General features: G+C 52.8%; 54 protein-coding genes, 1 tRNA gene and 1 other RNA gene (2 of these 56 running past the window's edge). 41 read left to right on the top strand and 15 right to left on the bottom strand.

Annotated elements, in window-relative coordinates; genetic code table 11:
• Together ACU8YC_RS15360 and srsR are read left to right on the top strand one after the other, a co-directional pair.
• On the top strand, positions 1 to 235 hold the 3' end of the coding sequence (locus ACU8YC_RS15360) for an oxidative stress defense protein (protein ID WP_151218330.1). The gene continues 512 nt to the left of window position 1, outside the view; the window shows 235 of its 747 coding nt (coding positions 513–747); its start codon lies beyond the left edge, outside the window; it ends in the stop codon at positions 233 to 235.
• Between the two features lie 123 nt (positions 236 to 358).
• The gene (gene srsR, locus ACU8YC_RS15355) at positions 359 to 1255 is read left to right on the top strand and encodes a LysR family transcriptional regulator SrsR (RefSeq protein WP_151218329.1); all 897 of its coding nucleotides are present in this window, start codon (positions 359 to 361) and stop codon (positions 1253 to 1255) included.
• On the opposite strand, the gene ACU8YC_RS15350 is transcribed toward srsR, so the two are convergent.
• The 5 genes from ACU8YC_RS15350 to argP all read right to left on the bottom strand — a co-directional run bounded on the left by ACU8YC_RS15350 (position 1252) and on the right by argP (position 7797).
• A complete protein-coding gene (locus tag ACU8YC_RS15350; protein ID WP_187253176.1) occupies positions 1252 to 2718 on the bottom strand; it encodes an acetyl-CoA hydrolase/transferase family protein in 1467 nt (488 codons plus the stop codon). The two genes, srsR and ACU8YC_RS15350, sit on opposite strands and share 4 nt — an antisense overlap.
• A gap of 24 nt (positions 2719 to 2742) precedes the next feature.
• On the bottom strand, positions 2743 to 3528 hold the full coding sequence (gene scpB / locus ACU8YC_RS15345) for a methylmalonyl-CoA decarboxylase (protein ID WP_005123332.1): 786 nt from the start codon (positions 3526 to 3528) through the stop codon (positions 2743 to 2745).
• A gap of 10 nt (positions 3529 to 3538) precedes the next feature.
• Positions 3539 to 4534, bottom strand: coding sequence for a methylmalonyl Co-A mutase-associated GTPase MeaB (gene meaB, locus ACU8YC_RS15340; RefSeq protein ID WP_151218328.1), 996 nt, complete (start codon positions 4532 to 4534; stop codon positions 3539 to 3541).
• The gene (scpA, locus tag ACU8YC_RS15335; protein WP_151218327.1) at positions 4527 to 6671 is read right to left on the bottom strand and encodes a methylmalonyl-CoA mutase; all 2145 of its coding nucleotides are present in this window, start codon (positions 6669 to 6671) and stop codon (positions 4527 to 4529) included. Before scpA ends, meaB begins: the two co-directional genes overlap by 8 nt.
• Positions 6672 to 6903: 232 nt before the next feature.
• A complete protein-coding gene (gene argP, locus ACU8YC_RS15330) occupies positions 6904 to 7797 on the bottom strand; it encodes a DNA-binding transcriptional regulator ArgP (RefSeq protein WP_003026988.1) in 894 nt (297 codons plus the stop codon).
• Between the two features lie 170 nt (positions 7798 to 7967).
• Between argP and rpiA the strand changes: the two genes are divergently transcribed.
• Positions 7968 to 8627 (top strand): ribose-5-phosphate isomerase RpiA, encoded by a 660-nt coding sequence (gene rpiA, locus ACU8YC_RS15325; RefSeq protein WP_016154364.1) that lies wholly within the window; start codon positions 7968 to 7970, stop codon positions 8625 to 8627.
• A gap of 270 nt (positions 8628 to 8897) precedes the next feature.
• Complete coding sequence (serA, locus tag ACU8YC_RS15320; RefSeq protein ID WP_151224307.1) at positions 8898 to 10130, top strand: phosphoglycerate dehydrogenase; 1233 nt, start codon at positions 8898 to 8900, stop codon at positions 10128 to 10130.
• 51 nt (positions 10131 to 10181) lie between these two features.
• Here the strand turns inward: serA and ACU8YC_RS15315 are convergent, their stop codons facing one another.
• The 3 genes from ACU8YC_RS15315 to zapA form a co-directional block, all read right to left on the bottom strand.
• Positions 10182 to 10778, bottom strand: coding sequence for a 5-formyltetrahydrofolate cyclo-ligase (locus ACU8YC_RS15315; protein ID WP_151224306.1), 597 nt, complete (start codon positions 10776 to 10778; stop codon positions 10182 to 10184).
• 19 nt (positions 10779 to 10797) lie between these two features.
• Positions 10798 to 10981, bottom strand: a non-coding RNA gene (gene ssrS, locus ACU8YC_RS15310) — 6S RNA.
• A 41-nt stretch (positions 10982 to 11022) separates the two neighbouring features.
• Positions 11023 to 11352 (bottom strand): cell division protein ZapA, encoded by a 330-nt coding sequence (gene zapA, locus ACU8YC_RS15305; protein WP_003026980.1) that lies wholly within the window; start codon positions 11350 to 11352, stop codon positions 11023 to 11025.
• Positions 11353 to 11519: 167 nt separating this feature from the next.
• Here zapA and ACU8YC_RS15300 point away from each other — a divergent pair, with 167 nt between their 5' ends.
• The 8 genes from ACU8YC_RS15300 to ACU8YC_RS15265 all read left to right on the top strand — a co-directional run bounded on the left by ACU8YC_RS15300 (position 11520) and on the right by ACU8YC_RS15265 (position 21806).
• Complete coding sequence (locus tag ACU8YC_RS15300) at positions 11520 to 12098, top strand: YecA/YgfB family protein (RefSeq protein WP_086523442.1); 579 nt, start codon at positions 11520 to 11522, stop codon at positions 12096 to 12098.
• 24 nt (positions 12099 to 12122) lie between these two features.
• A complete protein-coding gene (pepP, locus tag ACU8YC_RS15295; protein WP_252838620.1) occupies positions 12123 to 13448 on the top strand; it encodes a Xaa-Pro aminopeptidase in 1326 nt (441 codons plus the stop codon).
• Positions 13445 to 14623 (top strand): 2-octaprenyl-6-methoxyphenyl hydroxylase, encoded by a 1179-nt coding sequence (ubiH, locus tag ACU8YC_RS15290; RefSeq protein WP_151218323.1) that lies wholly within the window; start codon positions 13445 to 13447, stop codon positions 14621 to 14623. The genes pepP and ubiH overlap by 4 nt, the downstream gene beginning before the upstream one ends.
• 215 nt (positions 14624 to 14838) lie before the next feature.
• Positions 14839 to 16041 carry an FAD-dependent 2-octaprenylphenol hydroxylase gene (ubiI, locus tag ACU8YC_RS15285; protein WP_446895510.1) on the top strand — a complete coding sequence of 401 codons (1203 nt, stop codon included), beginning with the start codon at positions 14839 to 14841 and terminating at the stop codon, positions 16039 to 16041.
• 452 nt (positions 16042 to 16493) lie between these two features.
• On the top strand, positions 16494 to 17588 hold the full coding sequence (gene gcvT, locus ACU8YC_RS15280; RefSeq protein WP_151224304.1) for a glycine cleavage system aminomethyltransferase GcvT: 1095 nt from the start codon (positions 16494 to 16496) through the stop codon (positions 17586 to 17588).
• Positions 17589 to 17613: 25 nt separating this feature from the next.
• A complete protein-coding gene (gcvH, locus tag ACU8YC_RS15275; RefSeq protein ID WP_005123344.1) occupies positions 17614 to 18003 on the top strand; it encodes a glycine cleavage system protein GcvH in 390 nt (129 codons plus the stop codon).
• A 124-nt stretch (positions 18004 to 18127) separates the two neighbouring features.
• Positions 18128 to 21001 carry an aminomethyl-transferring glycine dehydrogenase gene (gene gcvP / locus ACU8YC_RS15270; RefSeq protein ID WP_187253172.1) on the top strand — a complete coding sequence of 958 codons (2874 nt, stop codon included), beginning with the start codon at positions 18128 to 18130 and terminating at the stop codon, positions 20999 to 21001.
• 61 nt (positions 21002 to 21062) lie between these two features.
• The gene (locus ACU8YC_RS15265) at positions 21063 to 21806 is read left to right on the top strand and encodes an SDR family oxidoreductase (protein WP_446895509.1); all 744 of its coding nucleotides are present in this window, start codon (positions 21063 to 21065) and stop codon (positions 21804 to 21806) included.
• A 41-nt stretch (positions 21807 to 21847) separates the two neighbouring features.
• On the opposite strand, the gene bglA is transcribed toward ACU8YC_RS15265, so the two are convergent.
• Both bglA and ACU8YC_RS15255 read right to left on the bottom strand, forming a co-directional pair.
• Positions 21848 to 23281, bottom strand: coding sequence for a 6-phospho-beta-glucosidase (gene bglA / locus ACU8YC_RS15260; protein ID WP_210905345.1), 1434 nt, complete (start codon positions 23279 to 23281; stop codon positions 21848 to 21850).
• 119 nt (positions 23282 to 23400) lie between these two features.
• Positions 23401 to 24129, bottom strand: coding sequence for a MurR/RpiR family transcriptional regulator (locus ACU8YC_RS15255; protein WP_187253347.1), 729 nt, complete (start codon positions 24127 to 24129; stop codon positions 23401 to 23403).
• Positions 24130 to 24181: 52 nt separating this feature from the next.
• On the opposite strand from ACU8YC_RS15255, the gene yqfB reads away from it, so the two are divergent.
• Entirely contained in the window at positions 24182 to 24493 is a 312-nt protein-coding gene (gene yqfB, locus ACU8YC_RS15250) for a N(4)-acetylcytidine aminohydrolase (RefSeq protein WP_003026949.1), read from the top strand.
• A 162-nt stretch (positions 24494 to 24655) separates the two neighbouring features.
• Positions 24656 to 25315, top strand: a complete 660-nt coding sequence (gene trhA, locus ACU8YC_RS15245) for a PAQR family membrane homeostasis protein TrhA (protein ID WP_187253170.1) — start codon at positions 24656 to 24658, stop codon at positions 25313 to 25315.
• Positions 25316 to 25408: 93 nt separating this feature from the next.
• Here trhA and ygfZ read toward each other — a convergent pair whose 3' ends face one another.
• Entirely contained in the window at positions 25409 to 26389 is a 981-nt protein-coding gene (ygfZ, locus tag ACU8YC_RS15240) for a tRNA-modifying protein YgfZ (RefSeq protein WP_252838622.1), read from the bottom strand.
• A gap of 256 nt (positions 26390 to 26645) precedes the next feature.
• Here ygfZ and sdhE point away from each other — a divergent pair, with 256 nt between their 5' ends.
• On the top strand, positions 26646 to 26912 hold the full coding sequence (gene sdhE / locus ACU8YC_RS15235; RefSeq protein WP_016154349.1) for an FAD assembly factor SdhE: 267 nt from the start codon (positions 26646 to 26648) through the stop codon (positions 26910 to 26912).
• The gene (locus ACU8YC_RS15230) at positions 26893 to 27300 is read left to right on the top strand and encodes a protein YgfX (RefSeq protein ID WP_151218319.1); all 408 of its coding nucleotides are present in this window, start codon (positions 26893 to 26895) and stop codon (positions 27298 to 27300) included. The genes sdhE and ACU8YC_RS15230 overlap by 20 nt, the downstream gene beginning before the upstream one ends.
• A gap of 44 nt (positions 27301 to 27344) precedes the next feature.
• Here the strand turns inward: ACU8YC_RS15230 and fldB are convergent, their stop codons facing one another.
• Positions 27345 to 27866: a flavodoxin FldB gene (gene fldB / locus ACU8YC_RS15225; RefSeq protein ID WP_151218318.1), complete on the bottom strand. Its 522-nt coding sequence runs from the start codon at positions 27864 to 27866 to the stop codon at positions 27345 to 27347.
• Positions 27867 to 27979: 113 nt separating this feature from the next.
• Between fldB and xerD the strand changes: the two genes are divergently transcribed.
• The 5 genes from xerD to lysS all read left to right on the top strand — a co-directional run bounded on the left by xerD (position 27980) and on the right by lysS (position 34069).
• Positions 27980 to 28876, top strand: a complete 897-nt coding sequence (gene xerD, locus ACU8YC_RS15220; RefSeq protein WP_187253168.1) for a site-specific tyrosine recombinase XerD — start codon at positions 27980 to 27982, stop codon at positions 28874 to 28876.
• A 23-nt stretch (positions 28877 to 28899) separates the two neighbouring features.
• Positions 28900 to 29613, top strand: a complete 714-nt coding sequence (dsbC, locus tag ACU8YC_RS15215) for a bifunctional protein-disulfide isomerase/oxidoreductase DsbC (RefSeq protein ID WP_187258964.1) — start codon at positions 28900 to 28902, stop codon at positions 29611 to 29613.
• Between the two features lie 5 nt (positions 29614 to 29618).
• Positions 29619 to 31352, top strand: coding sequence for a single-stranded-DNA-specific exonuclease RecJ (gene recJ, locus ACU8YC_RS15210; RefSeq protein WP_187258963.1), 1734 nt, complete (start codon positions 29619 to 29621; stop codon positions 31350 to 31352).
• A 91-nt stretch (positions 31353 to 31443) separates the two neighbouring features.
• Positions 31444 to 32542 (top strand): peptide chain release factor 2 gene (gene prfB / locus ACU8YC_RS15205; protein WP_096878465.1). Its coding sequence is split into 2 segments (ribosomal slippage): positions 31444 to 31518 and positions 31520 to 32542, totalling 1098 coding nucleotides; the frame shifts between segments, so codons are not numbered across the junction.
• Between the two features lie 9 nt (positions 32543 to 32551).
• Entirely contained in the window at positions 32552 to 34069 is a 1518-nt protein-coding gene (gene lysS / locus ACU8YC_RS15200; protein ID WP_005123357.1) for a lysine--tRNA ligase, read from the top strand.
• An 85-nt stretch (positions 34070 to 34154) separates the two neighbouring features.
• On the opposite strand, the gene idi is transcribed toward lysS, so the two are convergent.
• On the bottom strand, positions 34155 to 34703 hold the full coding sequence (idi, locus tag ACU8YC_RS15195; protein ID WP_151224302.1) for an isopentenyl-diphosphate Delta-isomerase: 549 nt from the start codon (positions 34701 to 34703) through the stop codon (positions 34155 to 34157).
• A gap of 166 nt (positions 34704 to 34869) precedes the next feature.
• Between idi and actS the strand changes: the two genes are divergently transcribed.
• From actS to ACU8YC_RS15155, 8 genes are all read left to right on the top strand, one after another.
• On the top strand, positions 34870 to 35643 hold the full coding sequence (gene actS / locus ACU8YC_RS15190) for an amidase activator ActS (protein WP_446895508.1): 774 nt from the start codon (positions 34870 to 34872) through the stop codon (positions 35641 to 35643).
• A 79-nt stretch (positions 35644 to 35722) separates the two neighbouring features.
• Positions 35723 to 35796: transfer RNA gene (locus ACU8YC_RS15185), tRNA-Gly, on the top strand.
• Between the two features lie 150 nt (positions 35797 to 35946).
• Positions 35947 to 36297: an As(III)-sensing metalloregulatory transcriptional repressor ArsR gene (gene arsR, locus ACU8YC_RS15180; protein WP_151218314.1), complete on the top strand. Its 351-nt coding sequence runs from the start codon at positions 35947 to 35949 to the stop codon at positions 36295 to 36297.
• A gap of 47 nt (positions 36298 to 36344) precedes the next feature.
• Positions 36345 to 36707 (top strand): arsenite efflux transporter metallochaperone ArsD, encoded by a 363-nt coding sequence (arsD, locus tag ACU8YC_RS15175; RefSeq protein WP_414438272.1) that lies wholly within the window; start codon positions 36345 to 36347, stop codon positions 36705 to 36707.
• Positions 36708 to 36724: 17 nt separating this feature from the next.
• Positions 36725 to 38476 (top strand): arsenite efflux transporter ATPase subunit ArsA, encoded by a 1752-nt coding sequence (gene arsA / locus ACU8YC_RS15170; RefSeq protein WP_446895507.1) that lies wholly within the window; start codon positions 36725 to 36727, stop codon positions 38474 to 38476.
• A 47-nt stretch (positions 38477 to 38523) separates the two neighbouring features.
• Positions 38524 to 39813 carry an arsenite efflux transporter membrane subunit ArsB gene (gene arsB, locus ACU8YC_RS15165; RefSeq protein ID WP_446895506.1) on the top strand — a complete coding sequence of 430 codons (1290 nt, stop codon included), beginning with the start codon at positions 38524 to 38526 and terminating at the stop codon, positions 39811 to 39813.
• Between the two features lie 12 nt (positions 39814 to 39825).
• Positions 39826 to 40251 (top strand): glutaredoxin-dependent arsenate reductase, encoded by a 426-nt coding sequence (arsC, locus tag ACU8YC_RS15160; RefSeq protein ID WP_446895505.1) that lies wholly within the window; start codon positions 39826 to 39828, stop codon positions 40249 to 40251.
• Positions 40252 to 40643: 392 nt separating this feature from the next.
• Positions 40644 to 41360, top strand: coding sequence for a YebC/PmpR family DNA-binding transcriptional regulator (locus tag ACU8YC_RS15155; protein WP_446895504.1), 717 nt, complete (start codon positions 40644 to 40646; stop codon positions 41358 to 41360).
• A 163-nt stretch (positions 41361 to 41523) separates the two neighbouring features.
• Here ACU8YC_RS15155 and ACU8YC_RS15150 read toward each other — a convergent pair whose 3' ends face one another.
• Positions 41524 to 42042, bottom strand: a complete 519-nt coding sequence (locus tag ACU8YC_RS15150) for an N-acetyltransferase family protein (RefSeq protein WP_446895503.1) — start codon at positions 42040 to 42042, stop codon at positions 41524 to 41526.
• Between the two features lie 828 nt (positions 42043 to 42870).
• Here ACU8YC_RS15150 and pgaA point away from each other — a divergent pair.
• From pgaA to ACU8YC_RS15120, 6 genes are all read left to right on the top strand, one after another.
• Entirely contained in the window at positions 42871 to 45333 is a 2463-nt protein-coding gene (gene pgaA, locus ACU8YC_RS15145; protein ID WP_446895502.1) for a poly-beta-1,6 N-acetyl-D-glucosamine export porin PgaA, read from the top strand.
• 9 nt (positions 45334 to 45342) lie between these two features.
• The gene (gene pgaB / locus ACU8YC_RS15140) at positions 45343 to 47364 is read left to right on the top strand and encodes a poly-beta-1,6-N-acetyl-D-glucosamine N-deacetylase PgaB (protein WP_446895501.1); all 2022 of its coding nucleotides are present in this window, start codon (positions 45343 to 45345) and stop codon (positions 47362 to 47364) included.
• Positions 47361 to 48695 (top strand): poly-beta-1,6-N-acetyl-D-glucosamine synthase, encoded by a 1335-nt coding sequence (gene pgaC, locus ACU8YC_RS15135; protein WP_151218307.1) that lies wholly within the window; start codon positions 47361 to 47363, stop codon positions 48693 to 48695. The genes pgaB and pgaC overlap by 4 nt, the downstream gene beginning before the upstream one ends.
• Positions 48692 to 49198 carry a poly-beta-1,6-N-acetyl-D-glucosamine biosynthesis protein PgaD gene (gene pgaD / locus ACU8YC_RS15130; RefSeq protein ID WP_151224294.1) on the top strand — a complete coding sequence of 169 codons (507 nt, stop codon included), beginning with the start codon at positions 48692 to 48694 and terminating at the stop codon, positions 49196 to 49198. Before pgaC ends, pgaD begins: the two co-directional genes overlap by 4 nt.
• 82 nt (positions 49199 to 49280) lie before the next feature.
• The gene (gene yjdI / locus ACU8YC_RS15125) at positions 49281 to 49511 is read left to right on the top strand and encodes a 4Fe-4S mono-cluster protein YjdI (RefSeq protein ID WP_187253160.1); all 231 of its coding nucleotides are present in this window, start codon (positions 49281 to 49283) and stop codon (positions 49509 to 49511) included.
• Positions 49512 to 49522: 11 nt separating this feature from the next.
• Positions 49523 to 49795 (top strand): GNAT family N-acetyltransferase, encoded by a 273-nt coding sequence (locus tag ACU8YC_RS15120; protein WP_016154302.1) that lies wholly within the window; start codon positions 49523 to 49525, stop codon positions 49793 to 49795.
• Between the two features lie 40 nt (positions 49796 to 49835).
• On the opposite strand, the gene ACU8YC_RS15115 is transcribed toward ACU8YC_RS15120, so the two are convergent.
• On the bottom strand, positions 49836 to 50684 hold the full coding sequence (locus tag ACU8YC_RS15115) for a LysR substrate-binding domain-containing protein (RefSeq protein ID WP_446895500.1): 849 nt from the start codon (positions 50682 to 50684) through the stop codon (positions 49836 to 49838).
• Positions 50685 to 51075: 391 nt separating this feature from the next.
• On the opposite strand from ACU8YC_RS15115, the gene ACU8YC_RS15110 reads away from it, so the two are divergent.
• From ACU8YC_RS15110 to ACU8YC_RS15085, 6 genes are all read left to right on the top strand, one after another.
• Positions 51076 to 51681, top strand: coding sequence for an ankyrin repeat domain-containing protein (locus ACU8YC_RS15110; protein ID WP_151218304.1), 606 nt, complete (start codon positions 51076 to 51078; stop codon positions 51679 to 51681).
• An 84-nt stretch (positions 51682 to 51765) separates the two neighbouring features.
• Positions 51766 to 52596 carry a DUF2877 domain-containing protein gene (locus ACU8YC_RS15105; RefSeq protein ID WP_446895499.1) on the top strand — a complete coding sequence of 277 codons (831 nt, stop codon included), beginning with the start codon at positions 51766 to 51768 and terminating at the stop codon, positions 52594 to 52596.
• Positions 52574 to 54121, top strand: a complete 1548-nt coding sequence (gene fdrA, locus ACU8YC_RS15100; protein ID WP_151224291.1) for an acyl-CoA synthetase FdrA — start codon at positions 52574 to 52576, stop codon at positions 54119 to 54121. Before ACU8YC_RS15105 ends, fdrA begins: the two co-directional genes overlap by 23 nt.
• Positions 54121 to 55536: an oxamate carbamoyltransferase subunit AllG family protein gene (locus tag ACU8YC_RS15095; protein ID WP_446895498.1), complete on the top strand. Its 1416-nt coding sequence runs from the start codon at positions 54121 to 54123 to the stop codon at positions 55534 to 55536. The genes fdrA and ACU8YC_RS15095 overlap by 1 nt, the downstream gene beginning before the upstream one ends.
• Positions 55537 to 55656: 120 nt before the next feature.
• On the top strand, positions 55657 to 57207 hold the full coding sequence (locus ACU8YC_RS15090; protein WP_187253158.1) for a xanthine permease: 1551 nt from the start codon (positions 55657 to 55659) through the stop codon (positions 57205 to 57207).
• Between the two features lie 26 nt (positions 57208 to 57233).
• A protein-coding gene (locus ACU8YC_RS15085) for a carbamate kinase family protein (RefSeq protein WP_446895497.1) crosses the window boundary here: on the top strand, positions 57234 to 57671 show its beginning. It continues 513 nt past the right edge of the window; only the first 438 of its 951 coding nucleotides appear in the window; its start codon is at positions 57234 to 57236; its stop codon lies beyond the right edge, outside the window.

Below are 57671 nucleotides of genomic sequence, written 5' to 3'. Positions count from 1 at the left end.
GCTGGCTGCGGGCTTTAACAGCAAACTGGGTCCCGTTTACAGCGTACGCTACCACGTTTCCAATTATCAGCCGAGCCCAATGGTTCGGATGATGAAAGCCGATGCCGCGCCTGCTGTCTCTGCTCAGGAAACTTACGAACAGCCGGTTATTCAGTTTGACGATCAGGTTGATGTCGTCTTCCAGATTGAGCCGACGGCGGGGCAGCCAGCCTCAACGCCTGCTAAAACTCAGTAATCGTTCCAGACCCGGCTTTCCAGCCGAGTTTTTTCTGTGAGCAACTGTAAAAATGAGACTTCACATCCGGTCTTTTTTTTCGCCGTAATGAGGATAGGCCATAGCGATTTTTAAGGGGATGCTATGGATATTTTTATCTCAAAAAAGATGCGTAATTTCATTCTGCTGGCGCAAACCAATAACATCGCCAGAGCGGCAGAAAAAATACATATGACCGCATCACCTTTCGGTAAAAGCATTGCCGCACTGGAAGATCAAATCGGCTATACGCTGTTTACCCGCAAAGACAACAACATCAGCCTGAATAAAGCCGGACAGGAGCTGTATCAGAAGCTGTTTCCCGTTTATCAGCGCCTTTCTGCCATTGATAACGAAATCCATAACGCTTCTCGCCGCTCGCGGGAAATCGTCATCGGCATCGACAATACCTACCCGACGATTATTTTTGACCAGTTGATCAGCCTTGGCGATAAGTATGATGGCGTGACGGCCCAGGCCGTTGAATTCAGCGAGAATGGGGTAATTGATAACCTGTTCGACCGTAAACTGGATTTTATTATCTCACCGCAGCATGTTTCTCCGCGCGTGCAGGAGCTGGAAAATCTGGCGATCAGCGAACTGTCTCCGCTGCGTCTGGGGTTCCTCGTTTCCCGGCGCTACGAAGAAAAACAGCCGCAGGACCTACTTCGCGAGCTTCCCTGGCTGCAAATGCGCTTCCAGAATCGCGCCAACTTTGAGGCGATGCTGGATGCTTACATGCGACCCTGTGGGATCAACCCGACGATTATCTACCGTCCGTACAGCTTCATGGCCAAGATTAGCGCGGTGGAGCGTGGGCAGTTTTTGACGGTGATCCCGCATTTCGCCTGGCGCCTGGTGAACCCGTCTACGCTGAAATATTTCGATGCGCCAGGTAACCCAATGTACATGCAGGAGTTTCTTTATTCGCTGAAAAATCATCGCTATACCGCCACCATGCTCCAGCATATTGCTGAAGATCGTGACGGTACGGCAAGCTAACCGAGCATTGAGCCTGTTTCCAGAAGGTTGCGATGCAGATCGAACGCATGGCTGAGATCGTGATGGATATGCCCGCCGGGCGCTTTTTCCAGATAGCGGTGCAAATAATCTCTGTAAAGCGGATGCGCACAGTTATCAATAATCGTGTGCGCCCGCTGCATCGGAGATAACCCGCGCAGATCGGCAATCCCTTGTTCGGTCACAATCACCTTAACGCTATGTTCGCTGTGGTCGACATGACTACACATCGGTACGATGGTTGAGATTTTCCCACCCTTGGCAATCGACGGCGCCATAAAGATAGAAAGGTAGGCGTTGCGCTCGAAATCTCCGCTACCACCGATGCCGTTCATCAGGTTCACGCCCGCAACGTGCGTGGAATTGGCATGGCCGTAGATATCAAACTCCAGGCCAACGTTGAGCGCAATGACCCCCAGTCGACGAATGATTTCCGGGTTATTGGAAATCTCCTGCGGGCGCAGCACAATTCGGCTGGCGAAGAAGTCCATGTTGTCGTAAATCTTCTGTAGCGACGGGGCTGAAATGGTCAGACTGGAAGCGCTGGCGCCAGTTATCTTGCCTGTTTCCAGCAGATGTACCACCGACTCCTGCAACACCTCCGAATACATCATAAAGGGCGGAATATCCGGATTCTCCCCCAGTCGCGCCATCACCGCGTTGTTGATATTACCCACGCCGCTTTGTAAGGGCAGAAACTCAGCTGGAATGCGTTTGTGCGCCATTTCTGCCAACAGAAAAGTGACCACGTTATCGGCAATTTGTTGGCTGACCGGATTGGTTTTATCTGACGCTTTTCCGGCATCGGGCAGTTCGGTATCCACCACCGCAACCACTTTCCTGGGGTCTATCTGCACGCACTGGCTACCCACGCGATCCATGGTATGAAAAATGGGCACGCTGTTACGCCGCGGCGGTGCGCCGGGTATTACGATGTCGGCAAACTCTGCCACGCGCGGATTATGGTAATGATTCAGCTCGATAATCACCTTTTTGGCCTGCAGAAGCCACGTGGGCGCGTTACCAATACCGCTGGAAAGCCAAATCCGGCCGTCTGGCGCAATAGCGGAGGCTTCAATAACGGCAACGTCGATCTCGCCAAAAAAGCCGTAATTAACCATCTGTGCGACCTCGCTCAAATGGAGATCGACAAACCTCACCTGGCCCTGGTTAATTTTCTCTCGCAGGCCAGAGGATGTTTGATAAGGCGCACGCCAGGAAACGGCATCCGCCGCAGACAGGGCATCATCAGCAGCGGCACCAATTGATGCTCCGGTCAGCAGGCGGATCTGAAAAGGCTGCCCGGTCTGATGTTGCTCACAGGCGCGTTGGGCAATTGCGGTGGGTAACGCTTTTGGCGAACCCGCGGGGGTAAAGCCGCTGAACGCCACCATATCATCGTGCTGGATAATTTCTGCCGCTTGTTCTGCGCTCATCCGTTTCATGGCCGTCTCCTTCCTCGGACGTGATTAATGGCCGACAAAATTAGGTTTACGTTTTTCCATAAACGCGTTCATCCCTTCCTGATAATCCTCGCTGTCGTACACCGCGCGGCGCATGCCCTGAATACGCTCAAATTCGTCTGAGTTCATGGTGTGCGCTTCCCCCAGCACGCGCAGTTCTTCTTTGATGACGGCGATTGCCAGCGGCGCTTTTTCCGAGATGTGGTGCGCCATTTGCAGGGTGAAATCTTCCAGTTCCTCGGCGGGAACAACATGGTTGAGGATCCCGACCGCCATGGCGCGTTGAGCGGTGATGGGCGAAGCGGTAAAAATCAGCTCTTTAACGATGTGAAAACCGGCGTCGCGCGTCAGGTTGTGAATGCCTACCAGGTTATACGGCACACCGAGGTTGACCGGAGTCATCGAGAAGGTGGAGGTTTCAGCAGCGATGATCAGATCGGAACTCATGATCATTTCAAACGCGCCGCCCCAGACGCTGCCTTCGACCATAGAGATCACCGGCTTCGGATATTTTTGGATCATGCGGGTGATCTGACGCAACGGATCATCATAAGACAGCGGATCGCGACGTCCGGTGGGGAGTTCATGAATATCATGTCCGGCAGAGAACACCTTAGCCCCGCTCGGTGCGCGCAGAATGATGCAGCGAATTTCCGCACGATTGAGGTCGCTCAGCGCCTGCATCAGATCGTCAATAAACACTTTGCTCAGGGCATTGAGCTTGCGGGCGTAGTTGAACTCAATAACCGCGACTTTCTGGATGATGACCACGTTGACGTATTGATAAGACATAATGTTCTCTTTAGTGAAAGTAATGATGCTGGATAAATTCGCTGATATGCCGCAGACCGGTGCGCGGCGACAGATCGTTATTTTTGACGGCCTGTAGCGTCTGCTGGAAATAGCGGTCAAAATCAGTACGGGCAAACAGCAGATGCAGTGCTTCTTCTTCAGCCTGATGGTGTAACCAGTCCACCGCCTGCTGCTGGCGGACTTTTTCCAGTCGACCGCTGGCGGTAATGCATGTTTTAAAGTCGGTTATCGCCTGCCAGACCTCCTCAATACCGCGTTTTTCCAGGGCGCTACAGGTCAGAACCTGTGGCCGCCACTCGTCATATTTGCGGCGCAGAATATGCAGGGCGGATTCGTACATATGACGGGCGATGGCAACGCTGGTACGGTTATCACCGTCGTCTTTGTTGATGACAATCAGATCCGCCATCTCCATCAGGCCTTTTTTGATGCCCTGCAAATCGTCTCCACCGCCGGCAATTTGCAGTGAGATAAAGCAATCCACCATGCCTGCGACTTCGGTTTCTGACTGCCCAACGCCGACGGTTTCCACAATCACCACGTCGAAGCCAGCCGCTTCGCACAGCAGCATTAATTCACGGGCACGCTGGCTGGCGCCACCTAAATGCCCGCTGGACGGAACCGGGCGAATAAACGCAGATTCTGCGCGGGCCAGTTCCGTCATGCGGGTTTTATCACCGAGAATACTGCCGCCGCTGACCGGGCTACTGGGATCCACGGCGATCACCGCCACGCGTAACCCCCGGCGAATTAATAGCATACCGAAGGCTTCCAGAAAGGTACTTTTACCCGCACCCGGCGTGCCGGTGATCCCTAAGCGCAGGGCGTTACCGGTGAACGGCATAATCGCATCCAGCAATTGCGTACTCAGCGGTTGGTGGCGCGGGTGACTACTTTCGACCAGCGTCATTGCCTGGGCGAGCGTAGCCCGTTCGCCAAGTCGCAAGCGGCGGACGGTATCCTCAAGCGTGGCGGCGTTAATCATGATGCTGACTGATTCGGGTTAACACATCACGAACGCTGTCGAGCATTGGTGTGCCGGGGCCATAAATTGCGGCCACGCCATGCTCGTGCAGGAAAGCGTAATCCTGTGGTGGAATTACCCCTCCGGCGACGACGCATATATCCTCGCGTCCCCAACCTTTGAGCGCGGTGACCAGTTCCGGAATTAATGTTTTATGACCCGCCGCCAGCGATGAGGCGCCAACTACATGTACATCGTTTTCTACCGCCAGGCGGGCGATCTCTTCTGGTGTGGAGAACATCGGGCTGAGATCGACGTCGAAGCCGAGATCGGAGTAGGCGCTGGCGATCACTTTCGCGCCGCGATCGTGACCATCTTGCCCCATCTTGGCGATCAGAATGCGCGGGCGGCGGCCATTTTCTGCGAGAAACTGTTCTGTTTGCGCAACAATGGCATCGAACTCATCGGCAGATTTGTCGGACTGGTGGTAGCTTTGCGCAATCACTCCAGTGACGCACTGGCTGGGAACCAGATATCGGTCAAAGGCGGCTTCCAGCGCGTCGGAGATTTCACCGAGCGTGGCGCGAACGCGGGCGGCGTTGACGGCGGCTGCCAGCAGGTTTTCATTATGCTGCGCGGCGTGGGTTAGCGCGGACAGTGCGGCGTTAACGGCATTATTGTCGCGGGTAGCGCGGATATGCTGCAGCGAGGCAATTTGCTCGTTGCGCACCTTCACGTTGTCGATCTCCAGCACCGACGTCTCGTCTTCTTTATCCAGTTTGTACTTATTCACCCCGACGATGACGCGCTTACCCTGGTCGATCAGCGACTGTTCACGTGCGGAGGCTTCTTCGATCATCCGTTTAGGCAATCCGGCTTCGATCGCCTTCGCCATGCCGCCAGCCTCATCTATCTGCCTGATGATCGTGCGCGCTTGCTTCACGATTTGGTCGGTCAGAGATTCGACGTAATACGATCCGGCCAGTGGATCAACAGTGCGGCAGATCTCTGACTCTTCCTGAATGATGATCTGCGTATTACGCGCAATACGGGCGGAGAAATCGGTGGGCAGACCGAGCGCTTCATCAAAGGCGTTGGTATGCAGGGACTGAGTACCGCCAAGCGTGGCGCCGAGCGCTTCAATGGTGGTTCGCACCACGTTGTTGTAGGGGTCCTGCTCAGTCAGGCTCCAGCCGGACGTCTGGCAGTGGGTACGCAGAGCGAGAGATTTCGGGTTGGTGGCACCAAAACTGCTGACCGCTTCGCTCCACAAATATCGCGCCGCGCGCAGCATGGCGACGTTCATAAACAGATCCATGCCGATACCGAAGAAAAACGACAGACGCGGTGCGAAGTCATCAATTTTCAGCCCGGCGGAAAGTGCGGCCTTGATGTATTCAATACCGTCAGCCAGTGTAAACGCCACTTGCTGTACGCAGTTTGCCCCGGCTTCGCCCATGTGATAACCGCTGATGCTGATGGTGTTATAGCGCGGCATATTGCTGGAACACCAGGCGATGATGTCGGCGATAATGCGCATGGAGGGCTTTGGCGGATAAATATAGGTGTTGCGGCACAAGTACTCTTTCAGAATATCGTTCTGAATGGTCCCGGTGAGCTGTTCCGGCGTTACACCTTGTTCTTCAGCAGCGACGATATAAAACGCCAGCACCGGCAGCACAGCGCCGTTCATGGTCATTGATACCGACATCTTATCCAGCGGGATCTGGTCGAACAGTACCTTCATATCCTCGACGGTATCGATCGCCACACCCGCTTTGCCGACGTCACCCGCCACGCGCGGGTTGTCTGAGTCATAACCACGATGGGTGGCAAGGTCAAAGGCGACGGAAAGCCCTTTCTGCCCGGCGGCGAGGTTGCGGCGGTAAAAAGCGTTGGATTCTTTGGCGGTAGAGAAACCGGCGTATTGGCGAATGGTCCACGGCTGCGCTGTATACATGGTGGCGCGTGGACCGCGCACGTAAGGCGGCAGACCGGGGAGGGTGCCTGTTACTTCCAGATTATCGAGGTCCGCTTCGGTGTACAGCGGCTTGATGGCAATCCCTTCCGCCGTCTGTTTTTCCAGGGACTCAACGGTTTTTTCCCGTCGACTGAGTTCTTTGTTGGCGAGTGTTTGCCACTCCTGCACGTTTGCCATTTTCTGCTCCGTATTACGCAATAAGTTGAATCTTTGCGAATACGGTGTGCTTTTTCATTTGGCTTGTCGCCAGCAAAAAATAGCCAACAGGGCGTCGTTTTTTGCCGCGTGGAATATTTTATTTTGTGATGTATTTCAAAGAAGTGGCCGGAATAGCATGAATAGAGGGTAAAGGCTTGTGGGCCGGATAAGGCGTTACGCCGCCATCCGGCACTCTGGCGCAATAAACGGTTTAATCCTGACGCAACACCTTGTGCCCGTATTCCAGCAGCGCGTCGGTAACGTTGCGCATCATGCGGCTTTCCGGTGCAAAACGGTGCCAGTACAGCATCCGACGCTGGAACAGACCTGGCGTTAAGTCGATCAGCTCGCCGCTTTCCAGCTCTTTCTCAATCTGTAAGTGCGGGATCATGCAGCAGGTGGTGCCCTGACGCGCCAACTGCACGAAGGCTTCAGACGAGTTAACGATGTGGCACGGCACGCTTCCCGGCGGCAGGTCGAAGTTTTGTTGCAAGAACGCCTGGTGCATATCATCAAGATGGTCAAACGCTACCGCCGGGGCTTTCAGCAGGGCGGAGCGGGTGACGCCGTTAGGGAAATAACGCTCGGCGAAAGGTTTGGAGCCAACAAACAGGTAGTCCAGCGCGCCAAGTTTATCCACCAGACAGCTTGGCAGTGCCTGATGTTGGATACTCACCGCACCGACCACTTCACCGCGACGCAGACGTTCCTGGGTGCGCGTTTCATCCTCAACTTGCAGGTTCAGGCGAATCGGTGAATTGGCCAGTACCGGGGCTAACGCCGGAAGTAACCAGGTCGCCAGACTGTCGGCGTTCACCGCCAGCGAGAGCAGCAGCGGCGTCGAGCCGGTTTGTTCATCGCCCAACCACTCGTCTTCCAGCAGTTCAACCTGACGCAAAAGCGCCAGCAGTTTCTGCCCCTGTTCGGTAGGGCGTGGTGGTACGGTACGCACCAGCAGCGGTTGTCCGAACATATTTTCAAGCTGTTTTATGCGTTGTGAAACTGCGGATTGCGTAATGCACAGCTTTTGCGCCGCGCGCTCAAATCCCCGTTCACGAATAACCGCATCCAGTGCTTGTAGTGTTCTGTAGTCCGGACGTTTCATTGCTTTGACGCACTCCTGAAATTTTTGCTTGTTCTGCACTATGACACAAATTTAGGTTGGGTAAAGACGAAATCCGCCGCTTGGGAGCGGGTGTGGGGACATTTTTCTGCACAATGTTCTATAATGCGCGTGAATTTTCCCACCATATTCACACCACAGGCGAAACGATCATGACGCAGGATGAACTGAAAAAAGCAGTAGGATGGGCGGCACTTCAGTATGTACAGCCCGGTACCATTGTGGGCGTAGGTACAGGTTCAACAGCCGCACACTTTATTGATGCGCTGGGCACAATGAAAGGTCAGATTGAAGGCGCGGTGTCCAGTTCGGATGCCTCGACCGAAAAACTCAAAAGCCTTGGCATCCACGTGTTCGATCTTAACGAAGTGGACAGCCTTGGCGTATACGTCGACGGCGCGGATGAAATCAACGGCCACATGCAGATGATTAAAGGCGGCGGCGCAGCGCTGACCCGTGAAAAAATCATTGCTTCGGTGGCGAAGAAATTTATCTGCATTGCGGATGCGTCCAAAGAAGTCGATATTCTTGGTAACTTCCCACTGCCGGTTGAAGTGATCCCAATGGCGCGCAGCGCAGTGGCTCGCCAGTTGGTGAAGCTGGGCGGTCGTCCTGAATATCGTCAGGGCGTGGTGACGGACAACGGCAACGTAATCCTCGATGTGCACGGTCTGGAAATCCTCGACGCCATCGCGCTGGAAAACGCCATCAATGCGATTCCAGGTGTGGTAACCGTAGGCCTGTTTGCCAACCGTGGTGCGGATGTTGCGCTGATCGGCACGCCAGACGGCGTGAAAACTATCGTAAAATGATCTGACGGGAGCGTCTTCTCCGGTTAAAAAAATTTTGGCAGGGCAAATTTGGTGACTTGTGTCACGTTTATAATATTGTCCTGCCGATCTCTCCAAAGAAAAAGTTATCGCCAGTATATTCCTCTGACAATCCCCTTTGAATGACATTTCCTCAGCACGGCGACGCAAACGTTCATATTGCCGCAATATTATTTTTTGATATGTTGAAGAGGAGGATGAAAATCCCACACACAACACATTAGTTTGAACAAAAAAGACAGGGTCGGGGAAATGGCAAAGGTATCACTGGAGAAAGAGAAGATTAAATTTCTGCTGGTTGAAGGCGTGCATCAAAAAGCGCTCGAAAGCCTTCGTGCAGCAGGTTATACCAACATCGAGTTTCACAAAGGTGCTCTGGACACTGAACAACTCAAAGAGTCCATCCGTGATGCCCACTTCATTGGCCTGCGATCCCGTACCCATCTGACTGAAGATGTGATTGCCGCCGCAGAGAAACTGGTTGCGATTGGCTGCTTCTGCATCGGCACCAACCAGGTGGATCTGACTGCTGCGGCAAAGCGCGGGATCCCTGTGTTTAACGCGCCATTCTCTAACACGCGTTCCGTTGCTGAACTGGTGATTGGCGAACTGCTACTACTGCTACGCGGCGTACCCGAAGCGAACGCCAAAGCACATCGCGGCGTGTGGAATAAACTGGCTACCGGTTCTTTTGAAGCGCGTGGCAAAAAACTGGGGATCATCGGCTATGGCCACATTGGCACTCAGTTGGGCATTCTGGCGGAATCGCTGGGGATGCATGTTTACTTCTATGATATTGAAAATAAACTGCCGTTAGGTAATGCCACGCAGGTCCAGCATCTTTCCGATCTGCTCAATATGAGCGATGTGGTGAGTTTGCACGTGCCGGAAAATGCATCCACCAAAAACTTGATGGGCGCGCATGAGATTTCACTGATGAAACCGGGCGCGCTACTGATTAACGCCGCGCGTGGGACGGTGGTTGATATTCCTGCGCTGTGTGACGCGCTAGCGACCAAGCATCTGGCGGGGGCGGCAATCGACGTATTCCCAACCGAACCGGCAACCAACAGCGATCCTTTCACTTCGCCGCTGTGTGATTTCGACAACGTGATCCTGACGCCGCACATTGGTGGTTCAACGTTAGAAGCACAGGAAAATATCGGTCTGGAAGTAGCTGGTAAGTTGACCAAGTATTCCGACAACGGTTCTACGCTGTCTGCGGTTAACTTCCCGGAAGTATCGCTGCCGCTGCACGGTGGCCGTCGTCTGATGCACATTCACGAAAATCGTCCCGGCGTACTGACGGCGCTGAACCAGATTTTTGCCGAGCAGGGCGTCAACATTGCCGCGCAGTATCTGCAGACTTCCGCGCAGGTAGGTTACGTTGTTATCGATATTGAAGCGGATGAAGATGTGGCGGAGAAAGCGCTGCAGGCGATGAAATCTCTTCCGGGAACCATTCGCGCTCGTCTGCTGTACTGATTTCCTTTTAACGGGCAGGCTGCTGGCCTGCCCGGCATGTTCCCGGTTTTCCTACCACGCCCAAATTTTGGACGGCGTCACCACCGCAGGCAGCGGGATATCCCACTCTTCAACTGGCAACTTCTCGACTAACTGGCAGTCATGTGCGTAACCCACGGGTTGGATCTTATGCTGCTGCCAGTTTTGTAGCGTACGGTCATAAAATCCGCCGCCCATGCCCAGGCGTTGCCCGTATTCATCAAACGCTACTAACGGTGTAATCAGCACATCCAGCTTTGATAGCGGCAATACGTCGCGTACATCAAGCCGCGGTTCCTGAATTTTTAAGCGATTAGTCACCAGGTCGCTGTGCGGATGATAGTGCAGGAAGAGTAAATTACCGGGGCTGAAGGGATGAAGCACCGGAAGATAGACACGCTTGCCCGCTCGCCACAGCTGATCTATTAGCGGCTGGGTATCGAGTTCGCCATCAAACGAGAGAAACACCGCCACGGTATGCGCGAGTACAACAGGGGGATAACTGAGCATTCGGGTCGCGGCTTGCTGACCGTATTGTCGTTGCTGCTCAGGGGTAAGCGCACGTCGACGCTGACGAATCAGTTGACGAATTTCTTGCCGTGATAAAGGGAGTTCAGATAGTAGCGTCATGGCTGTTGCCAAGTAGAAGGGAATCTCCGAGATGCCGCCGCAGGCTGTAACCCTTGAACCCTTGGTTCAAGGTGAATGTGTCGTCACAGTTTTAAGGCTTCTCGGACGGGCCGAGCATGCTCACCAACCATGGAGCGCCACATTCTTGTGGTATGAAATATCGGCTCAGGGGACTGGCCCGCTTGCAAACATCTCAGAGAAATTTTGTCTTCACGGTCACTCTACCACAGTAAACCGAAAAGTGTTATTCAAAGTTTTGGCCCGTTTTTTCGGTTATGCGACCCTGATCAAGCAACGCCTGTTCGATGGTCTGTTGTAGCATCCGAATACGTTGTTCCATGCTCGCCGCGTACTCACGCGTCTTCGCTTTTTCCTGAGTTAATTCATAGCTGATGTTCAACGCGGCGATGAAAACCAACTGCTCAGTATTTGTGACTCTAGTGCGAACTTTCAGATCTTGCAATCGCTGATTAAGATCGTCCGCAGCCTGATTCAACGCATCCCTTTGTTCAGGCGGGCAATTCACTCGCAGTGAACGGCCAAATATTTGGATATCGACGGGTTGTGCAGACATGCCACCTTCCTGCTGATTGACTGCGCTGCCTTCGTCTCCAGACCTTGGGTCCGCGAAGGGGCGACACTATAGCTACCCTGGTATTAAGATACAAGCCCTTTTCTGGTTCACCAGGGTCCAAAGTGGTAGCATACCATGAATATTCCTCCCTTTGATGACGAATGCTTATGTCTATACAGAACGAAATGCCTGGCTACAACGACGTTAGCCAGTTTTTGAACCAACAAGGGGCTGGATTAACCCCGGCCGAAATGCACGGCTTAATCAGCGGAATGATTTGCGGTGGCAACAACGACAGCTCATGGCAGCCGCTGCTGCACGATCTGACGAACGAAGGTCTGGCCTTTGGTCACGAGCTGGCTCAGGCACTGCTGAAAATGCACTCTGCCACCAGCGATGCTCTCGAGGACGATGGCTTCCTTTTTCAGCTTTATCTGCCTGAAGGCGATGACGTCAGTGTGTTTGATCGCGCCGATGCGCTGGCGGGGTGGGTAAACCACTTTTTGCTGGGGCTTGGCGTTACCCAGCCGAAGCTCGACAAAGTGACAGGCGAAACCGGGGAAGCGATTGACGACTTGCGCAATATCGCTCAGTTGGGATATGACGAAGACGAAGATCAGGAAGAGTTGGAAATGTCGCTCGAAGAGATCATCGAATACGTGCGCGTAGCCGCCTTGCTGTGTCATGACACGTTTACGCGTCAGCAGCCGACCGCGCCGGAAGTCCGTAAACCGACCCTGCATTAAGAACAAAACGCCAAGGAGAGTGTGATGAGCGAAATATCTCAGCAAGAATTCCAGCGCCGCCGCCAGGCTTTTCTGGCACAAATGCAGCCCGGCAGCGCCGCGCTGATTTTTGCCGCGCCTGAAGCGACGCGCAGCGCGGACAGTGAATATCCGTACCGCCAAAGCAGTGATTTCTGGTACTTCACCGGTTTTAACGAACCTGAAGCCGTGCTGGTGCTGATTAAAAGCGATGACACTCATAACCATAGCGTTTTGTTCAATCGGGTTCGCGATCTGACGGCGGAGATCTGGTTTGGTCGTCGTCTGGGCCAGGATGCCGCACCGGCAAAACTCGGCGTTGATCGGGCGCTGGCCTTCAGCGAAATCAACCAACAGCTTCACCTGTTACTCAATGGCCTGGACGCGGTGTATCACGCACAGGGCGAATATGCCTGGGCAGACGAGATTGTGTGTACGGCACTGGATAAACTGCGTAAAGGCTCCAGACAAAATCTGCATGCGCCCGCCGCAATTATCGACTGGCGCCCAATGGTGCATGAAATGCGCCTGTTCAAATCAGCGGAAGAAATTGCGGTCATGCGCCGTGCCGGAGAGATCACCGCGCTGGCGCATACCCGGGCGATGGAAAAATGCCGTCTGGGAATGTTTGAATACCAGCTGGAAGGTGAGATTCACCACGAATTTACCCGCCATGGCGCGCGTTACCCATCCTATAACACGATTGTCGGCAGCGGTGAAAACGGCTGTATCCTGCATTACACTGAAAATGAAAGTGTAATGCGCGATGGCGATCTGGTTCTGATTGACGCCGGATGTGAATACAAAGGCTATGCGGGCGACATTACGCGTACCTTCCCGGTAAACGGCAAATTTACTCCTGCCCAGCGTGAAATCTACGACATCGTACTGGAATCTTTAGAGACCAGCCTTCGCCTGTATCGTCCCGGGACGTCCATCCAGGAAGTCACCGGCGAAGTGGTGCGTATCATGATTACGGGCCTGGTAAGGCTTGGCATTCTGCGCGGTGAGGTCGACCAACTGATCACCGAAAATGCGCATCGCCCATTCTTTATGCATGGTCTTAGCCATTGGCTGGGTCTGGATGTACATGACGTTGGCGTTTATGGTCAGGACCGCTCACGCATTCTCGAGCCGGGAATGGTGCTTACTGTTGAACCGGGACTCTATATCGCGCCGGACGCCGATGTACCGCCTGCTTATCGTGGTATCGGCATTCGTATTGAAGATGACATCCTCATCACCGAAGACGGCAATGAAAACCTGACCGCCAGCGTAGTGAAGAAAGCGGATGACATTGAAGCCTTAATGGCCGCGGCGCGACTGCAATGAGTGTGATTATCGTCGGCGGTGGTATGGTTGGCGCGACGCTGGCGTTGGCCATTTCTCAGCTTAGCCATGGAACTCTGCCGGTACATCTGATAGAAGCGAGCGCACCCGACACTGATCGCCATCCAGGGTTTGATGCCCGGGCGATCGCGCTGGCGGCAGGGACCTGCCAACAGCTGGCGCGAATTGGCATATGGCAGGCGATTGCCGATTGTGCAACGGCGATCAAAACCGTTCACGTCAGCGATCGCGGCCATGCCGGATTTGTAACGCTGGATGCGCAGGAATATCGTATTCCGGCGCTGGGGCAGGTCGTAGAGCTGCACGATGTCGGGCTGCGTCTGTTTGCGCTGCTGCGTAAAGCGCCGGGTGTAACGCTGCACTGCCCCGACCGCGTAGCCAGCGTGTCACGCACGCAGGAGCGCGTAGAAGTAACGCTGGAAAATGGTGAGATGATTGATGGTCGCCTGTTGGTGGCCGCCGACGGTACGCGCTCCGCACTGGCTACCGCTTGCGGCGTTGACTGGCAGCAACAGCCCTATGAGCAACTGGCGGTGATTGCCAACGTCACGACCTCCATTGTGCACGACGGGCGAGCGTTTGAACGTTTCACGCAATATGGCCCGCTGGCAATGTTGCCCATGTCTGACGGTCGCTGTTCGCTGGTGTGGTGTCATCCGCTGGAACGGCGCGATGAGATTCTGGCCTGGTCCGACGAACGGTTTTGTCGTGAACTGCAAACCGCGTTTGGCTGGCGCTTGGGGCGTATTATCAAGGCGGGTAAACGCAACGCCTATCCGCTTTCGTTAACCTCGGCGCAAAAAGCGATTACCCATCGTACCGTGCTGGTAGGGAACGCAGCCCAGACGCTGCATCCTATTGCCGGACAAGGTTTCAACCTTGGTTTGCGTGATGTGATGAGCCTGGCTGAAACCTTGACCCAGGCGCAGAGCAGCGGGGAAGATGTTGGTGATTATGCGGTGCTGGCACGCTATCAGCAGCGCCGCGAACGCGATCGCGAAACGACGATTGGCGTGACCAACAATTTGGTGTATCTGTTTGCCAATCGCTGGACCCCGCTGGTTGTTGGACGAAATGTCGGGCTGATGGCGATGGAATTATTTACCCCTGCGCGCGATGCGCTGGCGGAGCGAACCCTCGGTTGGGTTGCGCGATAGTCCTGTCACAGCAGGCTATTTTATTTGCCACTTTGGACCTGGGCAGTGCTCACACAAAACTCGACAGAGTTTTGAACGCCCTTCAGGGCGGCCCGAAGGGGGAGCAAAGCGAATCATCCTCACGTACTGCGTGTACGCTTCGGTTGTTCCGCGCTGTCCGTGTCCAAACTGGCTGCAACAATTACGCCTGCTGAGCCAGGCATCAGGAGTGGATTGTGCAAAGTGTTGATGTAGCAATTGTGGGTGGCGGCATGGTGGGACTGGCGGTTGCCTGCGGCTTGCAGGGCAGCGGGTTGCGCGTTGCGGTGTTGGAACAACATGTTCCGCAGCCTTTGGCGGCGGATGCACCTCCTCAGCTTCGCGTATCGGCTATTAATGCCGCCAGTGAAAAACTGCTTACCCGTCTTGGCGTCTGGTCCGATATTGTAGCCCGTCGCGCTTGCTGCTACCACGGCATGGAAGTCTGGGACAAAGACAGCTTTGGCCGTATTGTGTTTGATGACCAGAGTATGGGCTACAGCCATTTGGGGCACATTGTCGAAAACGCAGAGATTCATTACGCGCTGTGGCAAAAGGCGCAGCGTTCAGCGGATATCACGTTGCTGGCACCTGCTGAATTACAGCAGGTGGCCTGGGGTGAGAACGAGGCGTTTCTGACCCTGAAAGATGGTGCGATGCTGACGGCTCGTCTGGTAGTCGGCGCCGATGGCGCTAACTCCTGGCTGCGCAACAAAGCGGATATTCCGCTCACCTTCTGGGATTACCGCCATCATGCGCTGGTGGCGACTATCCGTACGCAGGAAGCCCACGGTGCGGTTGCGCGTCAGGCGTTTCATGGTGAGGGTATCCTGGCATTTCTGCCGCTCAATGACCCGCACCTGTGTTCTATCGTCTGGTCGCTCTCGCCGCAGGAAGCTGAACGTATGCAGCAGGCAAGCGAAGACGAATTCAATCAGGCGCTGAATATCGCTTTTGATAATCGTCTGGGGCTGTGCAGCCTTGAAAGCGAACGTCAGGCGTTTCCGCTGACGGGACGCTACGCACGGCAGTTTGCTGCCCATCGCCTGGCGCTGGTGGGGGATGCGGCGCATACCATCCATCCGCTGGCGGGGCAGGGGGTTAACCTTGGCTTTATGGATGCGGCAGAGCTGATCGACGAGCTTAAGCGGCTACAGCGTCAGGGCAAAGATATTGGTCAGTATCTCTATTTACGCCGTTACGAGCGCAGCCGTAAGCACAGTGCAGCGATGATGCTGGCTGGTATGCAGGGTTTTCATGAACTGTTTGCTGGCGAGAATCCGGCAAAAAAACTGCTGCGTGATATTGGTCTGAAACTGGCTGATACCCTGCCAGGTGTAAAACCACAGCTCATCCGCCAGGCGATGGGACTGAACGATCTTCCTGAGTGGTTGCGCTAGCGTCCGTAAGGACAATCTTAAGAGTTTGAGACCCGTCACACTTTCCTCTCCCGGCCTGCGCGCCGGGATGCTTCTCTCATTTGAAATAATCTAATTCCACGCCTTTTTTCGCATTAGTTTTTTTTATATTACGTTTTTTTCATAACGCCATTTTTGACATTTTTTCCACATTTAATGTTGATTAATGCGGCGAATTTCAGCTTATCTTTGTTTGTTATTCTAATTTGTCGCTATGATTTTGGGTTTTTATTCTGTCGGCGATTTGGCTATTTTTGGTCATAAGCTAATGTGATGGTTAATTTTGCCTTATGGTTTAGCGTCTGTTTCGGTGGTAAGTTCAGGACAAAGAGAACGTTTGCGTCGTAGCCCCAGGAGCGGCTGCGGTGCTGGGTTTCGTGGTGAAGAATTCACCGCGAAAGAGTTGATAGCCCCGCTTATTCAACGAGGAAAAGATGGCTCAACAGACTCCTTTGTACGAACAACACACGCTATGTGGCGCGCGCATGGTCGATTTTCATGGCTGGATGATGCCACTGCACTACGGTTCTCAGCTTGATGAACACCATGCTGTTCGCACCGATGCCGGAATGTTTGATGTGTCGCATATGACCATCGTCGACCTGCGCGGTAGCCGCACCCGGGAGTTCTTGCGTTATCTGCTGGCAAACGACGTCGCGAAGCTAACGAAGACGGGCAAAGCCCTCTACTCCGGTATGCTCAACGCTTCGGGCGGCGTGATAGATGACCTGATTGTCTATTACTTCACTGAAGACTTCTTCCGCCTCGTTGTAAACTCCGCCACCCGCGAAAAAGACCTCTCCTGGATTACCCAACACGCTGAACCTTACGCCATCGACATCACCGTTCGTGACGACCTGTCGCTGATTGCGGTACAGGGGCCAAACGCGCAGGAAAAAGCCGCTACCCTGTTTACTGACGAGCAGCGCCATGCGGTAGAAGGCATGAAGCCGTTCTTCGGCGTTCAGGCGGGTGACTTGTTCATCGCAACCACCGGTTATACCGGCGAAGCAGGTTATGAAATTGCTATGCCGAATGAAAAGGCGGCAGATTTCTGGCGTGCGCTGGTACAAGCAGGCGTAAAACCTTGTGGTTTGGGGGCGCGTGACACGCTGCGTCTGGAAGCGGGCATGAACCTGTACGGTCAGGAGATGGACGAAGGCATTTCACCGCTGGCGGCTAACATGGGTTGGACTATCGCGTGGGAACCGACCGATCGCGACTTTATCGGTCGGGATGCGCTGGAAATGCAGCGTGAAAAAGGCCACGAACAGCTGGTAGGGCTGGTGATGACCGAGAAGGGCGTGCTGCGTAATGAACTGCCGGTGCGTTTCACTGATGCTTCCGGCAACCAGCAGGAAGGCATTATCACCAGCGGGACATTCTCCCCTACTCTGGGTTACAGCATCGCGCTGGCACGTGTCCCTGCGGGTATTGGTGATACCGCAATCGTTCAGATTCGTAACCGCGAAATGCCGGTAAAAGTGACTAAACCTGTTTTTGTGCGTAACGGCAAAGCCGTCGCGTAATTCATCCTTTTTTGGAGATTGATTGATGAGCAACGTACCTGCAGAACTGAAATACAGCAAAGAACACGAATGGCTGCGCAAAGAAGCTGACGGTTCCTACACCGTTGGTATCACCGAACACGCTCAGGAGCTGTTAGGTGACATGGTTTTCGTTGACCTGCCTGAAGTTGGCTCAACCGTCAGCGCGGGCGATGACTGCGCTGTTGCGGAGTCCGTAAAAGCGGCTTCCGATATCTATGCGCCAGTAGGCGGTGAGATTGTTGCGGTCAACGACGCGCTCAGCGACTCTCCGGAACTGGTTAACAGCGAGCCGTATGCGGGGGGCTGGATTTTCAAAATCAAAGCCAGCGATGAAAGCGAAATTGAATCGCTGCTGGATGCGACCGCATACGAAGCATTGTTAGAAGACGAGTAAATACGCTTCATTTTTCACGTTGCAGGTGTGTTGGCTTACCCGCATACCTGCAACGCGAATTATTTCGCGTATTCAGGTAGTAGAGACACCTACGATTCACTGCACGTTTCAGGAACCATCGCCCATGACACAGACGTTAAGCCAGCTTGAAAACAGCGGCGCTTTTATTGAACGCCACATCGGACCGGACGCCGCGCAGCAGCGAGAGATGCTGAATGCGGTTGGCGCCGAGTCGTTAAACGCGCTGATCGGCCAGATTGTGCCGAAAGACATTCAGCTCGCAACCCCGCCGCAGGTGGGCGAGGCGGCGACCGAATACGCTGCGCTGGCTGAATTAAAAGCCATCGCCGGGCGTAACAAGCGCTTCACGTCCTACATTGGCATGGGCTACACCGCCGTGCAGTTGCCACCGGTTATCCTGCGCAACATGCTGGAAAACCCGGGCTGGTACACTGCGTATACGCCGTATCAGCCAGAAGTGTCTCAGGGTCGCCTGGAAGCGCTGCTCAACTTCCAGCAGGTGACGCTGGATCTGACCGGTCTGGACATGGCCTCTGCCTCTCTGCTGGATGAAGCCACCGCAGCGGCTGAAGCAATGGCGATGGCAAAACGCGTCAGCAAACTGAAAAACGCCAACCGCTTCTTTGTGGCCGCAGATGTCCATCCGCAAACGCTGGATGTTGTGCGCACCCGTGCAGAAACCTTTGGTTTTGACGTCATTGTCGATGATGCGGCAAAAGCGCTGGATCATCAGGATGTGTTCGGCGTGCTGTTGCAGCAGGTTGGCACTACCGGTGAAGTGCACGACTACAGCGCACTGATTACTGAGCTGAAATCCCGCAAAGTTGTGGTCAGCGTCGCGGCCGATTTTATGGCGCTGGTACTGCTGACTGCGCCGGGCAAACAGGGGGCGGACATCGTTTTCGGCTCTGCACAACGCTTCGGCGTACCGATGGGCTACGGCGGTCCACACGCGGCATTTTTTGCTGCTAAAGACGAATTCAAACGCTCTATGCCAGGCCGTATTATCGGCGTCTCCAAAGATGCGGCGGGCAATACCGCACTGCGCATGGCGATGCAGACTCGTGAGCAGCATATCCGCCGCGAGAAAGCGAACTCCAACATTTGTACCTCGCAGGTCCTGCTGGCCAACATCGCCAGTCTGTATGCCGTTTATCATGGTCCGGTTGGCCTGAAACGCATTGCTAATCGCATCCACCGCCTGACCGATATCCTGGCAGTCGGCCTGCAACAGAAAGGATTGAAGCTGCGTCATGCGCATTACTTCGACACCCTGTGCGTTGAAGTAGCCGATAAAGCTGCAGTACTGGCGCGTGCCGAAGCGGCAGAAATCAATCTGCGTAGCGATATTCATAACGCGGTAGGTATTACCCTCGACGAAACCACTACCCGTGAAAATGTTGTGCAATTGCTCAATATTCTGCTGGGCGACAGCCACGGCCTGAACATTGATACGCTGGATAAAGACGTGGCGCTCGACAGCCGTTCCATTCAGGACAGTATGCTGCGTGACGATGCGATCCTCAGCCATCCGGTGTTCAACCGCTACCATAGCGAAACCGAGATGATGCGTTACATGCACTCGCTGGAGCGCAAAGATCTGGCGCTGAACCAGGCGATGATCCCGCTGGGATCCTGCACCATGAAGCTGAACGCGGCGGCCGAGATGATCCCGATCACCTGGCCGGAATTCGCTGAGCTTCATCCGTTCTGTCCTCCAGAGCAGGCAGAAGGTTATCACCAGATGATCGGCCAACTTTCCGAGTGGCTGGTAAAACTGACCGGTTATGACGCAGTCTGCATGCAGCCGAACTCCGGCGCACAGGGGGAGTATGCGGGGCTGCTGGCGATTCGCCATTATCACGAAAGCCGTAATGAAGGCCATCGTGATATCTGCCTGATCCCGGCCTCTGCTCACGGTACTAACCCGGCTTCCGCTCAGATGGCGGGTATGCAGGTGGTGGTGGTCGCTTGTGATAAGAACGGTAACATCGACTTAGACGATCTGCGTGCAAAAGCAGAACAACATGCCGACAACCTCTCTTGCATCATGGTGACCTACCCATCCACGCACGGCGTGTATGAAGAAACAATCCGTGAAGTGTGCGACGTTGTGCACCAGTTTGGCGGTCAGGTTTACCTTGATGGCGCGAACATGAACGCTCAGGTTGGGATCACCACGCCGGGCTTTATCGGCGCGGACGTATCACATCTCAACCTGCATAAAACATTCTGCATTCCGCACGGCGGCGGCGGCCCGGGTATGGGGCCGATCGGCGTGAAATCGCATCTGGCACCGTTTGTGCCGGGCCACAGCGTGGTACAGATTGAAGGGATGCTGACCCGTCAGGGCGCAGTTTCTGCCGCTCCGTTTGGTAGCGCATCTATTCTGCCAATCAGCTGGATGTACATCCGTATGATGGGCGCAGAAGGTCTGAAGCAGGCAAGCCAGGTGGCGATCCTGAACGCTAACTATATTGCCAGCCGTCTGAAAGATGCCTATCCGGTGCTGTATACCGGTCGTGATGGTCGCGTGGCGCATGAATGTATTCTCGACATTCGCCCACTGAAAGAAGAGACCGGCATCAGCGAACTGGATATTGCCAAGCGTCTGATCGATTACGGTTTCCATGCACCGACCATGTCGTTCCCGGTAGCGGGTACGCTGATGGTGGAACCGACTGAATCTGAAAGCAAGGTGGAACTGGATCGCTTTATCAATGCGATGCTGGCAATTCGCGCGGAGATCGACCGTGTGAAAGCGGGTGAATGGTCACTGGAAGATAACCCACTGGTTAACTCACCGCACACGCAAAACGAGCTGGTCGCGGAGTGGAACCACGGTTATAGCCGCGAAATCGCCGTCTTCCCGGCGGGTGTGGCGAACAAATACTGGCCAACCGTGAAGCGTCTTGATGATGTTTACGGTGACCGTAACCTGTTCTGCTCCTGCGTACCGATGAGCGAATATCAGTAATCTGCTGATTCGACTATCTTTTAAAGGCGCTTCGGCGCCTTTATTTTTTGGGAGAAACGTTATGGCTATAGCATTGGTGACGGGCGGCAGTCGTGGCATTGGTCGAGCAACCGCACTGCAACTGGCGCAAGAGGGCTACACGGTCGCGTTGAACTTTCATCACAATATTCGTGCGGCAACGGAGGTGGTGAACAGCATCGCCGCTGCTGGAGGGAAGGCGTTTGCTTTACGGGCAGATATCAGCGATGAAAGCCAGGTGGTGGCAATGTTTGAGTCTATTGACCGTGAAGGCGAGCAACTGACTGCCCTGGTGAATAATGCAGGGATCTTGTTTGAGCAAAGCACGGTCGAAAACTTAACCGCCGAACGAATTAATCGCGTACTGGCAACCAACGTTACCGGCTATTTTCTGTGCTGTCGGGAAGCGGTAAAGCGCATGTCGTTCAAGCACGGCGGTCAGGGTGGATCGATTGTAAATGTCTCTTCGGCGGCATCGCGGCTAGGCGCCCCTTTCGAGTACGTTGATTACGCCGCCTCAAAAGGCGCGGTGGACACGCTCACTACCGGTCTGGCGCTGGAAGTTGCAGCGCAGGGGATCCGCGTGAACTGTGTGCGGCCGGGTCTGATTTACACTGAAATGCATGCATCAGGCGGCGAGCCGGGAAGAGTCGATCGCGTGAAATCTATGTTGCCTATGCAGCGCGGTGGACAACCGGAGGAGGTCGCGCAGGCGATTACCTGGCTGTTGAGCGAGAAAGCATCTTACGTTACGGGGAGTTTTCTGGAGCTGGCAGGCGGTAAGTAGGGACTTGATTGCCGGATGGCGCTGCGCCATCCGGCAAAAAATCACAGGTTCTCGCCGTTGCTGGCAATCACCGCTTTATACCACTCAAAACTCTTCTTCCGCGAACGCGACATATCGCCGGTGCCGTCGTCGTGTTTGTTTACGTAGATAAACCCGTAGCGTTTGCTGTACTGACCGGTGGTAAACGACACGCAGTCGATGCAGCCCCAGGGCGTATAGCCCATCAGGTCTACGCCATCATACGTTACCGCTTTCATCATCTCTTCGACGTGGGCGCGCAGATAGTCGATGCGATAGTCGTCGTTGATGCTACCGTCTTCTTCTACTTTGTCATAAGCGCCAAACCCGTTTTCAACGATAAACAGCGGCTTCTGGTAGCGTTCATACAGCTCACATAAGGCATAGCGCAGACCGACGGGGTCAATCTGCCAGCCCCAGTCGGATGCTTTGACGTGCGGGTTCGGTACGCTGCCCTCAAAGCCGGAAATCGCATCACCGCTGCCACCTTCCGCTTTAACGGCGTTGGTCATGTAGTAGCTGAAACCGAGATAGTCACAGGTACCTTCGCGCAGGATCTGTTCGTCGTTTGCTTCCATTTTGATGTTGAATTCACGACGCCCCCACTCATTCAGAACATAAGAGGGGTAGTAACCGCGCAACTGGACATCGGTGAAGACGTAGCGCTCACGCATCGATTCTTGCGCAAACATCATATCTTCAGGCTTACAAGAGAAGGGATACAGCGGGACCATCGCCAGCATGCAGCCGACTTTCATGTCAGGATTGATGCGACGTGCCGCTTTTACCGCCAGTGCGCTGGCGACAAACTGGTGATGCAACACCTGGTACATGGTCTCTTCCGGGTTTTCATGCTCGGTATACACCACGCCCGAGCAGCAATAGCCAAACAGCGGCGCGCGCCAGTTACGCTGGTTGTTGATCTCGTTGAAGGTCATCCAGTATTTGACCTTGTGCTTGTAGCGCTCAAAAACGACTTCAGCAAAACGGACAAAGAAATCGACGACTTTACGATTGGTCCAGCTACCGTACTGTTGAACCAAATGCAGTGGCATTTCGAAGTGGGAGAGGGTGATGACCGGTTCGATGTTGTACTTCAGCAGTTCATCAAACATGTCGTCGTAGAATTTTAATCCTTCTTCATTTGGCTGGGTTTCGTCTCCTTTCGGGAAGATGCGGGTCCAGGCAATTGACGTACGGAAGCATTTGAAACCCATCTCGGCAAACAGCTTAATGTCTTCTTTGTAATGACCGTAAAAATCGACTGCTTCGTGGTTGGGATAGTATTTACCCTGCACGACGTCCTGAGTAATTTCTCGCGGAACGCCGTGAGCCCCACCGGTCAGGACGTCGCAAATGCTGGGACCTTTGCCACCTTTGTTCCAGCCGCCTTCAACCTGATGCGCCGCCACAGCGCCGCCCCATAAAAAATCGTTTGGTAAGGTAAGTTTTTTCATCTGCGCTCAGTCTCAAATTAATACAATCTGATTTTGAGTCTAACAAAGGAAAGATAAATGTCACGGTATAACAAAATAGCGTAAATGTGATTTGTTACATCAAAAAAACACATTGTTTTTTACGCTATTATTTTCGCCAGCTTGCGCCCGAGTGATTCCAGAATATAAATAACGGGGATCTGCGTGGTTATATCGTATACCCCGGCAATACGTGTTTGTGGAACGTGCCAGGAGATATTAAAGTCTGCCAGCTTCGCCAGGCGAGAGTGTTCATGGCTAGTGACCGACAGAACCTTACAGTTGTGCAGACTAAACTGGCTGGCAAAGCGCAGGATCTCTTCTGTTTCACCAGACACGGAAAGCACGATCGCCAGCGCGTTTCTGGCCATATCGTTAGTTACCGGGAAATAAGGATCATCAATGTGATTACTGAATTTACCGACGTTTGAGAAAAAACGTGCGCCATATTTCGCCAGAGCTCCAGACGTTCCCGCCCCAACGAATATAATACGCTCGGAAGATAATATAATATCAACAGCCTGATCGAGCAGTTTATCGAACTCGTCGTTATTGACGCCTTTAAAGAAACTGATAATTTCGCTGGCACCGAAATTAGCCTGTTGTGGTTCATTCTGCTCTAAATATAATTTGAAGCGTACGCGGAATTCTGAGTAACCTTCACACTTAAGCTTGCGGCAAAAGCGCAGTACGGTAGTGGTGGAAACGCCCACGGCATCAGCCAGCTCGCGAATGGTCATGTACATGACTTTGTCACGGTTTTTGATGACATAGTTGTAGACCAGCATCTCAAGATTGTTGAGACTGGCGATGGCAGCGTGGGAGAACATACTCACAATGGCAAAACTCACTCATCAGACTTCATCTACAAGGAATAATAACATGCAGCCAAATGACATCACTTTTTTTCAGCGTTTCCAGGATGACATTCTGGCCGGACGCAAAACCATCACCATTCGTGACGAGTCCGAATCACACTTCAAAGCCGGGGACATTTTACGGGTTGGGCGCTTCGAAGATGACGGTTACTTCTGCACGATTGAGGTTGTTGGCACCTCAACTGTTACTTTGGATACGCTAACGGATAAACATGCCCAGCAGGAAAACATGACGCTTGAAGAACTTAAACATGTGATTGCCGAGATTTACCCGAATCAGACGCAATTTTATGTGATTGATTTTAAATGCCTTTGATTTAAAGAAACATCTGTTAGTTGAAAAAATAGTTGCAACGCCATGATTTTAAATGATTAATCTTAATGTGATATTTATTTTAGCTAACAGGTGTTCACTGGAACCATTCTCAGTTACGCTAGAGGCGCAATAACGAAAGTGTTCGTTTCTGGGGAGTAACTTATGGTTCAGAAGCCATTAATCGCGCAGGGATATTCGCTGGCAGAGGAAATAGCCAACAGCATCAGCCATGGTATCGGGCTGGTGTTTGGGATTGTCGGACTGGTGTTGTTACTGGTTCAGGCAGTGGATACCAACGCCAGCGCTATGGCCATTACTAGCTACAGCCTGTACGGTGGCAGCATGATCCTGCTGTTCCTTGCCTCAACCTTGTATCATGCGATCCCCCATCAGAGAGCGAAAGTCTGGCTGAAAAAATTCGACCACTGCGCGATTTATCTGCTGATTGCCGGGACCTACACGCCATTCCTGCTGGTGGGGCTGGATTCGCCGCTGGCACGCGGACTGATGATTGTGATCTGGAGCCTGGCGCTAATCGGTATTTTATTCAAACTGACTATTGCGCACCGCTTTAAGGTTCTGTCGCTGGTGACCTACCTGACAATGGGCTGGCTATCGCTGATTGTGGTGTATCAACTGGCGGTTAAGCTGGCGGTGGGGGGGGTGACGCTGCTGGCCGTTGGCGGCGTAGTCTATTCGCTGGGTGTTATTTTCTACGTATGTAAGCGTATTCCTTACAACCACGCGATCTGGCACGGCTTTGTGCTGGGCGGCAGCGTTTGCCACTTCCTGGCAATCTATCTGTACGTTGGTCAGGCGTAATCATTGATGCCGGATGGCGGCTAGCGCCTTATCCGGCCTACAAAACAAAAGCCAGCATGCCTGATAGACGCATCGCAATCAGGCATTATTCATTTACTCTTCCAGCGAATACGGCTGCGGTACGATATGCAGCGTTTTTGCGTCGTCTCGAACGCGGAACACGCTGTCGACTTCCATATCGTTATTCATCACAACCTGCACCAGCACTTGCCCATCAGCCAGCTGCACTGCGGCGAGTATGGTGCCGGTACGACGCCAGTTCTCACCCATTTTCAGCTCCAGGTCTTCACCCGCTTCCGGTACGCGACTGGCCGCTCCTGCCAGAGTCCACATGGCGCGTTTGTTGGCTCCGCGGAATTTTGCGCGGGCAACCATTTCCTGACCGGTATAGCACCCTTTTTTAAAGCTGATGCCGCCTAATGCCTGCAGATTGGTGGCTTGCGGAATAAACTGCGCGCTGTTGGCAGAATCAATAACAGGAATACCCGCTTCGATATCCAGCGCCAGCCACTGTTGGCTGTTATTTAACTCCGCTTCACCACGCAGTTTCTCTGCCAGCGTTTCCGCTGTGGCAGTATCGGTCACTAGTAAGAAGCGTTCGGCTGGGTGTTCAAACCACAATATTGTGGAAGAGCCTTCGGTAATAACCTGCTTATCGCTGCTCGGTAATTCGCTAAAAAGATTGGCCAGTGCCGCACGTGCCTGGAATCCCGCTACGCCCAGCAGGACGCGCTCGTCGTCCGGGGCAATCGCCACTTTCGAAAAGACCGCGTATTTTTTCAGTTCAGTAAGCTGCGCATCGCGCAGGCTACGGCGCTCAACCCAGGCAAAACCGTCACCCTGGCGGAACAGACGCAGGGTGCTCCACATTTTACCTTTGGCGTCACAATGTGCCGCCAACACGTGCTGATGTTCGGTCATCTGGCTGACATCCGCCGTGACCTGACCCTGAATATACTTCTCACTGTCGACACCGGTGATGGTGGCGAGCGCCCAGTCATCGAGCGTCATTAGCGTCAGAGGCAAACGCGTTGACGCGAAAGGCTGGCGAGGAGGAAAAGATGTAAAAGCCATAATAATGTCCTGATTTGCTTAACGCAGTGATAATGACTAATGGTAAAAGAGCTATGGCCCATTGCAAGCGGTTTAAACAGGCTATTTGTGCCATATATTAAGCTTTGCGAGGAGACATCCAAAAATGCTGAATCCTTTGACTTAATGCGGTTTTATTTCGCGAACAAGCTTCCGATTACTGATATTCCCGTCAATGCGCGGGAAAAACACGTTACAATAGCCGGATACTTCGTTTTCGCGAGACAGGGAGAAGAACATGGATATTAACAACAAAGCACGTATTCATTGGGCATGCCGCCGTGGTATGCGCGAGCTGGACATCTCGATCATGCCGTTTTTCGAACATGAATACGACAGCTTAAGTGACGAAGAAAAACGTATCTTTATTCGTCTGCTAGAATGTGATGATCCAGATTTGTTTAACTGGTTGATGAATCATGGGAAACCAGCTGATGCTCAGCTGGAACAGATGGTGCGACTTATCCAGACACGGAATCGGGAACGTGGTCCAGTGGCAATCTGATTTACGCGTTTCATGGCGCGCGCAATGGCTTTCACTGCTCATTCATGGGCTGGTCGCGGTATTTATTTTATTGATGCCCTGGCCATTGAGTTACACCCCATTATGGCTGGTTTTGCTGTCTTTGGTGGTGTTCGATAGCGTACGAAGCCAGCGCCGAATTAACGCCTGTCAGGGCGAGATTCGGCTGTTGATGAACGGTCGTCTGCGCTGGCAGGGGCAAGAGTGGTCTATCGTTAGCGCCCCCTGGATGGTAAAAACAGGCATGATGCTGCGTTTGCGTTCCGATACCGGAAAACGTCAGCATCTATGGCTGGCGGCAGACAGTATGGATGACGCAGAATGGCGGGATTTACGGCGGTTAATACTGCAACAGGCGAAGCAGATGTAGCACTGACGGTAAGGTTGCGACCTTAACCGTCAGTCGGCAGCAACTCAGGACCAGTGCTCGGCCATTTCACCAAGAATTTGCTCGCACCAGGCCTGAATGCGTTCATCGCTGAGGTCGTACTGGTTCGTTTCATCCAGCGCCAGACCAACAAACAGCTGTCCATCGGCAATGACGGGTTTATCGCTGGTGAATTCATAGCCTTCAGTTGGCCAGTAACCCACAAATTTAACGCCTTTTGTAACCAGTTTATCGTGCAGCATACCCAGTGCATCCAGGAACCATTCGCCGTATCCCAACTGATCGCCCATACCGTAAAGCGCAACAATTTTGCCTTCCAGGTTGAGGTCGTCCAGTTGCGCCCAGACTGCTTCCCAATCCTCCTGAATTTCACCGAAATCCCAGGTCGGGATGCCCAAAATGAGCACGTCATACTGCTCCATTAAGCTCGGGGAATCATCTTTGAGGTTGTGCAGTGTCACCAGTTCGGGACCCAGGATATCGCGGATTTTTTCCGCTGCCATTTCGGTGTAGCAGGTGCTTGAACCGTAAAAAAGACCCATGTTCATGACGTAAACATCTCAATTCTGCTGTAGCGTTGCGGGTAGTGTAACAGAATCGCCGCATTCTCGGCACAATGAGGCATAATGCATCAAAAATGAGAGTGGAATAAGGGGTGCGAGTGGAACAGGATCTGGCGCGCATCGAGCAGTTTCTTGATGCACTGTGGCTGGAACGAAATCTGGCGGAAAATACGTTAAGTGCGTATCGTCGCGATCTGACCATGCTTGTCGAATGGTTACATCACCGCGGTGCTTCGCTGGCGACCGCGCAGAGTGATGACCTGCAAGCATTGCTGGCTGAGCGGATGGATGGGGGATATAAGGCCACCAGTTCTGCACGCTTGCTCAGTGCGACACGGCGCTTTTTTCAGCATCTTTACCGTGAGAAATTTCGCGAAGATGACCCCAGCGCTGCGCTGGCATCACCTAAGCTTCCACAGCGTCTGCCCAAAGATCTCAGCGAAGCGCAGGTAGAACGACTGCTGCAGGCACCGCTTATCGAGCAACCGCTGGAACTTCGCGACAAAGCCATGCTGGAAGTATTGTATGCCACGGGCCTGCGCGTGTCAGAACTGGTGGGGCTGACGATGAGCGATGTCAGCCTGCGTCAGGGCGTGGTTCGGGTAATCGGCAAAGGAAATAAAGAGCGTCTTGTCCCGTTAGGTGAAGAGGCGGTGTACTGGCTGGAAACGTACCTGGAGCATGGGCGTCCATGGTTACTCAATGGCGTATCGATTGATGTGCTGTTTCCCAGCCAGCGCGCGCAACAGATGACTCGTCAAACCTTCTGGCATCGTATTAAACACTATGCTGTGTTGGCTGGAATCGATAGCGAAAAGCTGTCACCGCATGTCCTGCGCCACGCGTTTGCCACGCATCTGCTCAATCATGGCGCTGACCTGCGCGTGGTGCAGATGCTGCTGGGGCATAGCGACCTCTCGACAACGCAGATTTATACTCATGTCGCAACGGAGCGCTTGCGGCAACTACATCAACAGCATCACCCGCGAGCGTGAGTGCTGACAGGAAAGGATAGGTTATGAAAAAACGTTTTATGATGTTCACTCTGCTGGCAACGGCTTTTACTGGTATGGTACATGCTGACGATGCGGCGATTCGCCAGTCATTAGCGAAGCTGGGCGTTCAGAGTACCGAGATTCAGTCAGCTCCGGTTGCGGGCATGAAAACCGTACTGACCAATAGCGGCGTACTATACGTTACCGAAGATGGTAAACATATTATTCAGGGACCAATGTACGACGTGAGCGGCGCAAGCCCGGTAAACGTCACTAACCAACTGCTGATGAAGCATTTGAACGCGCTGGAAAACGAGATGATCGTCTACAAAGCGCCGCAGGAAAAACATGTCATTACCGTTTTCACCGACATCACCTGTGGCTACTGCCACAAGCTGCATGAAGAGATGAAAGACTACAATGCGTTAGGGATCACCGTACGCTATCTGGCCTTCCCTCGTCAGGGACTGGAAAGCCAGGCAGAGCAGGACATGAAGTCTATCTGGTGTGCGAAGGATAAAAACAAAGCCTTTGACGATGCAATGGCAGGCAAGGGCGTGAAACCAGCGACCTGTGATGTGGACATCGCTAACCACTACGCACTGGGCGTACAGTTTGGCGTCAGCGGTACGCCGGCGATTGTATTGAGCAATGGCTATGTAGTGCCTGGCTATCAGGGGCCGAAAGAGATGAAAGAATTCCTTGACGCACATGCCAAACAAACCAGCGGTAAATAATTCGCGTGAAACAACAGATACAACTTCGTCGGCGTAAAGCCGACGAGACCGCCGAGCTACCTGCCGACCTGCCGCCACTGCTACGTCGTTTGTACGCCAGTCGGGGCGTGCGCAGCACGCAGGAGCTTGAGCGTAGCGTGAAAGGCATGTTGCCGTGGCAGCATTTAAATGGCGTCGAAAAAGCAGTTGAGATCCTCTATAACGCCTTTCGCGAAGGAACTCGAATCATCGTGGTCGGCGATTTTGACGCCGATGGCGCGACCAGCACGGCGCTGAGCATCCTGGCGATGCGTGCGTTGGGCTGCAGCAACGTTGACTATCTGGTGCCGAATCGTTTTGAAGACGGCTATGGTTTAAGCCCGGAAGTGGTGGATCAGGCCCATGCACGGGGCGCTCAGCTGATTGTTACTGTCGACAATGGCATTTCGTCCCACGCGGGCGTTGAACATGCCAGAACGTTGAAGATCCCGGTCGTGGTGACCGATCACCATCTGCCCGGAGACACGCTGCCGGGCGCAGAGGCTATTATCAACCCTAACCTGCCCGACTGTGAATTCCCGTCGAAATCGCTGGCGGGCGTTGGTGTTGCCTTCTACCTGATGCTGGCGCTGCGCACCTTTTTGCGTGACAAAGGCTGGTTTGATGAACGCGGCATTGCACCGCCGAATCTGGCGGATTTGCTCGATCTGGTTGCGCTTGGCACGGTGGCCGACGTGGTTCCGTTGGATGCCAATAATCGCATTCTGACGTGGCAGGGCTTAAGCCGTATTCGTGCCGGAAAGTGCCGTCCGGGTATTAAAGCGCTGCTGGAGATTTCCAATCGCGACCCACTCAAACTGGCTGCCAGCGATTTAGGTTTTGCCCTCGGGCCACGGCTGAATGCGGCGGGGCGTCTGGACGACATGTCCGTTGGTGTGGCGCTGCTACTGTGCGACAACATTGGTGAAGCGCGCGTGCTGGCCAATGAGCTGGACGCGCTCAACCAAACACGCAAAGAGATCGAGCAGGGGATGCAGACGGAAGCGCTGACTCTGTGTGAAAAGCTGGAACGCAGTAGTGATACGCTACCGGGCGGTCTGGCAATGTACCACCCTGAGTGGCATCAGGGCGTGGTGGGGATTCTGGCATCACGCATTAAGGAGCGCTTCCACCGTCCGGTGATTGCGTTTGCGCCTGCCGGCGACGGTACGCTCAAAGGCTCCGGACGCTCGATTCAGGGGCTACACATGCGCGATGCGCTGGAGCGCCTGGACACCCTTTATCCTGGCATGATCCTCAAGTTTGGCGGCCACGCTATGGCAGCAGGTTTGTCGCTGGAAGAGGCGCAGTTTGAGCGTTTCCAGCAGCGTTTCGGCGAACTGGTAACCGAGTGGCTGGATCCCGCCTTACTACAGGGTGAAGTGGTATCAGATGGTGCTCTGAGCGCAGCGGAGATGACCATGGAGGTCGCGCAAATGCTGCGTGATGCCGGACCGTGGGGGCAAATGTTCCCAGAACCGCTGTTTGACGGGCATTTCCGGCTGCTTCAGCAACGCCTGGTCGGTGAGCGTCATCTGAAGGTAATGGTTGAGCCTGTTGGCGGCGGCCCACTGCTGGACGGTATTGCATTTAATGTTGATACCACCTGCTGGCCCGACAACGGTGTTCGCGAAGTTCAGCTTGCCTACAAACTGGATATTAACGAGTTTCGTGGCAACCGCAGCTTGCAGATTATAATCGACAATATCTGGCCACTTTAGCGTCACTAATCGCTATAAAAAAGGGCGTGGATTAGTTACAATCCCGCTCTTATAACCGCATTTTGACTAGTCCAATAAAAGAAATCAGACAATGTTTGAAATTAATCCGGTAAATAACCGCATTCAGGACCTCACGGAGCGCTCTGACGTTCTTAGGGGGTATCTTTGACTATGATGCCAAGAAAGAGCGTCTGGAAGAAGTAAACGCCGAGCTGGAACAGCCGGACGTGTGGAACGAACCCGAACGTGCCCAGGCGCTGGGTAAAGAGCGTTCCTCCCTTGAGGCCATCGTTGATACGCTCGATCAGATGAGCCAGGGCCTGGAAGATGTCTCCGGCCTGCTGGAGCTGGCTGTAGAAGCCGATGACGAAGAAACCTTTAACGAAGCCGTAGCAGAACTCGATACCCTGGAAGATAAGCTGGCCCAGCTGGAATTCCGTCGTATGTTCTCCGGTGAATATGACAGCGCAGATTGCTATCTCGATATCCAGGCTGGCTCCGGCGGTACGGAAGCGCAGGACTGGGCAAGCATGCTGATGCGAATGTATCTGCGTTGGGCTGAAGCGCGCGGCTTTAAGACCGAAATTATTGAAGAGTCTGAAGGTGAAGTCGCGGGTATTAAATCCGTGACCATCAGAATTGCTGGCGAGTATGCTTACGGTTGGCTGCGTACTGAAACCGGCGTACACCGCCTGGTACGTAAAAGCCCGTTCGATTCAGGTGGCCGTCGCCATACGTCGTTCAGTTCGGCGTTTGTCTACCCGGAAGTTGACGATGATATTGATATCGATATCAACCCGGCGGATCTGCGTATCGACGTTTATCGCGCCTCTGGTGCGGGCGGTCAGCACGTTAACCGTACAGAATCTGCGGTGCGTATTACCCACATCCCGACCGGGATTGTGACGCAGTGTCAGAACGACCGTTCCCAGCACAAGAACAAAGACCAGGCCATGAAGCAGATGAAAGCGAAGCTTTATGAACTGGAAATGCAGAAGAAGAATGCCGAGAAACAGGCGATGGAAGACACCAAGTCAGATATCGGCTGGGGTAGCCAGATTCGTTCTTATGTCCTTGATGACTCCCGCATCAAAGATCTGCGTACCGGGGTTGAAACCCGCAACACGCAGGCGGTGCTGGATGGCAGCCTGGATCAATTTATCGAAGCAAGTTTGAAAGCAGGGTTATGAGGAACCAACATGTCTGAACAACACGTACAGGGCGCTGACGCGGTAGCCGACCTTAACAATGAACTGAAAACGCGCCGTGAGAAGCTGGCGAGCCTGCGTGAGCAGGGGATCCCGTTCCCGAACGACTTCCGTCGCGATCATACCTCAGACCAACTGCATGCTGACTTCGATGCGAAAGAAAATGAAGAGCTGGAAGCGCTGAATATTGAGGTCTCCGTTGCTGGTCGTATGATGACCCGTCGTATTATGGGTAAAGCATCATTCGTTACGTTGCAGGACGTTGGCGGCCGCATTCAGCTGTACGTTGCTCGCGACGATCTGCCGGAAGGCGTTTACAACGAGCAGTTCAAAAAATGGGATCTGGGCGATATCCTCGGCGCGAAAGGTAAGTTGTTCAAGACCAAGACCGGTGAGCTGTCTATCCACTGCACCGAGCTGCGTCTGCTGACCAAAGCGTTGCGCCCGCTGCCGGACAAATTCCACGGTCTGCAGGATCAGGAAGCGCGCTATCGTCAACGCTACCTGGATCTCATCTCTAACGATGAATCCCGCAATACCTTTAAAGTGCGTTCACAGATTATGGCTGGCATCCGTCAGTTCATGGTTGGTCGCGGCTTTATGGAAGTCGAAACCCCAATGATGCAGGTAATCCCTGGCGGTGCGGCGGCGCGTCCGTTTATCACCCATCATAACGCGCTGGATCTGGACATGTACCTGCGTATCGCGCCGGAACTGTACCTCAAGCGTCTGGTGGTTGGTGGCTTCGAACGCGTATTCGAAATTAACCGTAACTTCCGTAACGAAGGCATCTCTGTTCGCCATAACCCTGAGTTCACCATGATGGAACTCTACATGGCTTATGCGGACTACAAAGATCTCATCGAACTCACCGAATCTCTGTTCCGTACGTTGGCGCAGAACGTTCTGGGAACGACGGAAGTGCCTTACGGCGAAGAAGTCTTCGACTTCGGTAAGCCGTTCGAAAAACTGACCATGCGCGAAGCGATTCAGAAATACCGTCCGGAAACCAATATGGCCGATCTGGATAACTTCGATTCTGCAAAAGCGATTGCTGAATCTATCGGCATCAAAGTTGAGAAGAGCTGGGGTCTGGGCCGTATCGTGACCGAGATTTTTGAAGAAGTTGCGGAAGCGCACCTGATTCAGCCGACCTTCATTACCGAGTACCCGGCAGAAGTTTCTCCACTGGCGCGTCGTAATGACGAAAATCCGGAAATCACCGATCGCTTCGAATTCTTTATCGGCGGACGTGAAATCGGTAACGGCTTCAGCGAGCTGAACGATGCAGAAGATCAAGCGCAGCGTTTCCAGGATCAGGTTAACGCTAAAGATGCGGGTGATGACGAAGCGATGTTCTACGACGAAGACTACGTTACCGCTCTGGAACACGGTCTGCCGCCGACTGCGGGCCTGGGTATTGGTATCGACCGTATGGTTATGCTGTTCACCAACAGCCACACCATTCGCGATGTGATCCTGTTCCCGGCGATGCGTCCGGTTAAGTAAGATGTGAAATGCCGAATGGCGGCTGATGCATTATCCGGCCTACGATCCGTTACGTAGGCCAGGTAAGCGTAGCGCCATCCGGCAATCAATTCCCGTTGGCAAACTTGCGCAGCAATTCTCGCGCCTTATTATTTGCAACCTGCATTACCATCCACGGGCTAAAGGCCCATGGCGTCGCGTCAATCCCGCTTAAAACATCCTCAAGATTGCTCCATTGGTAATCCATCACTTCATCCGCGTTCGGCTGTAACTGACTGACGATGTGCGCGGTGTAAACCGGGCAGACTTCATTTTCCACTATTCCACTCGGGTCCGTCGCGCAATATCGGAAATCAGGATAGACGGGTGTAAGATCGCTAATATCGGCACCCAGCTCGAAGCGAGCGCGGCGGACAATAGCCGCTTCGGTAGTTTCACCCAGCTGTGGGTGTCCGCAAACCGAATTGGTCCAGACGCCTGGCCAGGCTTTTTTGTGCAGCGACCGGCGGGTGACCAGCAGTTGACCTTGCTCGTTAAATATCCAGCATGAGAAAGCGGAGTGCAGGAGGGTTGCGGCGGTATGCGCCGTATACTTTTCCAGCGTTCCACAGGGTTGGTCCTGCTCGTTCAATAAAATGACATGTTCCTGTCGCATTGCGTCCACCCTCAATCTTAAGCACCCATATTATATGCTTAATTAAGGCATATTGATTAACTGAGGGTGTGAAATGCAAGGGTTGACGCTTCGTTGCGCGATATGATTTGGCATCCGGTTTCTGGCTGCTATGATAAAGCGTCTGGAAATGTTGCGAGGTATTGTTTTGAGTGCAGGACGCCTGAAGAAAAATAGCTTAAGTATCGTGATGCTGCTGTGTGTAGGTCTGCTGTGTGTAGGTCTGCTGTTAGTAGGCTGTTCCGGTAGCAAGTCGTCTGATACAGGAAGTTATTCCGGCTCCCTATATACCGTGAAGCGGGGAGATACGCTATACCGTATTTCGCGCGCCACCGGTACCAGCGTGAAAGAGATCGCCCGCCTGAATAACATTCCACCGCCCTATACGATTGAAGTGGGGCAAAAGCTGAAGGTCAGCGGCGGTGCGAAAACCAGTTCAAGCTCTGGCAAAACAACCAAGAAATCCTCGACCAAAACGGCGGCGGTCAGACCATCTTCATCTGTGCCGCAGTCATCCTGGCCGCCAGTGGGGCAACGCTGCTGGTTGTGGCCTGCCAGCGGTAAAGTGATTCTGCCTTATTCAACCGCGGACGGCGGTAATAAAGGTATTGATATCTCCGCTGCGCGCGGTACGCCGATTTATGCAGCAGGAGCCGGGAAGGTAGTTTATGTCGGGAATCAACTGCGGGGCTACGGTAATCTCATTATGATTAAGCACAGTGAGGACTACATCACTGCGTATGCGCATAATGACACCATGCTGGTGAACAACGGCCAAAACGTGAAGGCCGGGCAAAAGATAGCGACAATGGGCAGCTCGGATGCGACGACAGTGCGGCTGCATTTCCAGATCCGCTATCGGGCAACAGCGATCGATCCGCTGCGTTATTTACCGCCGCAGGGCAGTAAACCAAAATGCTAACGGTGAATTAATCGCCAGTCAGACGGTCAGCCCCTTGCCAGGAAGAGCGTAAGGTTTATAATCCCTTACGCACTTCAAAGCGGGCGTAGTTCAATGGTAGAACGAGAGCTTCCCAAGCTCTATACGAGGGTTCGATTCCCTTCGCCCGCTCCAATCTCAGCTGTTCTAAAGTTCTATCATTTCTCCTGTATTCAGAAATCAATAGCAACCTTTTTTATTTCACTACATATATGTTTTTACGCATGTGATATTGATTTTGTTCCCCACTGGCGTATTCTGATCCGCAAACGAGCAGGGGGAATAATGTCGTTTACTTCCTTACAACTTTTCAAGAATCTGTCTGATGAAACCCGGCTGGGCATCGTATTATTGCTCAGGGAGATGGGAGAGCTGTGCGTGTGCGATCTCTGCACGGCGCTGGATCAGTCACAGCCCAAGATTTCCCGCCACCTGGCAATGCTACGGGAAAGTGGTCTATTGCTGGATCGCAAACAGGGCAAGTGGGTTCACTACCGCTTATCTCCGCATATTCCTTCCTGGGCCGCTCAGGTAATTGAGCAAGCCTGGTTAAGCCAACAGGACGACGTACAGGCCATCGCCCGTAAGCTGGCATCGGCAAACTGCTCTGGTAGCGGTAAGGCTGTTTGCATCTAAAAAATTTGCCTGAACATATATGATTTTTCAAATGTGAGGTATTCAAAATGAAAACGTTAACGGTGTTTGACCCGGCAATGTGCTGCAGTACCGGCGTATGTGGCTCAGATGTCGATCAGGTTCTGGTTGATTTTTCTGCTGATGTGCAGTGGCTGAAAGGACGTGGTGTACAGGTTGAACGTTACAACCTGGCGCAGCAGCCCATGAACTTTGTTCAGAATGAGAAAGCGAAAGCATTCCTCGAAGCATCTGGGGCAGAAGGGCTTCCGTTACTGCTGTTAGACGGTGAAACGGTGATGGCTGGGCGATACCCAAAACGCGCTGAGCTGGCTCGCTGGTTCGGTATTCCGCTGGAGAAGGTAGGGTTAGCTCCCACCAGCTGTTGTGGTGGTAATACTTCCTGTTGCTGAATATGTCAGGGGGACATATGAAATTCTTACAGAACATCCCGCCTTACCTGTTCTTTACCGGCAAGGGAGGCGTAGGAAAAACGTCCATTTCCTGCGCGACGGCTGTCCGCCTTGCCGAACAGGGTAAGCGGGTTTTGCTGGTCAGTACCGATCCGGCCTCCAATGTCGGCCAGGTATTCGACCTGGCTATCGGTAACACCATTCGCCCTGTGACAGCAGTTCCTGGACTTTCCGCACTGGAGATTGATCCGCAGGAAGCCGCCCAGCAATACCGCGCCAGAATCGTTGATCCTATCAAAGGTCTTCTGCCTGATGACGTTGTTAACAGCATCAGCGAACAGCTTTCGGGGGCCTGTACCACTGAGATTGCGGCGTTCGATGAGTTCACTGGCTTATTGACAGACGCTTCCCTGCTGACCCGCTTCGATCACATCATTTTTGATACCGCGCCGACGGGCCACACGATTCGTCTGCTCCAGCTTCCCGGAGCCTGGAGCAGCTTCATCGAAAGTAACCCGGACGGAGCTTCCTGCCTTGGCCCAATGGCCGGGTTGGAAAAGCAGCGAGAGCAGTATGCTCATGCGGTAGAGGCGTTATCCGATCCTGAACGTACCCGTCTGGTTCTGGTTGCACGACTGCAAAAATCTACGCTGCAGGAAGTCGCCCGCACCCATGAAGAACTGGCTGCGATTGGCCTGAAAAACCAGTACCTGGTAATTAATGGTGTGCTGCCCAAAGCAGAAGCTGAACATGACGCCCTGGCCGCTGCGATATGGCAACGGGAGCAGGAAGCACTGGCAAATCTTCCTGCCGGTTTATCCGGGCTACCGACAGATACCCTATTGCTCCAGGCAGTCAATATGGTTGGAGTGGCTGCATTGAAGGGACTGCTGGATACCCGTTCTGAGGTATTACCGTATCCTTCAACGAACGTCCAGTACACGTCTGAAAACCTATCGCTCTCTGGCCTGGTCGATGATATCGCTCGCAGTGAACACGGCCTGATTATGCTGATGGGCAAAGGTGGTGTAGGGAAAACCACGATGGCTGCGGCTATCGCCGTCAGGCTGGCAGACATGGGGTTTGACGTGCATCTCACGACCTCTGATCCTGCTGCGCACCTGAGTACAACGCTGAACGGTAGCCTCAAAAATCTTCAGGTCAGTAGAATCAATCCACATGATGAAACCGAACGCTATCGCCAACATGTCCTTGAGACGAAGGGAAAAGATCTGGACGAAGCAGGGAAACGGCTGCTCGAAGAAGATTTACGCTCTCCCTGTACTGAAGAAATTGCCGTGTTTCAGGCCTTTTCCCGCGTGATTCGTGAAGCGAGTAAGCGGTTTGTTGTTATGGATACCGCCCCTACGGGACACACGCTTTTGTTGCTGGATGCGACCGGGGCTTACCACCGAGAGATTGCCAAAAAAATGGGGAATAAAGGTCATTTTACTACCCCAATGATGCAGCTTCAGGATCCGGATAGAACCAAAGTTCTGCTGGTTACGCTCCCTGAAACCACACCAGTGCTGGAGGCGGCAAACCTGCAGGCTGACCTTGAAAGAGCGGGGATTCATCCGTGGGGCTGGATTATCAATAACAGTCTTTCCATTGCGGATACGCTTTCTCCGTTGCTTTGCCAGCGCGCCCGGCAGGAACAGCCTCAGATTGAGGCTGTTAAGAATCAGCACGCTGACCGTATAGCGCTTGTTCCTGTGCTGGCGTCAGAGCCCGCTGGTATTGAAAAGCTCAGAGAGTTGATGAGTTAATTTTTTTGCATATACAGGGCGGCAAAGTCGCCCTGTCAGGAGGGTTTATGTTACTGGCAGGCGCTATTTTTGTCCTGACCATTGTTTTGGTTATCTGGCAACCGAAGGGATTAGGGATAGGCTGGAGTGCAATGCTAGGCGCGGGACTGGCTCTGATATCTGGCGTTGTGAATGTGGGCGATATTCCGGTGGTGTGGAATATCGTCTGGAACGCGACGGCAACGTTTATAGCTGTGATTATTATCAGCCTGCTGCTCGATGAATCCGGCTTTTTCGAATGGGCTGCGCTGCACGTTTCTCGTTGGGGTAATGGTCGTGGACGTTTGCTCTTTACGTATATCGTTCTGCTCGGTGCTGCGGTGGCGGCACTGTTTGCCAATGATGGCGCGGCACTTATTCTGACGCCGATAGTCATCGCCATGCTACTGGCATTAGGGTTCAGCAAAGGCACGACACTGGCATTTGTCATGGCCGCCGGGTTTATTGCCGATACGGCCAGTCTGCCGCTTATCGTGTCCAACCTGGTTAACATCGTTTCTGCAGACTTCTTTGGGCTGGGCTTCACTGAGTATGCGTCGGTAATGGTGCCGGTGGATATTGCCGCTATTATCGCCACGTTAGTGATGCTGCATCTGTTCTTCCGCAAAGATATTCCACCGACTTACGACCTGGCACTCCTGAAAGCACCGGCAAAAGCGATTAAAGATCTGGCAACCTTCAGAACCGGCTGGATAGTGTTGATTCTTCTGCTGGTTGGTTTTTTCGTCCTCGAGCCGCTGGGTATTCCCGTTAGCGCGATTGCGGCGGTTGGGGCTGTGATCCTGTTTGCGGTGGCGAAGCGAGGCCATGCCATTAACACCGGTAAAGTGTTACGTGGTGCGCCCTGGCAGATTGTTATCTTCTCGCTGGGGATGTATCTGGTGGTCTATGGCCTGCGCAACGCCGGGCTAACGGAATACCTCTCTTCTGTACTGAACGTACTGGCGGATAAAGGTCTCTGGGCTGCGACGTTGGGTACTGGCTTTCTGACGGCTTTCCTGTCTTCCATCATGAACAACATGCCTACCGTGCTGGTTGGTGCGCTCTCTATTGATGGCAGCACTGCAACCGGTGTTATCAAAGAGGCGATGGTCTACGCCAACGTGATTGGCTGCGATCTGGGCCCGAAAATTACACCTATTGGTAGCCTGGCAACGCTGCTCTGGCTACATGTACTTTCACAGAAGAACATGACCATCACCTGGGGATACTATTTCCGCACCGGGATCATCATGACTCTGCCTGTGCTGTTTGTAACGCTGGCCGCGCTGGCGATACGTCTCTCTTTCACTTTGTAATGAGATCCTGAAATGAACAACATCACCATTTATCACAACCCGGACTGCGGTACGTCGCGTAATACATTGGAGATGATCCGCAATAGCGGTACTGAACCAACCGTTATTTATTACCTTGAGACTCCACCATCGCGCGATGAGCTGGTCAAACTTATTGCAGATATGGCGATCTCGGTACGGGCACTGCTGCGTAAAAATGTTGAGCCTTATGAACAACTTGGTCTTGCCGAAGATAACTTCACTGACGACCAGTTAATTGACTTTATGCTGCAGCATCCGATCTTGATTAACCGTCCCATCGTGGTGACACCGCTGGGAACGAAACTGTGCCGTCCTTCTGAAGTTGTTCTGGATATCCTTCCAGAAGCCCAGAAAGGGGCTTTCGCTAAGGAAGATGGCGAGAAAGTCGTTGATGAAGCAGGTAAACGAGTGCGATAGCAATAGGATAATAAATGCTCTGGTTTTAAGCGTAAATCAGAGCAAATTTCTACTATGATAGAAATTATATTCTGGTGATGTTCAGATGATTTGAATGGTCTGGGTAGCATTTATTTTGTTTTTCAACGTTCTATACCTTAATAGTGGTAAATTATATTTTTAGAGAAAACTTGCGTAAAAGTCTATTATGATTTTTATCTGTATTTAGCACTTTGATCATCAACCTTCCAACAACAATTACTATTGTTAAAATTAAAGTAACATCTCGTAAGTTTTTAATGTTTTTATTTCTCATGGACGAAGATTTCAACACCATGGTATAATATGGCGGGAAAACATACAGGTTAATAACTTGTCAGTAATGTAAATAAATTTTCGAGGGGATTATTCCAGTGGGACGTAAATGGGCCAACATTGTTGCAAAAAAAACCGCTAAAGACGGTGCAACGTCTAACGTATATGCAAAATTCGGTGTAGAAATCTATGCTGCTGCTAAACAAGGTGAACCAGACCCAGAATCAAACTCAGCTTTAAAATTCGTTATTGAACGTGCGAAACAAGCCCAGGTTCCAAAGCACGTAATTGATAAAGCCATTGATAAAGCTAAAGGCGGCAGCGATGAAACGTTTGTGCAAGGGCGTTATGAAGGCTTTGGACCCAATGGCTCAATGATTATTGCTGAAACGCTGACTTCCAATGTTAACCGTACCATTGCTAATGTTCGCAACATTTTCAATAAAAAAGGTGGGAATATCGGCGCGGCAGGTTCTGTCAGCTATATGTTCGACAATACTGGCGTGATTGTTTTTGAAGGAACAGACCCTGACCGTATTTTTGAAATTTTGCTTGAAGCTGAAGTTGAAGTGCGCGATGTAACCAAAGAAGAAGGAAATATCGTTATTTATACTGAGTCTACAGATCTTCACAAAGGAATTGCAGCACTAAAAGCAGCTGGCATTACCGAATTCTCTACAACAGAATTAGAAATGATTGCTCAATCAGAAATTGAGCTTTCACCAGAAGATTTAGAAATCTTTGCAGGACTTGTTGATGCCCTTGAAGATGACGATGATGTCCAAAAAGTATATCATAACGTTGCAAATCTCTAATTTTAAATTAAAAGAGTCTGCCATTATGGCAGACTCTTTTAATCTCAATATTTGTTATAAAAAGGTATAGCCATCCAGATACACCTGTACGGCTTTAAGCAAGCTGATTCCCGGCGTAGTATCACCAGAATAATCAACTGCTATCATTCTTCCGTCAGGCTCGCTATCCGCCAGGTTGGTGGATACCTTCACCCAGGCTGCGTTGAAGTAAAACCGTGTCGAGCCAGCGTCCATGTTTGAAGCCAATGTTCTTCAGCGTGCCGATTTCCGTGAATCCAGCCTGCTGATTGACCTTCAGCGAACCCTGATTATTGCTATCACCGACGATGGCAATCAACTGCCGGTAACCCTGCGTTTCGGCCCAATCAATGACATGGCTTAGCAACGCTTTTCCTGCCCCCTGGCGCTGTGCTGTCGGGTCAATGTAAATCGAATCTTCGAGGGTATAGCGGTAGGCATAACGCTCACGGTAGCGGGTGAGATAGCAATACCCGATGACCTTTTCTTCTTGTAGCGCGAGCACCCACGGCAACCCCAGGCTGCGGATTTTTTCCAGGCGTGCCTGCATTTCGCGCAAATCCGGTGGGTCTGTTTCAAAGCTGCCTGTACCGTGAATAACATGATGGGCGTAAATATCGCGTATGGCGGGGATATGCTTTTCTTCTGCGTTAACGATTTTCATTGACCAGCTCCCATTGGCATCTTTATCCAGATTACCTGAAAGTCAGGAGGAGAGGGTAAGTGCAAAAAATTATGCTTCTATTTGCTTTTTCAATGTAAATAGACTTATAGATTGTAGGGAATAAAAATCGATTGCGGTTGATGCTGTCAATAATACGCAAGGTTGGTAAATACAATAACGATCAAAACCATGTACAACTCTTCGCGCGCGTATTCTGCCGGATATCAAAATACTAATTATGGTAGGTTTCAATCATGAGTTAAGAAGTTATTTGATTTCATTGCATTTTTACTGTACTTAGTCCTGCAAGTGACTGTACCTGTATTTTCATTTCATTGACTATGTCTGCTACTTAAAATTAAGTTATATTGTCTACATTGTTGTCTTTACTGTTATCGGAGTCATTATTATCAGAATTTTCTCTATCCGCACATAATAGTTACCGTGCAAACAGTTGCGCAGTGTAGCTATGCTAACCAGCAATAGTTATCATCGTCACAAGGCTTCGTTTCGCAAACTTAATCTAAATCCAGTATTCAATACCAGGTGGATTAGGATAATTTGACCTAAAATACTTTTTTTGCCCAAGAGTATTCTTGTTGCGTAGAAACAACAGGCACTGAATGATAAAATCCCTGGGTTTATACCTCCTTTCCAAGGATTAGAGGATGGGGTGTGGATAGTCAATAAGACGAAAGAATTAATTGCTTCATAACCCTATTACGAAATAAGCGGCAGTGCATCTTACATGGTCGACAACTGTCAGTGAATGACCGTAACTTATTGAAAACGCTTATTTTTACTATGATGTAAGATATAAGGGCAGATATGTTAAGTATGCGTCGACATGCCAATTTTATTAAACGTTTAAAGTCTGTTAGCTGTTTATTTACGGCAAGCGTACTTTTCCCGATGCAAATCTCCGCAGCGGTATCTGATTATGACGATTTGGTTATTAAAGCTCGGGGAGGTAATAGTGCACCGTTATTGCATTATCTTGAGGATCAGGGAAAGAAAAGCGCGCTAACGCCAAATCAGGTTGCCGACTGGCTGCAGGTTTCCGGTTGGGTTGATAACAACGATAAAACCACCATTGAAATCTGGCTGCAGTATCGTGGGCAGATGGATGTGCCTGCACGAGGGAAAGTTGCTGCCGCGCGCGCGTATCGTAATCTGAAGAACTGGAATGATTCGTTAGCGGTGTGGAATAGCGTTTTACAGGAAGAGCCTGACAACGTTGATGTACGTACCGGCTGGATAATGACGTTAGCGGATGCTCGCTACAATCAGCAAGCGCTTACTGAAGCGAACAAATGGGCGCAGGCGCATCCGGGGGCTGATTCCGACGCGCTACTTGCCTATGTATATCACTCTCAGGGGAAAAACTGGGACGCGCTGTTGGTTGCCAGCCAGGCGGATGACGTTGAGCCGGGCAACAAAAATGCGCAATCTACGCTGCTGTCTGCGCTGTCAGCAAACCGCGTTTCCGGACCCGCTTTAAATATGGCGGAAGTCGTACCCACGGCGGATCCTGTAAAGCGTCGCCTTGAGCTCGATGCGGCCGCCGAAATGGTGCGTTCTTCCTATACCTCCGCACGTAATGAAGAAGAACGATTCATCGTGGCGGACAAAGCGCTGGCCCGTTATGACCAGTTGCTGACGGCCTGGAAGGATGAACCGTCCGCACAGAATGATGTTCGTCGGGCGAGAATTGACCGCATGGGCGCCCTTCTGGTACGTAAACGAACTTCTGAAGTGATTAAGGAATACGAATCACTGTCTGCGAGCGGCGAAGTGCCAAACTATGCTAAACGCTGGGTAGCATCGGCATGGTTAAGTGAACGCCAGCCGGAAAAAACCGAAGCGATGCTGATGAGCATCTACTACCCCAATGGACCGATTCCTGTGACGCCGCTCGGTCCTGAGGATCAGCAGGATCTGTTCTACGCCCATATTGATAACGAAAACTTTGATGCTGCTAAAAAACAGGTCGAAAACTTAATCAAAGAGAGTCCGTACCTGCGACGCATCTATGGTTCGCCAACGCCGCAGCCGAACGATAACTGGCTGCTCGGGCAGTCGCTGCTGACGCAATACCATATCGCTGCTAATGAACTACCAGAGGCAGAAAAGCTCTCAGAGCATCTGGCGCGAACCGGCTCTGGTAACCAGGGGCTGCGCATATCCTATGCCTCTGTTCTTGAAGCACGTGGCTTGCCGCATGCGGCAGAGAAAGAGCTGAAGCTGGCGGAAGTGATCGAGCCAAGCAACCTTGAGCTGGAGCGTCAACAGGCTTACGTGGCATTGGATCTCCAGGAGTGGAAGCAGGCCGATGAACTAACGGATGACGTTATCGCCCGTAGCCCGGATGATGAAGCGACTCTGCGCCTCGCGCGTATTCGTGATGTTCACAAAATGTCGGAAGTGCGCATTAGCGGCACGCAGGGGATTTCGTCCGATAGCCCAGTCAGCGGTAAGAATGATTTCAACATCAATACGGCTATTTACAGCCCGCCAATTAACGACAACTGGCGACTGTTTACCGGATTCAACTTTGCTACCGGTGAATTTGAAGAAGGGAAGGGAATCAGCCGCGATCTGGCGGCTGGCGCAGAATGGACTTCCCGTGATTACTGGGCGGAAATGGAAGTGTCTGGCCGAAATTATGGCGATGGTCAGAAGATTGGTGGCCGTCTTTCCGGCTGGCATGACTTCAATGACAACTGGCGCGTAGGCGGTTCGGCCGAGCGCTTATCGCGTAATACGCCACTGCGTGCGCTGCGTAGCGGCGTGTATGCCAACGGCGGAGATATGTTTGTCCGCTGGTATCAAAACGAACGACGTGAATATCAACTGTCGTTTGCCGCCTCACATTTCTCGGACGGTAACGATCGTATCGAATACGGACTCAGCGGAAAAGAGCGCATCTGGACGACGCCGCGCTTCACGCTGGACTTTACTCCGGGCATCGGCGGGAGCACCAACACCAAAGAAAATGTGCCGTATTACAACCCGAAGAGTGATTTTTCCGTGGTACCCGGTCTGAGCGCTGAGCAGGTTCTTTACCGCCACTATGACACAGTGTGGACGCAGCAAGGCCTGGCTGGCGTGGGCGGCTATTGGCAGCAAGGCCAGGACGCAGGCGCTATTGTTCAGGTGGGATACGGACAACGACTCAAATGGAACAACGTCGTAGATGGCGGGGTGATGCTGATTTGGGATAAACGCCCCTACGACGGTAAACGTGAGCGGAATATCTCCCTCGCTTTCGATTTAAATGTCAGGTTTTAAGGATTGTTCATGCTGAAAAGATGCCTGTGGCTTAGCGCATTAATCGCTGGCTGGTTGATGATTACCGCGTGCAGTAGTGCGCACAATACAACGCCTCGTTATGTTCCTCCCGCAGAGAGAACGCCGCTGACGGCTGATCATCCGTGGCCAAAAAATAGCTTCCTGGTACTGGGTTATCACGATGTTGAAGATGGCGCAGCGGATCAGCGCTATCTTTCTGTGCGCACCAGCGCATTGAGCGACCAAATGGCCTGGCTGCGTGATAATGGCTATAACCCGATCAGCGTGCAGCAAATCCTGGACGCCCATGACGGTAAAATCGTACTGCCGGAAAAGGCTGTACTGCTCACCTTTGATGACGGATACAGCAGTTTTTATACCCGAGTCTGGCCGCTGCTGAAAGCCTACAACTGGCCTGCACTCTGGGCGCCGGTAGGCAGTTGGGTCGATGCGCCAGCCAATAAAAAAGTCGATTTTGGCGGCTTAATGACCGCGCGCGATAAATTCGCCACCTGGAAGATGGTCGAAGAGATGGGCAAATCGCCGCTGGTAGAAATTGGTGCGCATACCTGGGCGTCGCATTTCGGTGGTGATGCCAACCCGCAGGGGAGTAAAGAACCGGCGGTGGCGAATCATCTTTACGATAAGAAAACAGGAACTTACGAAACGGATGAGCAGTATACGCGGCGCATTAATACCGATATTTCACTGATCACCAATAAGATTAAATCGGTGACAGGGAAATCGCCGCGCGCGTGGGTGTGGCCTTATGGTGCGGCCAGTGGCACAACCTTAAATCTGACCAAAGAACATGGCTACAAGATGGCCTTCACGCTCAACGAAGGGTTGGCGAATGCCGCGTTTCTTGATGACATCCCGCGCGTGCTGATCTCTGATAATCCCTCTCTAAAGCGCTTTGCAAGTCAGGTCGCTCAGGTGCGTGAACCGCAGACGATGCGTGTGATGCATGTGGATCTGGATTACGTGTATGACAAAGACCCGGCCCAGCAGAAGCGCAACATCGATAAGCTGATCCAGCGCGTTTATGACATGCGCATTTCTCACGTTTTCCTGCAGGCGTATGCCGACCCTAAAGGTGACGGGAATATTCGCGAGCTTTATTTCCCTAACCGCTGGCTGCCGATGCGCGCCGACCTGTTTAACTATATTTCCTGGCAATTACAAACGCGGGCAGGGGTGACGGTATATGCCTGGATGCCGGTTCTGGCTTTCGATCTCGACGCTTCTATTCCACGTGTAACCGCATGGGATCCGAAAACGGGACGTACTGCTATCAATCGCGAGAACTATGTCCGCCTTTCACCCTGGAGCGGCGAAGCGCGTCAGCGCATCACTGAAATCTATGAAGACCTGGCGAAACACGCAAGCTTCAAAGGAATCTTGTTCCACGATGATGCTTTCCTGACGGACTTTGAAGACGCGTCACCGGAGGCGTTAGCCGCCTACCGCGCCGCAGGGCTTCCGGGAAGTATTGAGCAAATCCGTAGCAACCCTCAGACCTTTGAGCGCTGGACGCGCCTGAAAAGTAAGATGCTGATCGACTTCACCAAACAACTGACCCAGTCGGTGCGTAATATTCGCGGTCCGCAGGTGCAAACTGCGCGCAATATTTACGCGATGCCGGTACTGGAGCCGGAGAGTGAGGCCTGGTTTGCGCAGAACCTGAATGATTTCCTCAATACCTATGACTGGACGGCACCCATGGCGATGCCATATATGGAGCAAATCCCGGCCAATGATGCCAACGCCTGGCTCGACGGATTAGTGAATGCCGTTGCACAAACGCCCGGCGCGCTGGACAAAACCGTGTTTGAACTGCAGGCACGAGACTGGCGTAAATCCGGGGACGAGGCAGAAATCAGCGGAAAACAGATCGCCGAATGGATGCGCCAGCTGAAATTAAGCGGTGCAGGTAACTACGGCTATTACCCGGATGATTTCATCAGCGACAAACCTGAGATGTCAGAGATTCGCTCGACGTTCTCCTCATACTGGTACCCGCAAAAATGACCGATCGCATAATTGCTTTCCTGATACTTTGCCTGATGTTCAGCCTGCCGTTTGGCGTGGCTGTCATTTTTACAGGTGAAATGATGTTGAACTTCGTCTTCTTCTGGCCCTTGTTCATGTCTGCACTGTGGATAAGCGGCGGAGCCTATTTCTGGTTTTACCGTGAGCGTCACTGGAAATGGGGAGATAATACACCGCCACCGACCCTGGAAGGGAATCCGCTGGTTTCCATTCTAATCCCCTGTTTTAACGAAGGGATCAATGCGCGTGAAACCATTGGTGCTGCGATGGCGCAGCGATATAAAAATATTGAAGTGATTGCCATCAACGATGGTTCGACGGACGATACATACGAGGTTCTGGAACAGCTGGCCGTGGAATATCCAAGCCTGCGCGTGATTCATCTGGCTGAAAACCAGGGTAAAGCGCTGGCGTTGAAGACCGGTGCGGCAGCGGCGCGTAGTGATTACCTGGTTTGTATTGACGGTGATGCATTACTGGATCGCGATGCCGTCGCCTATATTGTGGCTCCGCTAATCCAGTTCCCGCGCGTCGGTGCGGTGACCGGGAATCCACGTATTCGTACCCGCTCCACGTTAATTGGCCGTGTGCAGGTCGGTGAGTTCTCTTCCATTATCGGCTTGATTAAACGTACGCAGCGAGTCTATGGGCAGATCTTTACCGTTTCCGGCGTGGTGGCGGCGTTTCGTCGCCGCGCGCTGGCGGAGGTCGGTTACTGGAGCCCGGACATGATCACCGAAGATATCGACATCAGTTGGAAGCTGCAATTGCGCCACTGGTCGATATTCTTTGAGCCACGCGCACTGTGCTGGATCCTGATGCCTGAAACGTTAAAAGGACTATGGAAGCAGCGTCTGCGTTGGGCGCAAGGCGGCGCGGAGGTATTTATCGTGAACATGCGCCGCCTGTGGTCGTGGGAGTTTCGTCGCATGTGGCCGTTGTTTTTCGAGTTCTGTTTTTCTACCGCGTGGTCGTTCGCTTACGCGATCAGTATCGTGCTGTTCCTGCTAGGGTTGATGATCCCGATGCCGGACTCACTGTACGTGCAGCATCTGTTCCCGCCAGCCTTTACCGGACTTATCCTTGGCGTGGTCTGCTTAATACAGTTTGCGGTAAGTCTGATCATCGAACGACGCTATGAAAAAGGCATTGGCGCCTCGTTGTTCTGGATTATCTGGTTCCCGGTGGTGTACTGGATGCTAAGTCTTTTCACCACGCTGGTGGCGTTTCCGAAAGTGATGCTCAAACGCAAACGCGGCAGGGCGCGCTGGGTGAGTCCTGACCGTGGCATTGGGAGGATCGAGTCATGAATCAGCCACTGATCTTTACCGAACAGCGTTTTCTGCCAAGGGCGATCGACGTGCTGTTGACGCTGGTTGCCTGGATTGGGTTTATTTACCTGATTTATAAAGGGCTGATCACGGCGCTGACGCACTCGCCCTATATGGGCGTACGACCCTTTTTCACCACGCTGGATACGGTGACGTTTTATATCCTTGTTGCTCTGGTGAATGGCCTGGTGCTGATTGGCTGGGCGAAGTACAACCAGTTTCGCTTCCGGGTGGAACGCCGCAGCCGTAGACCAGGACTGGAAGACCATGAACTGGCGGAAAGTTTACGCATTACCCGTGAGCTAGTGACAGAACTGAACAAGGCGAGAGTGCTGACGGTTCACCATTATGAAAGTGGTGAGATCAGTCATATCGATGTGGACAGGGATATCGCCGATAACCGTCTGCCGCCGCCGACGCCTGCGATGCTGGAGTATTTGCCGCCAGAGCGGGAGCCGTCGTTGCAGAAAAGATCTGAGTGATATTTCTGCTTTCAGCGGCCTCCTTCAGCCTCGCATCGGTCTATTATTAGACCCAGACAATAAAAAAATGTGAGGCAATGTCGTGGATAAAGAACTACTGGATGCAGGTTATCGGGCCTATACCGGCGAGAAGATTGACGTCTACTTCAATACGACGATATGTCAGCATTCGGGAAACTGCGTGCGGGGAAGCGCAAAGCTTTTTAACCTGAAGCGTAAACCGTGGATCATCCCGGATGAAGTGGATGTCGCGACGGTGATTAAGGTCATCGATACCTGCCCGAGCGGTGCGCTGAAATATCGCCAGAAATAAGTGAGGGAACCATGGAGATTCTTGTAGGCCACAATAAGTTTTATGTGAATGATGCTGAGGGCAATCAGGTCGCCGAGATTGTCTTTGTGCCGACAGGTGAGCATTTGAGCATCATTGAGCATACCGATGTCGATCCCAGCCTTAAAGGTCAGGGTGTCGGCAAACTGCTGGTGGCGAAAGTGGTGGAGAAAATGCGCGCTGAAAACCGCAAAGTGATTCCGCTGTGTCCGTTTGCCAAACATGAGTTTGATAAGACCCGCGAGTACGACGATATTCGCGCTTGATTATCACACGAGCGCCGGAACGCATCCCCCATCCGGCGCATCACTCCCGATGTAGCAAATCCTGATAAATTCCCGTCAGCACTCCGCTTGGGCCAAATTCCTTTTTAATCCACTGAGTCACTCGACCGGTTGCCGAATGCTGGGTCGCCAGCAGCATCCGTGAGTCCTGACGCGGGTTGTGGATCTGCCGCGTGACCAGCAACGACTTTTCCATCGCCTCGCGCACCATATAGTCCGGCAGAAAACCGATACCCTCACCCAGAATCTGGCACTGGCATTTGGTATTAAAATCGGGAACCAGGATCGACTCCTGTCCGTGTAACAGCCAGCCGACCTTTTTGTTAATGGTGTGCGCGGTGTCTTCCACCATGATGTTCGGGTACAGGCGCAGCTGGCTCTCAGAGATGGGTTCAGGCATAAAGGCCAGCGGATGATCCGGTGCGATCGCAAACGACCAACGGATTGCGCCGATCTCGGTGTAATCAATCCCTCCGCCGTCCAGTAACGTATCGGGCGCACCGATGGCGATGTTGGCGAGGTTGTTGATGATCGAATCCCAGACGCCGTTATACACCTCGGTGGTGACGGTTATCTGGCAGGTTGGAAACTGTTTCTTAAGTACCTGCAGCAGCCGTGCGGTATGCTGCGGGGTGTAGAGCAACTGGTTAATGCAGATGCGCACCCGAGCCTCGATGCCCTGGGCGATGGTATCAATGCTGCGAGTACTGCGGGTAAACAGTACCACGTCCAGCCCTGTCTCCATTCGCTTGATGGTGTAGCTAATGGCGGAGGTGGTTAAACCCAGCTCCTCAGCGGCCTTGCTGAAACTGCTGTAGCGCGCCGCCATGGTGAACGCCAGCAGGTTCTCCTCGGTAAAAATTGAATTCATCCTCTCTCCTCCCAAGCCTCAAGGCTACCGCCCCCATACGATGATTGTTGAATGTATTTGTAATCCTTATACAGAGCAATCAGTTTTGAACAGAATTTAACACCAGTTTTACATTTGATTTGAAGGCAATCACACTTCTGTCCTTTAGTTGTAGGCCGCTATCTGCGCAGCATGCCGCTTTTTAACCTGGATGACTGATTAGCGCGTAAAAGAACGTCAGCCATAAGGGAAAGATTGCACTACAGCACGTTTTACTCTCATTATTAAATTGTGTTCAACAATCGCCTCGCTAACGATGAATGAAATTTAAGCGGATATTATTCTTATCACTCTGTTGCTATTCTCAGCTTATCGAAATTTTAAAAGCCTTAAAAACTGCAGGAGAGGGACTATGTCAGAGAAAGAACTCATTACTGAATTTTTGCTGGCGGCAGAGCAGGGCAATGCACAGGGATTAAAATCCTGTCTGGCAAAAAATGTGGATATTAATGCCACTAACCGCCAGGGGCGTACCGCCATAATTATCGCCAGTCTGAATAAACATTACGACTGTGTTTCTTTATTGATTGCCGCAGGTGCTGATATTAATAAACAAGATCAAACCTGCTTTAATCCATTCTTGATTAGCTGCCTGACGAATGACTTAACGCTACTGCGTTTGGTATTACCGGCTAACCCCGATCTTAATTGCCTGAGCCGTTTTGGCGGTGTGGGTATTACGCCTGCCAGTGAAAAAGGCCATGTGGACATCGTGCGTGAACTGCTGCTGCGGACCGACATCAATGTTAATCACACCAACTTTGTCGGCTGGACGCCGCTGCTGGAAGCCATCGTGCTGAATGATGGCGGTGCGAAGCAGCAGGAGATCGTCAAGCTGCTGCTCGACCATGGTGCGAATCCGCACATGACGGATAAATACGGTAAATCCCCGCTGGAATTGGCGCGGGAGAAAGGTTACCACGAAATTGCCGAGCTGCTGATTGCGGCCGGAGCCTGACCGAGGAGCGCCACTATCGCTACGCCATCACGGCGATGTGTACGGGCGTTAACCGCAGACGGCGCGTTTCTCGCTTTCCGGGGAATGGCACGGGTTGAACAGGTTTTTTCCCGCGCAGTAAACCTGTTAATACCTGAACAGCAGCAACTGCTGACGTTACTGAGTGAAGATTGTGATAACGCGCCTAACAGCTGTCGGCTGGCGCTGACGCATTGTGAAGACCTGTTTCACTCTGGTGAATGGGTCAGTTTTTCCGAGTCGGGGATAGCCGTTGGCAACGATAAATGGATAGAAACCTCCGGTTGTCTGCGGTGGCGCATACCACGGTGGACGCCAGATACAGTAAGCCTCGCTACAGTCTACTGGCAGCGCTGGGAAGGGGTTATCCGCCAACAGCTAACAAGCGACGACACATTATTTCTGTACCAGGGTGATAACCCGTTTTATCAGGAAATCACCCGTCAATTACTCAATCGCCGACAAAGATTACTGACGGCGTTGCATACAGGAGAAAATATCTCTACAGCGGTCAGTTATTTAATTGGTCTGGGGATTGGTCTGACGCCTTCATCTGATGATTATTTAGTGGGCTTAAGCACTATTCTATTTATTCCTGGACATCCGCTGAGGAAATATCGCGAAGATTTTTTAGCGGCCTTACAATGTGCCGGAAATAATACGACGCTACTCAGCAAAATAACGCTGCAGGAAGCTTTTCATCAACGTTTTCGGGAAAGCGTTGGGCGGCTGGTAAAACATATTATTACTGAGCAACACCCCGTTTCTACACAATATATTATTGACATTAAAAATATTGGCTCAAGTTCTGGCTGCGACATGCTGTATGGCATGGCGGATGCCTGTGCCCTGAGCTACAGGTCCGGAGGGAATTATGTCGATCAGGATAGTTGTTAAAAAGAATACGTATTTTGATTCTGTCTCACTGATGTCTATCTCTACACGCGCAAATAAGCTCGATGGCGTTGAGCAGGCGTTCGTAGCTATGGCGACAGAAATGAATAAGGGCGTGCTGAAGAATCTTGGCTTGCTCACGCCTGAGCTGGAAGAGGCGAAAAGTGGCGATCTGATGATTGTCATTAAAGGTGCCAGCGAAGCGGCGAACGACCAGACGCTGGTGGCGATTGAAGAACTGTTTACGCATAAAGAGCAGGGCGGCCAGCACGAAGCGCGCTATGCCACGCTCGCCAGCGCGAAGAAACATGTTCCTGACAGCAACCTGGCGGTGATCTCGGTCAATGGACTGTTTGCTGCGCGTGAAGCGCGTCAGGCGCTGCAAAATAACCTCAACGTGATGCTGTTCTCTGACAACGTCTCTCTTGAGGACGAGCTGGCACTCAAGCAGCTGGCGCATGAAAAAGGGCTGTTGATGATGGGGCCAGACTGCGGAACCGCCATTATTAACGGCGCGGCGTTGTGTTTTGGCAACGCGGTGCGTCGCGGCAACATCGGAATTGTCGGTGCGTCTGGTACCGGAAGTCAGGAACTGAGCGTACGCATTCACGAGTTTGGCGGCGGGATTTCCCAACTGATTGGTACCGGTGGACGCGATCTGAGTGAAAAGATTGGCGGCCTGATGATGCTTGACGCGATTGGCATGCTGGAGGCTGATCCGCAAACGGAGATCATTGCGCTGATCTCCAAACCGCCTGCGCCAGCGGTGGCGCGCAAGGTGCTGGAACGCGCGCGCGCTTGCCATAAGCCCGTTGTGGTGTGTTTCCTTGGGCGTGAAGCCGCACCTGCGGATGAAAAAGGCCTGCTGTTTGCACGCGGCACCAAAGAAGCGGCGCTGAAAGCGGTGCTGCTGACCGGCGTTAAAAAAGAGAGTTTGGATCTACATCCGCTCAACTGGCCGCTGATTGAAGAGGTCCGCGCCCGTCTGACCCCGCAGCAAAAGTATATTCGCGGCTTGTTCTGCGGTGGCACGCTGTGCGATGAGGCGATGTTTGCCGCCATGGAAAAACACGCGGAAGTTTACAGCAACATTCATCCGGATCCGGCGTTCCGCCTGCAAGATCTCAACCGCAGCGTCGGGCATACCTTCCTCGATTTCGGTGATGATGATTTCACCAACGGTAAACCGCACCCGATGATCGATCCCACCAACCGCATTAGTCGTCTGTTGCAGGAAGCGCGCGATCCTGAAGTCGGCGTGATCGTGATGGACTTCGTGCTTGGATTTGGAGCGCATGAAGATCCGGTCGGTGTGATGCTCGACGCGATTGTTGAAGCCAAAGCGATCGCTGCCGCAGACGACCGTCCGCTGGAGATCCTCGGCTACGTGTTGGGCACCTCCCTCGATACGCCGTCACTGGAAAAACAGTGCCAGATGCTGACCGATGCTGGCGTCATCTGGGCGAGCAGTAGCACCAACACCGGATTGCTGGCGCGTGAATTTATCTGTAAAGGGGAGGAAGCCTGATGAGCCAGACACTGTTTAACCAGCCGCTGAATGTGATTAATGTCGGCATCGCGATGTTCAGCGATGACCTGAAAAAGCAGAACGTACCCGTGACTCAGCTCGACTGGACGCCGCCGGGACAGGGCAACATGCAGGTAGTGGCCGCCCTGGACGAGATTGCCGATTCGCCGCTGGCAGACAAAATCGCTGCCGCTAACCAGCAGGCGCTGGAACGTATTATCCAGTCGCATCCGGTGCTTATTGGCTATGACCAGGCAATCAATGTCGTGCCGGGGATGACCCGCAACACCATCCTGCACGCCGGACCGCCGATCCGCTGGGAAAAAATGTGCGGCGCAATGAAGGGCGCGGTAACCGGGGCGTTGGTGTTTGAAGGCCTGGCGAAAGATCTAGATGAAGCCGCCGAGCTTGCCGCCTCCGGCGAAATTATCTTCTCTCCGTGCCACGAGCATGACTGCGTTGGTTCTATGGCGGGTGTGACGTCGGCGTCGATGTTTATGCACATCGTAGAGAACAAAACCTACGGCAACCGCGCATATACCAATATGAGCGAGCAGATGGCGAAGATCCTGCGCATGGGAGCGAACGATCAGAGCGTTATCGATCGTCTGAACTGGATGCGTGATGTGATGGGACCGATGTTGCGCGATGCCATGAAGCTGGCGGGAGAAATCGATCTGCGCCTGATGTTGGCACAGGCGCTGCACATGGGCGATGAGTGTCATAACCGCAACAACGCCGGGACGGCGCTGCTGATTCAGGCGCTGACGCCGTGGATTATTCAGACCGGTTATCCGGTTGAGCAGCAGCGTGAGGTGTTCGAATTCGTCCTTAGCAGCGATTACTTCTCCGGGCCGACCTGGATGGCAATGTGTAAAGCGGCAATGGACGCCGCCCACGGTATTGAATACAGCACCGTGGTGACGACGATGGCGCGTAACGGCGTTAAGTTCGGTCTGCGCATCAGCGGGTTGCCGGGGCAATGGTTTACCGGTCCGGCGCAACAGGTGATAGGTCCGATGTTTGCGGGCTATAAGCCGGAAGATTCCGGTCGTGATATCGGCGATAGCGCGATTACCGAAACCTACGGCATTGGCGGTTTTGCCATGGCGACGGCACCGGCTATCGTGGCGCTGGTGGGGGGAACGGTCGAAGAGGCGGTCGATTTCTCTCGCCAGATGCGCGAAATCACCCTCGGTGAAAACCCCAACGTCACGATTCCGCTGCTGGGTTTTATGGGGGTACCGACCGCGATAGATATTACACGCGTAGGCAGCACCGGTATTTTGCCGGTGATTAACACCGCAATTGCGCACAAAGACGCAGGGATCGGCATGATCGGCGCCGGAATAGTCCACCCGCCGTTCGCCTGTTTTGAAAAGGCGATCCTCAACTGGCGTGACCGCTACTGCTAATAACAACAATCGGGGCTAACGGCGTTAGCCCCACAGTAGCAAAGCGCAAAACGTTGCTTACCTGCAGGGCTGGGCGATCCCTGAGATCGCAAACGATGCTTAACCTGTGAAGGATATTCCATGAACAGCATAAAACTAGAATGGAAACGTGGTGACTGGGCGGCTTACTTCGGGCTGATGACCAACAACCTGACTAACCTGCTGACAATGATGGGGCTGCTCATTTTTGTCGTCGGGATCCCTACCGAAATTGTGTATGGGCGCATTGCGCCTGCCTTTGGTCTGGCGGTGCTGGTGGCCAGTGTCTGCTATGCCTGGTTTGGCCTGCAGATGGCAAAGCACACAGGGCGTAATGACGTGACGGCACTGCCGTCCGGACCGAGCGCACCGTCAATCTTTACCGTCACCTTCCTGGTACTGATGCCGGTTTATCAGCAAACCAAAGATGCCAACTTCGCGATCCAAATCGCGCTGGTGTGGTGTTTTGTCGAAGCGTTGATCCTGGTGGGCGGCTCCTTCCTGGGCGAGACCATCCGCAAGATGATCCCGCGTACGGTACTGCTTTCTTGTCTGTCCGGCCTGGGATTGCTGCTACTGGCGATGAACCCGATGCTGCAGGCATTTGAAGCGCCGACCGTCTCTTTCATCGTCTTGTTACTGATCTTCATTAACTGGTTCGGTAAGAAGCCGATTTTTGCCCGCATTCCTACCGGCTTACTGCTGCTAATTGCCGGTACGGCCCTGGCGTGGATCTCCGGTTTGCAAAGCCCGGAAGCGATTAAATCCTCGATGTCTTCCTTTGGCTTCAACCCGCCGGAAATTCATGTCGACAGCTTCCTGCAAGGTTTGCCGCACGCGCTGCCGTATCTGGCCTCTGCGGTCCCTTTGGGTCTGGCGAACTACATTTTTGACCTCGAGAACATTGAAAGCGCACATGCGGCAGGTGATGAGTACAACACCCGCAAGGTGATGATGGCGAACGGTTTCGCCTCCATGCTTGGCTGCATGCTGGGCAACCCGTTCCCGGTGACCGTGTATGTTGGGCATGCGGGCTGGAAAGCGATGGGCGCCAGCATCGGCTATACCTTGGCATCTGGTATCACCATGTTCCTGGTGCCGCTGTTTGGCCTGGGCGCGTTTATGCTCGCCATTATTCCGATGACCGCGATCGTGCCGATTCTGGTGTTTATCGGCGTAGTGACCGCCAATCAGGTGGTGCGAGAAACGCCCAAAGTCGAGGTTCCCGTGATCTTCATCTGCCTGTTCCCGTGGATCGCTAACTGGGCGCTAACCATCGTCAACAGCGTGATGGGCGCTGCCGGAACATCTGCGGGGAAACTGGGGAGCGATCTGCTGCACAGCAAAGGTGTCTATTACGACGGACTGGTGCATCTGGGTAGCGGCGCGCCGCTGGCCAGTATGCTGTGGGGCTGCGTCGCTATCTTCGCCATTATGAATAAGCCGTTACGCGGGGCGATTGCCGCAGCCTTTGGGGCGCTGTTATCGCTGTTTGGCGTGATCCACTCCCCGGCGGTTGGCTTTGCTGAAGGCAGCTCGATGATGTTTGTTGTGGCCTACCTGATGATGAGCGGCATGTTTGTCCTCAAGCATGTTCTTGATAGCCGTGAAGCGGTGACTGCGCCTGAGCAGGAACCGTCAAAAACGACCTGAATCGCCTGTAAGCGGAAGATAACACTATGAAAGAACTTGTGGTCGTTGCCATTGGCGGCAACAGCATTATCAAAGATAACGCCAGCCAGTCGATTGAGCACCAGGCTGAGGCGGTGAAGGCAGTGGCGGATACGGTGCTGGAGATGCTGGCATCGGACTACAACATTGTGCTGACACACGGTAACGGGCCGCAGGTAGGGCTGGATCTCCGGCGTGCGGAAATCGCGCACGAACGTGAAGGACTGCCGCTTACCCCACTGGCAAACTGCGTCGCCGATACGCAGGGCGGCATCGGCTATTTGATCCAACAGGCGCTGAACAACCGTCTGGCACGACGCGGCGAGCAAAAGGCGGTCACGGTGGTCACGCAGGTGGAGGTCGACAAAAACGATCCGGGCTTTGCTAACCCGACCAAGCCTATCGGGGCGTTCTTCAATGAAGCGCAGCGTGACGAGCTGCTGCGA

The sequence above is a fragment of the Citrobacter sp. VF227 genome (assembly GCF_052950715.1).
This window is presented reverse-complemented; position numbering and strand designations above follow the sequence as displayed.

Coding starts and splice junctions, on each gene's coding strand:
- arsC (WP_446895505.1), top strand. CDS start 39,826: ATGAACAACATCACCATTTATCACAACCCGGACTGCGGTACGTCGCGT.
- pepP (WP_252838620.1), top strand. CDS start 12,123: ATGAGCGAAATATCTCAGCAAGAATTCCAGCGCCGCCGCCAGGCTTTT.
- fdrA (WP_151224291.1), top strand. CDS start 52,574: ATGTCGATCAGGATAGTTGTTAAAAAGAATACGTATTTTGATTCTGTC.
- ACU8YC_RS15120 (WP_016154302.1), top strand. CDS start 49,523: ATGGAGATTCTTGTAGGCCACAATAAGTTTTATGTGAATGATGCTGAG.
- serA (WP_151224307.1), top strand. CDS start 8,898: ATGGCAAAGGTATCACTGGAGAAAGAGAAGATTAAATTTCTGCTGGTT.
- zapA (WP_003026980.1), bottom strand. CDS start 11,352: ATGTCTGCACAACCCGTCGATATCCAAATATTTGGCCGTTCACTGCGA.
- rpiA (WP_016154364.1), top strand. CDS start 7,968: ATGACGCAGGATGAACTGAAAAAAGCAGTAGGATGGGCGGCACTTCAG.
- arsB (WP_446895506.1), top strand. CDS start 38,524: ATGTTACTGGCAGGCGCTATTTTTGTCCTGACCATTGTTTTGGTTATC.
- ACU8YC_RS15090 (WP_187253158.1), top strand. CDS start 55,657: ATGAACAGCATAAAACTAGAATGGAAACGTGGTGACTGGGCGGCTTAC.
- ACU8YC_RS15110 (WP_151218304.1), top strand. CDS start 51,076: ATGTCAGAGAAAGAACTCATTACTGAATTTTTGCTGGCGGCAGAGCAG.
- idi (WP_151224302.1), bottom strand. CDS start 34,703: ATGCGACAGGAACATGTCATTTTATTGAACGAGCAGGACCAACCCTGT.
- pgaB (WP_446895501.1), top strand. CDS start 45,343: ATGCTGAAAAGATGCCTGTGGCTTAGCGCATTAATCGCTGGCTGGTTG.
- ACU8YC_RS15105 (WP_446895499.1), top strand. CDS start 51,766: ATGGCACGGGTTGAACAGGTTTTTTCCCGCGCAGTAAACCTGTTAATA.
- meaB (WP_151218328.1), bottom strand. CDS start 4,534: ATGATTAACGCCGCCACGCTTGAGGATACCGTCCGCCGCTTGCGACTT.
- ACU8YC_RS15150 (WP_446895503.1), bottom strand. CDS start 42,042: ATGAAAATCGTTAACGCAGAAGAAAAGCATATCCCCGCCATACGCGAT.
- pgaD (WP_151224294.1), top strand. CDS start 48,692: ATGAATCAGCCACTGATCTTTACCGAACAGCGTTTTCTGCCAAGGGCG.
- ACU8YC_RS15300 (WP_086523442.1), top strand. CDS start 11,520: ATGTCTATACAGAACGAAATGCCTGGCTACAACGACGTTAGCCAGTTT.
- pgaC (WP_151218307.1), top strand. CDS start 47,361: ATGACCGATCGCATAATTGCTTTCCTGATACTTTGCCTGATGTTCAGC.
- pgaA (WP_446895502.1), top strand. CDS start 42,871: ATGTTAAGTATGCGTCGACATGCCAATTTTATTAAACGTTTAAAGTCT.
- ACU8YC_RS15315 (WP_151224306.1), bottom strand. CDS start 10,778: ATGACGCTACTATCTGAACTCCCTTTATCACGGCAAGAAATTCGTCAA.
- arsD (WP_414438272.1), top strand. CDS start 36,345: ATGAAAACGTTAACGGTGTTTGACCCGGCAATGTGCTGCAGTACCGGC.
- ACU8YC_RS15265 (WP_446895509.1), top strand. CDS start 21,063: ATGGCTATAGCATTGGTGACGGGCGGCAGTCGTGGCATTGGTCGAGCA.
- ACU8YC_RS15115 (WP_446895500.1), bottom strand. CDS start 50,684: ATGAATTCAATTTTTACCGAGGAGAACCTGCTGGCGTTCACCATGGCG.
- bglA (WP_210905345.1), bottom strand. CDS start 23,281: ATGAAAAAACTTACCTTACCAAACGATTTTTTATGGGGCGGCGCTGTG.
- scpB (WP_005123332.1), bottom strand. CDS start 3,528: ATGTCTTATCAATACGTCAACGTGGTCATCATCCAGAAAGTCGCGGTT.
- lysS (WP_005123357.1), top strand. CDS start 32,552: ATGTCTGAACAACACGTACAGGGCGCTGACGCGGTAGCCGACCTTAAC.
- trhA (WP_187253170.1), top strand. CDS start 24,656: ATGGTTCAGAAGCCATTAATCGCGCAGGGATATTCGCTGGCAGAGGAA.
- sdhE (WP_016154349.1), top strand. CDS start 26,646: ATGGATATTAACAACAAAGCACGTATTCATTGGGCATGCCGCCGTGGT.
- gcvP (WP_187253172.1), top strand. CDS start 18,128: ATGACACAGACGTTAAGCCAGCTTGAAAACAGCGGCGCTTTTATTGAA.
- ubiH (WP_151218323.1), top strand. CDS start 13,445: ATGAGTGTGATTATCGTCGGCGGTGGTATGGTTGGCGCGACGCTGGCG.
- ACU8YC_RS15095 (WP_446895498.1), top strand. CDS start 54,121: ATGAGCCAGACACTGTTTAACCAGCCGCTGAATGTGATTAATGTCGGC.
- arsA (WP_446895507.1), top strand. CDS start 36,725: ATGAAATTCTTACAGAACATCCCGCCTTACCTGTTCTTTACCGGCAAG.
- argP (WP_003026988.1), bottom strand. CDS start 7,797: ATGAAACGTCCGGACTACAGAACACTACAAGCACTGGATGCGGTTATT.
- ACU8YC_RS15255 (WP_187253347.1), bottom strand. CDS start 24,129: ATGTTCTCCCACGCTGCCATCGCCAGTCTCAACAATCTTGAGATGCTG.
- arsR (WP_151218314.1), top strand. CDS start 35,947: ATGTCGTTTACTTCCTTACAACTTTTCAAGAATCTGTCTGATGAAACC.
- scpA (WP_151218327.1), bottom strand. CDS start 6,671: ATGGCAAACGTGCAGGAGTGGCAAACACTCGCCAACAAAGAACTCAGT.
- srsR (WP_151218329.1), top strand. CDS start 359: ATGGATATTTTTATCTCAAAAAAGATGCGTAATTTCATTCTGCTGGCG.
- dsbC (WP_187258964.1), top strand. CDS start 28,900: ATGAAAAAACGTTTTATGATGTTCACTCTGCTGGCAACGGCTTTTACT.
- ygfZ (WP_252838622.1), bottom strand. CDS start 26,389: ATGGCTTTTACATCTTTTCCTCCTCGCCAGCCTTTCGCGTCAACGCGT.
- ACU8YC_RS15350 (WP_187253176.1), bottom strand. CDS start 2,718: ATGAAACGGATGAGCGCAGAACAAGCGGCAGAAATTATCCAGCACGAT.
- yqfB (WP_003026949.1), top strand. CDS start 24,182: ATGCAGCCAAATGACATCACTTTTTTTCAGCGTTTCCAGGATGACATT.
- fldB (WP_151218318.1), bottom strand. CDS start 27,866: ATGAACATGGGTCTTTTTTACGGTTCAAGCACCTGCTACACCGAAATG.
- gcvT (WP_151224304.1), top strand. CDS start 16,494: ATGGCTCAACAGACTCCTTTGTACGAACAACACACGCTATGTGGCGCG.
- gcvH (WP_005123344.1), top strand. CDS start 17,614: ATGAGCAACGTACCTGCAGAACTGAAATACAGCAAAGAACACGAATGG.